The sequence below is a fragment of the Myxosarcina sp. GI1(2024) genome (assembly GCF_053543375.1).
Window position 1 is genome coordinate 1,767,882 of the sequence record NZ_JBKGTY010000001.1, and the last position, 57,671, is coordinate 1,825,552.

48 protein-coding genes and 3 pseudogenes (2 of these 51 cut by a window edge) are annotated in these 57,671 nt (G+C 42.2%); 25 read left to right on the forward strand and 26 right to left on the reverse strand.

What is annotated here, in order from left to right:
- The 8 genes from ACLFKQ_RS08450 to ACLFKQ_RS08485 all read right to left on the reverse strand — a co-directional run.
- A protein-coding gene (locus ACLFKQ_RS08450) for a hypothetical protein (RefSeq protein WP_448999340.1) crosses the window boundary here: on the reverse strand, nucleotides 1-3 show its 5' portion. The gene continues 363 nt to the left of window position 1, outside the view; the window shows 3 of its 366 coding nt (coding positions 1-3); its start codon is at nucleotides 1-3; its stop codon lies off the left edge, out of view.
- A gap of 362 nt (nucleotides 4-365) precedes the next feature.
- Nucleotides 366-2,021, reverse strand: coding sequence for an NAD(P)/FAD-dependent oxidoreductase (locus tag ACLFKQ_RS08455; protein ID WP_448999341.1), 1,656 nt, complete (start codon nucleotides 2,019-2,021; stop codon nucleotides 366-368).
- Between the two features lie 302 nt (nucleotides 2,022-2,323).
- Entirely contained in the window at nucleotides 2,324-4,513 is a 2,190-nt protein-coding gene (locus tag ACLFKQ_RS08460; RefSeq protein ID WP_448999342.1) for a putative bifunctional diguanylate cyclase/phosphodiesterase, read from the reverse strand.
- 234 nt (nucleotides 4,514-4,747) lie between these two features.
- A complete protein-coding gene (locus ACLFKQ_RS08465; protein WP_448999343.1) occupies nucleotides 4,748-6,763 on the reverse strand; it encodes a ribonuclease catalytic domain-containing protein in 2,016 nt (671 codons plus the stop codon).
- Nucleotides 6,764-6,841: 78 nt separating this feature from the next.
- A complete protein-coding gene (rpsR, locus tag ACLFKQ_RS08470; RefSeq protein WP_448999344.1) occupies nucleotides 6,842-7,057 on the reverse strand; it encodes a 30S ribosomal protein S18 in 216 nt (71 codons plus the stop codon).
- A 21-nt stretch (nucleotides 7,058-7,078) separates the two neighbouring features.
- Nucleotides 7,079-7,273 (reverse strand): 50S ribosomal protein L33, encoded by a 195-nt coding sequence (rpmG, locus tag ACLFKQ_RS08475; protein WP_448999345.1) that lies wholly within the window; start codon nucleotides 7,271-7,273, stop codon nucleotides 7,079-7,081.
- A 51-nt stretch (nucleotides 7,274-7,324) separates the two neighbouring features.
- Nucleotides 7,325-7,861: an RDD family protein gene (locus ACLFKQ_RS08480; RefSeq protein ID WP_448999346.1), complete on the reverse strand. Its 537-nt coding sequence runs from the start codon at nucleotides 7,859-7,861 to the stop codon at nucleotides 7,325-7,327.
- 39 nt (nucleotides 7,862-7,900) lie between these two features.
- A complete protein-coding gene (locus ACLFKQ_RS08485) occupies nucleotides 7,901-9,139 on the reverse strand; it encodes a bifunctional sterol desaturase/short chain dehydrogenase (protein ID WP_448999347.1) in 1,239 nt (412 codons plus the stop codon).
- Nucleotides 9,140-9,367: 228 nt separating this feature from the next.
- Between ACLFKQ_RS08485 and ACLFKQ_RS08490 the strand changes: the two genes are divergently transcribed.
- The gene (locus ACLFKQ_RS08490) at nucleotides 9,368-10,843 is read left to right on the forward strand and encodes a glycosyltransferase (protein ID WP_448999348.1); all 1,476 of its coding nucleotides are present in this window, start codon (nucleotides 9,368-9,370) and stop codon (nucleotides 10,841-10,843) included.
- A 30-nt stretch (nucleotides 10,844-10,873) separates the two neighbouring features.
- Here ACLFKQ_RS08490 and ACLFKQ_RS08495 read toward each other — a convergent pair whose 3' ends face one another.
- Together ACLFKQ_RS08495 and ACLFKQ_RS08500 are read right to left on the reverse strand one after the other, a co-directional pair.
- Entirely contained in the window at nucleotides 10,874-11,203 is a 330-nt protein-coding gene (locus ACLFKQ_RS08495) for a WD40 repeat domain-containing protein (RefSeq protein ID WP_448999486.1), read from the reverse strand.
- A 155-nt stretch (nucleotides 11,204-11,358) separates the two neighbouring features.
- Nucleotides 11,359-12,321 (reverse strand): ribonuclease Z, encoded by a 963-nt coding sequence (locus tag ACLFKQ_RS08500; protein WP_448999349.1) that lies wholly within the window; start codon nucleotides 12,319-12,321, stop codon nucleotides 11,359-11,361.
- 247 nt (nucleotides 12,322-12,568) lie between these two features.
- Between ACLFKQ_RS08500 and ACLFKQ_RS08505 the strand changes: the two genes are divergently transcribed.
- The 6 genes from ACLFKQ_RS08505 (at nucleotide 12,569) to ACLFKQ_RS08530 (ending at nucleotide 19,428) form a co-directional block, all read left to right on the forward strand.
- Nucleotides 12,569-13,714, forward strand: coding sequence for a SpoIID/LytB domain-containing protein (locus ACLFKQ_RS08505; RefSeq protein ID WP_448999350.1), 1,146 nt, complete (start codon nucleotides 12,569-12,571; stop codon nucleotides 13,712-13,714).
- Between the two features lie 72 nt (nucleotides 13,715-13,786).
- Complete coding sequence (locus tag ACLFKQ_RS08510) at nucleotides 13,787-14,932, forward strand: glycosyltransferase family protein (RefSeq protein WP_448999351.1); 1,146 nt, start codon at nucleotides 13,787-13,789, stop codon at nucleotides 14,930-14,932.
- A gap of 279 nt (nucleotides 14,933-15,211) precedes the next feature.
- The gene (thrC, locus tag ACLFKQ_RS08515) at nucleotides 15,212-16,513 is read left to right on the forward strand and encodes a threonine synthase (protein WP_448999352.1); all 1,302 of its coding nucleotides are present in this window, start codon (nucleotides 15,212-15,214) and stop codon (nucleotides 16,511-16,513) included.
- A 38-nt stretch (nucleotides 16,514-16,551) separates the two neighbouring features.
- The gene (locus tag ACLFKQ_RS08520) at nucleotides 16,552-16,827 is read left to right on the forward strand and encodes a MoaD/ThiS family protein (RefSeq protein WP_448999353.1); all 276 of its coding nucleotides are present in this window, start codon (nucleotides 16,552-16,554) and stop codon (nucleotides 16,825-16,827) included.
- 139 nt (nucleotides 16,828-16,966) lie between these two features.
- Nucleotides 16,967-17,899 carry an energy-coupling factor transporter transmembrane component T family protein gene (locus tag ACLFKQ_RS08525; RefSeq protein ID WP_448999354.1) on the forward strand — a complete coding sequence of 311 codons (933 nt, stop codon included), beginning with the start codon at nucleotides 16,967-16,969 and terminating at the stop codon, nucleotides 17,897-17,899.
- Between the two features lie 116 nt (nucleotides 17,900-18,015).
- Entirely contained in the window at nucleotides 18,016-19,428 is a 1,413-nt protein-coding gene (locus ACLFKQ_RS08530) for an anthranilate synthase component I (RefSeq protein ID WP_448999355.1), read from the forward strand.
- A 408-nt stretch (nucleotides 19,429-19,836) separates the two neighbouring features.
- Here ACLFKQ_RS08530 and ACLFKQ_RS08535 read toward each other — a convergent pair whose 3' ends face one another.
- Both ACLFKQ_RS08535 and ACLFKQ_RS08540 read right to left on the reverse strand, forming a co-directional pair.
- The gene (locus ACLFKQ_RS08535) at nucleotides 19,837-21,288 is read right to left on the reverse strand and encodes a RecQ family ATP-dependent DNA helicase (RefSeq protein ID WP_448999356.1); all 1,452 of its coding nucleotides are present in this window, start codon (nucleotides 21,286-21,288) and stop codon (nucleotides 19,837-19,839) included.
- A gap of 193 nt (nucleotides 21,289-21,481) precedes the next feature.
- On the reverse strand, nucleotides 21,482-22,693 hold the full coding sequence (locus ACLFKQ_RS08540; RefSeq protein ID WP_448999357.1) for an extracellular solute-binding protein: 1,212 nt from the start codon (nucleotides 22,691-22,693) through the stop codon (nucleotides 21,482-21,484).
- A 326-nt stretch (nucleotides 22,694-23,019) separates the two neighbouring features.
- On the opposite strand from ACLFKQ_RS08540, the gene ACLFKQ_RS08545 reads away from it, so the two are divergent.
- Nucleotides 23,020-23,400, forward strand: coding sequence for a hypothetical protein (locus ACLFKQ_RS08545; RefSeq protein WP_448999358.1), 381 nt, complete (start codon nucleotides 23,020-23,022; stop codon nucleotides 23,398-23,400).
- Here the strand turns inward: ACLFKQ_RS08545 and cobT are convergent.
- The 3 genes from cobT to ACLFKQ_RS08560 all read right to left on the reverse strand — a co-directional run bounded on the left by cobT (nucleotide 23,377) and on the right by ACLFKQ_RS08560 (nucleotide 26,055).
- Nucleotides 23,377-24,492: a nicotinate mononucleotide-dependent phosphoribosyltransferase CobT gene (cobT, locus tag ACLFKQ_RS08550; RefSeq protein ID WP_448999359.1), complete on the reverse strand. Its 1,116-nt coding sequence runs from the start codon at nucleotides 24,490-24,492 to the stop codon at nucleotides 23,377-23,379. The genes ACLFKQ_RS08545 and cobT overlap by 24 nt on opposite strands.
- A gap of 33 nt (nucleotides 24,493-24,525) precedes the next feature.
- Entirely contained in the window at nucleotides 24,526-25,248 is a 723-nt protein-coding gene (locus ACLFKQ_RS08555; RefSeq protein ID WP_448999360.1) for a DUF2232 domain-containing protein, read from the reverse strand.
- A 99-nt stretch (nucleotides 25,249-25,347) separates the two neighbouring features.
- Complete coding sequence (locus tag ACLFKQ_RS08560) at nucleotides 25,348-26,055, reverse strand: Crp/Fnr family transcriptional regulator (protein WP_448999361.1); 708 nt, start codon at nucleotides 26,053-26,055, stop codon at nucleotides 25,348-25,350.
- A 361-nt stretch (nucleotides 26,056-26,416) separates the two neighbouring features.
- On the opposite strand from ACLFKQ_RS08560, the gene ACLFKQ_RS08565 reads away from it, so the two are divergent.
- Entirely contained in the window at nucleotides 26,417-27,091 is a 675-nt protein-coding gene (locus ACLFKQ_RS08565; RefSeq protein WP_448999362.1) for a sugar transferase, read from the forward strand.
- Between the two features lie 102 nt (nucleotides 27,092-27,193).
- Nucleotides 27,194-27,730, forward strand: a complete 537-nt coding sequence (pgsA, locus tag ACLFKQ_RS08570; RefSeq protein WP_448999363.1) for a CDP-diacylglycerol--glycerol-3-phosphate 3-phosphatidyltransferase — start codon at nucleotides 27,194-27,196, stop codon at nucleotides 27,728-27,730.
- 78 nt (nucleotides 27,731-27,808) lie between these two features.
- Here the strand turns inward: pgsA and ACLFKQ_RS08575 are convergent, their stop codons facing one another.
- From ACLFKQ_RS08575 to ACLFKQ_RS08585, 3 genes are all read right to left on the reverse strand, one after another.
- Nucleotides 27,809-28,438 (reverse strand): hypothetical protein, encoded by a 630-nt coding sequence (locus ACLFKQ_RS08575; protein WP_448999364.1) that lies wholly within the window; start codon nucleotides 28,436-28,438, stop codon nucleotides 27,809-27,811.
- Between the two features lie 610 nt (nucleotides 28,439-29,048).
- Nucleotides 29,049-29,984 carry an NAD-dependent epimerase/dehydratase family protein gene (locus ACLFKQ_RS08580; RefSeq protein WP_448999365.1) on the reverse strand — a complete coding sequence of 312 codons (936 nt, stop codon included), beginning with the start codon at nucleotides 29,982-29,984 and terminating at the stop codon, nucleotides 29,049-29,051.
- Between the two features lie 141 nt (nucleotides 29,985-30,125).
- On the reverse strand, nucleotides 30,126-31,607 hold the full coding sequence (locus ACLFKQ_RS08585) for a site-2 protease family protein (protein ID WP_448999366.1): 1,482 nt from the start codon (nucleotides 31,605-31,607) through the stop codon (nucleotides 30,126-30,128).
- A 117-nt stretch (nucleotides 31,608-31,724) separates the two neighbouring features.
- On the opposite strand from ACLFKQ_RS08585, the gene ACLFKQ_RS08590 reads away from it, so the two are divergent.
- Complete coding sequence (locus ACLFKQ_RS08590; protein WP_448999367.1) at nucleotides 31,725-32,411, forward strand: MBL fold metallo-hydrolase; 687 nt, start codon at nucleotides 31,725-31,727, stop codon at nucleotides 32,409-32,411.
- Between the two features lie 19 nt (nucleotides 32,412-32,430).
- On the opposite strand, the gene ACLFKQ_RS08595 is transcribed toward ACLFKQ_RS08590, so the two are convergent.
- Both ACLFKQ_RS08595 and ACLFKQ_RS08600 read right to left on the reverse strand, forming a co-directional pair.
- Nucleotides 32,431-33,753: a TRAP transporter large permease gene (locus ACLFKQ_RS08595; RefSeq protein WP_448999368.1), complete on the reverse strand. Its 1,323-nt coding sequence runs from the start codon at nucleotides 33,751-33,753 to the stop codon at nucleotides 32,431-32,433.
- Nucleotides 33,753-34,289 carry a TRAP transporter small permease subunit gene (locus ACLFKQ_RS08600; RefSeq protein WP_448999369.1) on the reverse strand — a complete coding sequence of 179 codons (537 nt, stop codon included), beginning with the start codon at nucleotides 34,287-34,289 and terminating at the stop codon, nucleotides 33,753-33,755. The genes ACLFKQ_RS08595 and ACLFKQ_RS08600 overlap by 1 nt, the downstream gene beginning before the upstream one ends.
- Before the next feature lie 197 nt (nucleotides 34,290-34,486).
- Here ACLFKQ_RS08600 and tnpC point away from each other — a divergent pair.
- Together tnpC and ACLFKQ_RS08610 are read left to right on the forward strand one after the other, a co-directional pair.
- Nucleotides 34,487-35,945, forward strand: a pseudogene (tnpC, locus tag ACLFKQ_RS08605) (IS66 family transposase).
- Nucleotides 35,946-36,097: 152 nt separating this feature from the next.
- Complete coding sequence (locus ACLFKQ_RS08610) at nucleotides 36,098-36,733, forward strand: hypothetical protein (protein WP_448999487.1); 636 nt, start codon at nucleotides 36,098-36,100, stop codon at nucleotides 36,731-36,733.
- A 46-nt stretch (nucleotides 36,734-36,779) separates the two neighbouring features.
- Here the strand turns inward: ACLFKQ_RS08610 and ACLFKQ_RS08615 are convergent, their stop codons facing one another.
- Complete coding sequence (locus tag ACLFKQ_RS08615) at nucleotides 36,780-37,979, reverse strand: FAD-dependent monooxygenase (protein ID WP_448999370.1); 1,200 nt, start codon at nucleotides 37,977-37,979, stop codon at nucleotides 36,780-36,782.
- A gap of 91 nt (nucleotides 37,980-38,070) precedes the next feature.
- Between ACLFKQ_RS08615 and ACLFKQ_RS08620 the strand changes: the two genes are divergently transcribed.
- Both ACLFKQ_RS08620 and proB read left to right on the forward strand, forming a co-directional pair.
- Nucleotides 38,071-38,364, forward strand: coding sequence for a hypothetical protein (locus ACLFKQ_RS08620; RefSeq protein ID WP_448999371.1), 294 nt, complete (start codon nucleotides 38,071-38,073; stop codon nucleotides 38,362-38,364).
- A gap of 18 nt (nucleotides 38,365-38,382) precedes the next feature.
- Nucleotides 38,383-39,492 (forward strand): glutamate 5-kinase, encoded by a 1,110-nt coding sequence (gene proB, locus ACLFKQ_RS08625; RefSeq protein WP_448999372.1) that lies wholly within the window; start codon nucleotides 38,383-38,385, stop codon nucleotides 39,490-39,492.
- 75 nt (nucleotides 39,493-39,567) lie between these two features.
- Here the strand turns inward: proB and ACLFKQ_RS08630 are convergent, their stop codons facing one another.
- Complete coding sequence (locus tag ACLFKQ_RS08630) at nucleotides 39,568-40,083, reverse strand: helix-hairpin-helix domain-containing protein (RefSeq protein WP_448999373.1); 516 nt, start codon at nucleotides 40,081-40,083, stop codon at nucleotides 39,568-39,570.
- Between the two features lie 25 nt (nucleotides 40,084-40,108).
- Nucleotides 40,109-40,507, reverse strand: coding sequence for an NINE protein (locus ACLFKQ_RS08635; RefSeq protein ID WP_448999374.1), 399 nt, complete (start codon nucleotides 40,505-40,507; stop codon nucleotides 40,109-40,111).
- Nucleotides 40,508-40,778: 271 nt separating this feature from the next.
- Here ACLFKQ_RS08635 and ACLFKQ_RS08640 point away from each other — a divergent pair, with 271 nt between their 5' ends.
- From ACLFKQ_RS08640 to ACLFKQ_RS08655, 4 genes and pseudogenes are all read left to right on the forward strand, one after another.
- Entirely contained in the window at nucleotides 40,779-41,714 is a 936-nt protein-coding gene (locus ACLFKQ_RS08640; RefSeq protein ID WP_448999375.1) for a LysR family transcriptional regulator, read from the forward strand.
- A 151-nt stretch (nucleotides 41,715-41,865) separates the two neighbouring features.
- Nucleotides 41,866-43,407: an FAD-dependent oxidoreductase gene (locus ACLFKQ_RS08645; protein ID WP_448999376.1), complete on the forward strand. Its 1,542-nt coding sequence runs from the start codon at nucleotides 41,866-41,868 to the stop codon at nucleotides 43,405-43,407.
- A gap of 126 nt (nucleotides 43,408-43,533) precedes the next feature.
- Nucleotides 43,534-43,659: a nitrate/nitrite transporter NrtS gene (gene nrtS, locus ACLFKQ_RS08650; RefSeq protein ID WP_448999377.1), complete on the forward strand. Its 126-nt coding sequence runs from the start codon at nucleotides 43,534-43,536 to the stop codon at nucleotides 43,657-43,659.
- A 183-nt stretch (nucleotides 43,660-43,842) separates the two neighbouring features.
- Nucleotides 43,843-44,576: pseudogene (locus ACLFKQ_RS08655) on the forward strand (IS1 family transposase).
- Nucleotides 44,577-44,653: 77 nt separating this feature from the next.
- On the opposite strand, the gene mutS reads toward ACLFKQ_RS08655, so the two are convergent.
- Both mutS and ACLFKQ_RS08665 read right to left on the reverse strand, forming a co-directional pair.
- Nucleotides 44,654-47,305 carry a DNA mismatch repair protein MutS gene (mutS, locus tag ACLFKQ_RS08660; protein ID WP_448999378.1) on the reverse strand — a complete coding sequence of 884 codons (2,652 nt, stop codon included), beginning with the start codon at nucleotides 47,303-47,305 and terminating at the stop codon, nucleotides 44,654-44,656.
- A gap of 222 nt (nucleotides 47,306-47,527) precedes the next feature.
- On the reverse strand, nucleotides 47,528-48,010 hold the full coding sequence (locus ACLFKQ_RS08665) for an orange carotenoid protein N-terminal domain-containing protein (RefSeq protein WP_448999379.1): 483 nt from the start codon (nucleotides 48,008-48,010) through the stop codon (nucleotides 47,528-47,530).
- Nucleotides 48,011-48,610: 600 nt separating this feature from the next.
- On the opposite strand from ACLFKQ_RS08665, the gene ACLFKQ_RS08670 reads away from it, so the two are divergent.
- Nucleotides 48,611-49,225, forward strand: coding sequence for a DUF5132 domain-containing protein (locus tag ACLFKQ_RS08670; RefSeq protein ID WP_448999380.1), 615 nt, complete (start codon nucleotides 48,611-48,613; stop codon nucleotides 49,223-49,225).
- A gap of 6 nt (nucleotides 49,226-49,231) precedes the next feature.
- Here the strand turns inward: ACLFKQ_RS08670 and ACLFKQ_RS08675 are convergent, their stop codons facing one another.
- Nucleotides 49,232-49,414 (reverse strand): hypothetical protein, encoded by a 183-nt coding sequence (locus tag ACLFKQ_RS08675; protein ID WP_448999381.1) that lies wholly within the window; start codon nucleotides 49,412-49,414, stop codon nucleotides 49,232-49,234.
- 14 nt (nucleotides 49,415-49,428) lie between these two features.
- Between ACLFKQ_RS08675 and ACLFKQ_RS08680 the strand changes: the two genes are divergently transcribed.
- The 5 genes and pseudogenes from ACLFKQ_RS08680 to ACLFKQ_RS08700 all read left to right on the forward strand — a co-directional run.
- Nucleotides 49,429-52,422 carry an HAD-IC family P-type ATPase gene (locus ACLFKQ_RS08680; RefSeq protein WP_448999382.1) on the forward strand — a complete coding sequence of 998 codons (2,994 nt, stop codon included), beginning with the start codon at nucleotides 49,429-49,431 and terminating at the stop codon, nucleotides 52,420-52,422.
- A gap of 21 nt (nucleotides 52,423-52,443) precedes the next feature.
- A complete protein-coding gene (gene metK / locus ACLFKQ_RS08685) occupies nucleotides 52,444-53,628 on the forward strand; it encodes a methionine adenosyltransferase (RefSeq protein WP_448999383.1) in 1,185 nt (394 codons plus the stop codon).
- Nucleotides 53,629-53,837: 209 nt separating this feature from the next.
- On the forward strand, nucleotides 53,838-55,040 hold the full coding sequence (cfa, locus tag ACLFKQ_RS08690; protein ID WP_448999384.1) for a cyclopropane fatty acyl phospholipid synthase: 1,203 nt from the start codon (nucleotides 53,838-53,840) through the stop codon (nucleotides 55,038-55,040).
- Between the two features lie 69 nt (nucleotides 55,041-55,109).
- Nucleotides 55,110-55,466: pseudogene (locus ACLFKQ_RS08695) on the forward strand (hypothetical protein); the annotation flags it as partial.
- Between the two features lie 107 nt (nucleotides 55,467-55,573).
- Nucleotides 55,574-57,671, forward strand: the 5' portion of a protein-coding gene (locus ACLFKQ_RS08700) for a PBP1A family penicillin-binding protein (RefSeq protein ID WP_448999385.1). Its footprint extends 161 nt past the window's final position; 2,098 of the gene's 2,259 nt are visible here — the first part of the coding sequence; its start codon is at nucleotides 55,574-55,576; its stop codon lies beyond the right edge, outside the window.

Sequence of the window (57,671 nt, forward strand, 5' to 3'; positions counted from 1 at the left end):
CATTGACTAAATATCTCCTCACAAAATGTTTATGTAGTTTTTTATTTACAGCAAGTAGTATTCAGACTGATTGAGTACTCTTGGCAACAAACGCTGGCATATCAAAACGCTAGAAGTATACTTGACCAACGGTCACCGGAGGCTTACTCCGAAAGCAGCCCGCGAAGTGGGCAAGTGTCGCTAGATTTGGATTGAGATATAAATACAGTCCTCGAAAAGGGCAACGCCTTTGAAAAAGCCGTGGGAGCGAAGCTCCCGTACTTCGAGCTTTGCTGGTGCAGCCGTCCGTCAGGCTCCGTCGTCGAAGGCGCGGAGTAATCTCTGACTAGTTGGTATAGTGCTGTAAACTAGACTACTCAATTTACTCAAACAAAAAGTTGGACGCGACAACCTAATTCCTTTGTCGATTCTTCATTAGCTTGATTTTGGACGATGTAGGGATTTAATTCTAAGTGATTGTTCAGGTAATTAGATAAATAAACTTCAATTTGGGTAACCATTAGTTCGTAGTCTTGCGAAGATTGTTCTTCGATCGCTTTATTATTACCTACCGTAATTTCTGCTTGTCGCATAATCTGCCAGAGCTGTTGTTGAAATGACTGATAGACTGGATTGAGAATTCCCCAAACGTTAGTATCGGCTAATGTGTAATCAGAATTGATATGTTGATTGAAGTGGCGACGAGCATCGATTTCTTGAAAACGCTGAATAATTTCGATCGCCCTGGGATGATTGAACGACATATAAACTAGCTGATTGTCCCGTTCGTGAGCTTCATAAAGCTTGAAGGCAAAGTGTTCGTAATCGGCAAAAGATTGACGAGAAAAGTTCTGACTGTCAATTGCTCTTAGAGTGGTTTGAGCGGCAAAATAAGCCGTAGCAGCACCGCTAGTCAACCCGGGCGAGATTAGAGGATCGACAAAGAAAGCAGCCTCTCCAATACTCAACCAACCATCCCCGACAATTTCTTTGGCGCAGCCGCGAATGTTAGCTCGCGCTCTCAAAGGTTGATGAGTTTCATAAAGATCGCTAACTAGTTCTGCACCCTCCAGCATTTCTCCAATGGTAGGATATTTGGCAGCATAGTGCTCGAAAGCCGCCTGACGACCTCGACCAAACATATTATCGCGATCGTCTCGTAAAACTAAGCCCACACTCACTAAATCTTCCTCGGGACAGCCATGAAAGGCAGCAAGTTCTTCTTTGCTGGGTAAGGGAGTATCCGAGTCGAGCAGGCGAGCAAACATGCGTTCGGGATTGAGATTTGGTGCCTGTTCCCAAGAAGTTAGAGGAATGTACCACATCCAGCCTTCTTTAAAGCAGAAATGCTGAGTATATTCATCTCGGTTAAACTGAGCTACTTGAGACCACTCTTGACGGTTTCCGAGTCGATTGAGATTTTTGAAGTAGCCCCAAACAGCGTGGTTTTGAAAGAGAACGTTTTCTTTAGTGTAAAGACCGAAATGTTTGGCAATAACACTTGCGGGACCGCTAGCATCGACTAATAATTGGCATTTGAGTTCGTGTCTTTGGTTCTGGTAGCGATAAGCAACAGTATTGCCGCGATCGCTGAGCTCGGAGGCGGCTAATTCTACTCGTGCTCCTTGAATTACTTCTACTCCCAAACGACGAGCATTAGCAATTAACAAACCATCGAGTAAACGACGTTCTACCTGAAAAGTTTCATCGAAAGTTTCTAAAATATATTCCGACGCTTTACTTACTTCTGGTGTCGATTCATCGATGTGGAAAAAACCTAAACCGTTTTTTGGATAGAATAATAATTCTAAAGCTTCCTGAGATATACCTACAGAGCGGAGTGCTTTACAAAATCCCGATAGGGTACTCTCTCCGATTTTATATTTAGGTGTTTCTTCTCTCTCTAAAATAACAACACTTAAATTGGGACGAGCTTGTTTGAGCCAAGATGCATACAGTAATCCTTGAGGTCCGGCACCAATAACTGCAACCTGGTATTTTAGTTTAGAATTATCAATAGTAGATTTGGGGTTTGTAGTCATCACTAGTTAGATTTAATTACTTTTAATTACTTAAACAACTAGAAGATAACTTCGTTATTTTCAATTGATAATGTGGATCATACGTATGTTTTTATTCTGATTGCCAAAATAGACTAAGTAAAATTATTTATTCGATTCTAGATTTTTAAAAGCAAAATTCTTTTATTTTGATAGATAGAGCCAATTTCCAGCTGTCGCTTGCCCAAATCTACAACTTCTCGTCAGCGCCACCTCTAACTTTTGTGTATGTATCGTCTCTATGGATTGACTTCGAACGATAGAATTGAAAGTTAATTGGGTTGCTATTTAAGCCACTGTTCCAACCAGGATTTAAGAGATTGATGGTGCAGAGGACGAGAAAACAAGTATCCTTGACCGTAAATACATTGAAGTCCTCGTAATTTAACTAGTTGTTTTTGGGTTTCTATTCCTTCGGCAATTACTTTCAAACCCAAACTTTTAGCCATCATTACAATTGCTTCGACAATTTTATTATTTTTATCCTTGCTATCGAGATTTTGCACGAAAGAGCGATCGATTTTGAGAGCATCTATAGGCAGGGTGCGGAGATAACTTAGAGAAGAATAGCCAGTACCAAAATCATCTAAATCTAGCTGTACTCCCAACCCTCTTAATTGCTCTAAAGTTTTCATCGTTGCTTCAGTATTATCCATAAGCATACTCTCAGTAATCTCTAATCGCAGGCTTTCTGCTGCCAAACCCGTAGTTTCCAGTACTTGAACCAAAGACTCACTCATAAAGGGCTGTGACAATTGTTTTTGAGAAAAATTAACCCCCATAGTTAACGAAGGGTTGTTGAAACTAATTTGCCACTCTCGCAGTTGATAGCAAGCCTCTTGCAAAACCCACCAGCCCAAAGTGACAATTGCCCCTGTTTCCTCTGCTAGGGGAATAAAATCGCTAGGACAAACTAAACCCTTTTGAGGATGTTGCCACCTGGCTAGAGCCTCAAAACCTTTGACTTTATTATCGACTAGGGAAATAATAGGCTGATAGTGTAGTTTGATTTCTCCTCGATCTAAAGCTCGTCGAAAATCGGTTTCTAGCTCTAAACGGTTGACAACTTGTATGTGTAGCGTATCATTAAATAATTCATATCGGGTTTTTCCTAAAGCTTTAGCCTTGTACATGGCAATGTCGGCATTACGTAAGAGTTTTTCCGCAGAATCAGAACTGCGATCGCTCATAGCGATGCCGATACTAACGCTGGTAAAAACTTCATGAGTACCCAAACAAAATGGCAGTCTCAAACTAGCTTGAATTCGTTCTGCTAATCTCGTAGCATCACTGATGCAGGTAATGTCGTCGATTAAAATTGCAAATTCATCTCCGCTCAATCTCGCCAAGATATCACTGTCCCGTAAATAAGCTTGAATTCTTTGAGAAATTGCCACTAGGAGCAAATCGCCAAATGTATGTCCTAGGCTATCGTTAATTACTTTGAAGCGATCTAGATCTAAAAACAAAACAGCAAATTTATTATCGGGATTGCGCCGATACTTTTTCAAGGCATGAGTAAGATGATCGCTAAATAGAGTGCGATTGGGCAAACCAGTCAGAGAATCGTGCAGGGCATCATAAATTAGCTGTTCTTCGACCCTTTTGCGTTCTAATTCTGCAGCAGCTCGAGAGGCAAAAATTTTTAAAATGGCAAGTTCGAGAGAACCATCTTCTATTGGAAACTCACTGACTATGGCTAAATGTCCCAGTACTCGATCGGAAGAGTTTAAGAGGGGAACTCCTACATAGCTTTCAGCATTAAATTTGACGAAATCTAAATCTTGAGGAAAAATCTTCTGGAGGTTGCGAGGATAGTGACAGGGCATTCCACCGATAACTTTTTGGCAAGGGGTATGAGCTAGAGCATATTCATAGTTTTCACCGAAATTATCTTTGCACCAAAATGCTAGAGTACGAACCATCGGTATATCTTCTTGCAAACATTCTGTCACTAAAGCATAGTTAACCGACAGAGCACGAGTTAAATGATAGACTAAAGAGTAAAAGAAGTCTTGTCCCGTTGAAGCAGCGGTTCCTTCGGCAATGGCACGTAAAGATGATTCCATTTGCTTGTACTGGGTAATTTTAGCTTGAGCCACGATTACTTTCAACGAATCGGCATCTTGAAATTTCTCTAAATGAATTGAAAACCAATTTTTATTGTTGCCACTGCCATAGAAGTATTCCAGTTTAAAATCATTTTTTTGGGAGTTGAGAATCGCTGTTATGGCTCTGTCGAGCGAATCGACCAAAAAGCGATCGCTTTCCTCAGTTACTTTCCACAAACTTAAGTAATTATCGCCTACAGTCGCGTTTTTATTTAATAAACTAATTTCTCGATTGGTTTTCCAAGGTTGATTGATGGCAATAATTTGTCCCCTTTGGTCTACTATAGCGATTTGAGTAGAAAAAGTATTGAGAACAGCCTGAGATAATTTAACATCAACCTGAAACTGATTTGGCGATCGCATATAAATTATTTTTGGTGGTAAACCACAATGAGTAGCTCGAGATTAGTATACAAGCATATACATTAAAAATTTTTACGAGCCATTCAATAAAATTGTGAAAATTATGAATGGCAGTGCCGAGTAAACAACTAATACTGCTTAAAATAAGCGTTAGTATTTTAGCTTAAAACCAGATGAGATGACGCAATCTCGATTTTTTCCTGTTAAGAAATATTAATAATTTAACCGGTCTATTTAGCTAATGCTGGCTTGAGCTTCTGCAGGGGATATTTCTCGAAAGTGAATTTCATCCCGATGGGGATCGGAGCGAATTACCCGCATTTCTAAGCGGTCTCCCAGAGCTACTGGACGGTCGAAACGATGTGGCAGTTCCAAACCCAAGTCCTCAATTAAAATTAAGCCCAAATTGTCATCTTCTCGCAGCCAGCGCAAAACTAACACCTGCCAAATACATTCTGCATTGCGTCGCAAATATTCCAAACTCCAATAGCGATTGGTTTGGCGTTCTACCAGGCTAGCTTCATAAACCGAACTAGTAACGCTGTAAACAATCTCCTGAAGGTGTTCGCGAGTAAAGGGAAGTGATTTTCCCTTCAGATGCGCCTTAATTTGAAAATGGGCCAATAAATCGGTGTAGCGACGGATAGGAGAAGTTACCTGAACGTAACTATCCAAACCCAAACTGGCATGTCGCGTTGGGGTCATATTAATTTCGCTGCGAGGCATACAGCGGCGCATAGCACAAAAGCGTACGGGACCTGCGGGCAATAGAAGTAATTCTTCATCGGATGGTAATTCTGGCTGTTGCTGCCCTCGATATGGTAAGGGTAAACTGTTTTCCGAACCATACCTACCACCAATTTCTCCTGCTAAAATCATCATCTCTGCAACGAGCTGCCGCGCTCTAGAACTATCTAATAGTTCGATAATAATTTCTTCGTCATCTTTAACTTTGATAACTGATTCTGGCATTCTAATTTGAATCGAGCCTTGAGCCTTGCGTCGTTCTCTTCTCAGTCTCGCCCACTCTGCTAGTTCGGCAATTTCCCTTTCGTTTTTCAGCCCAAAATCTAACATCTCATCGACATCATCGTAAGTCAAACGATAGGTTGGTTTGATTAGAGTCGGTCGAATTTGATATTCTTTAATAGCACCAGTATCGTTGAGAATCACTCCAAAACTGAGAGCCGCACAGACTTTTCCCTGTACCAAGCTCATCGGTCCGGTGGCTAGCTCGTTAGGGAACATCGAAATCATTCCTGTAGGTAAATAGAGGCTAGTACTACGCCGACGTGCTTCTAAATCTAGTTCGTCTTCTGGAAAGACTAAGCGAGTAGGATCGGCAATATGAATCCACAATCTAGATGTTTTGCCATCTAGGTATTCAATGCTCAAACCATCATCAATTTCTGTCGTACTTTCGTCGTCGATTGTATAAACCTTCAGAGCAGTTAAATCCAAACGCTCTCCATTGGGTTCGGTTAAAGTCGACTGAAGACGAGTTTGCGCCACATCAAGTACCCTTTTTGAAAAGTTGATCGGAAAAGAACTACGACGTAAAAATAAATTTTCGTGTTCTTTCCACCATCCTATCTCTACCAACAGTCGAAAAGCAGCTTGAGAATCATTAGTTTTGTTAGCAGAAGCTAAGATTTCTCGAGCAATACGAGAATCATTATCGGGATCGAGTGCTAGCTTTTCTAATGCTTCTAGGCGAAGGCGGTCTGCTTCAGTCCACTGGATATTTTCCCCTGCTAAAGCCTGTTGGAGATGGTCGATAAACTCAGCCTGTTCTCGCTTTTTCTGCGCCTGTACTTCTTGCTGATGTTTGATTTCTTCTACTTGCGCTGCTGGGCGAGGTTCGTAACAGTCGCCTTTGTTTTTGAAATAAACTCTATCCTGACTTAAAAGTACGTGAGCGGCATAACAGGGAACGGAATTGCGCTCGGAAAACAAAAGCTCTGCCATCTGCTCGGGAGTAACCGCTTTTTCTTCTTCGCTTAAAATCTCCCACACTATTTCCAAACTGCTAGGATCGATATATTTTCGTACTTCAGCGACAAAGCTGGGGATATCTGAAACTTTATAGGGACCCCCACTAACTGTATAATCGACTCTTTGAGGACGTATTTTGTGAGATTGCCCTGCTTCATCGATAACTATCCAGTCTTTTTTTCCTTCTGGTCTGTCGGCAACTGCAAGGCGAGACTCGCCCTGCACTCTGAATTCAATCAGTTTTCCTTTTTCCACCAGCTTTGTACTTCAATCTAACAACTTTGCTCTTTCAGTCTACCTTTTTCTTTGGCAGATATCTGCCGCACGGAATTTTTATCCTTCTTTATTGACAAAGGGCAAAAGAGCGATCGCTCTGGCTCGTTTTACGGCTTCTGTTAAGTGCCTTTGTTGTTGAGCGGTTAAGCCCGTGATCCGCCGTGGTAGAATTTTACCTCTTTCGGTAATAAATTTGCGTAGCAATTCTACATCTTTGTAGTCGATAGGATCGCTCGGTTTGATAGGAGAAAGACGTTTGCGATAATATGCCATAGTTTTCGATCTTGATTCAATTTATTTAATTTCTTTATGAATTGTATGTCGATTACAATGAGTGCAGAATTTTTTTAGTTCCATTCTGCCCGTCGTATTGCGACGATTTTTGCTAGTGGTGTAACGCGATACGCCAGCCGAGCGCTTATCGGTGTTGGTGCGGCACTCTGTACACTCTAAGGTAATAATAATTCGTACTCCTTTTTTGGTTGCCATAGTGTTTAAATAAAGATTATTTTTAGGCTATTCTCATTCGCACGCAAATTACTATTTTTGCATATTACGCCGTAGTTGAGCAACTATTTTTTTGAGTCGCAGATCGAGGGAAAAACCTCTTTTAGTTTGAACGATAGTAGTTTGAGCGAGACGGTCGTGAAGCGCCTGATTATAGTTTTCATCGACAAATGCTAAAGCGCAATCGACTAATAGGGGTGCAAGTAGCAACAACATCGACAAGCCATTCCTAAAATTAATTTGTAATCCGAGCATAGCTAGCACTGCAACGATACTTATAATCCCCTCTCTTTTAAACAAGCTAACTAGATCGGGAACGCGGTTAAAACGAGGATCGATCACTTTAACATCTAAAGCCCATCTTCCTAAGCTTTGACCCTGATTTTTATCCACGAGTAAGACTCGCATTACCAACCAAGCCAAAATAAATACTAGCCACTGTAAAGCCGCCCCAAAAAAAGAACTGATAAACCAAACAGTCAGAAAATCAATCCCAAAAGCTCCAATTCTTCTGTCAACTGGTACTTTAGGAAAACGCCCGTAGCTAGAGCTAGTTTCTAAATCGTACATTATTGTCGTTCAAACCATCCTACATAGTTTTAATTGTATCTAGAGTCGCTCGCGATTAAGGCACTCGGATTTACTAAAACATTTAAAGTAGAGTGAATTACAAAACTCTTTAACTGGAAAAAAAATCAGAGTCAGGGGATTAATAGTAACGATGATATTGCGAAAATCTCTTGTTGCTTGAGCGATAATTTGTTTGGCTACCCAATCAGCAGACATTACACCGATGGGGTTGAGATTACTTTTAAACGGTCCTAAGACTAATTTGCGAATTACACAAGGGGCATCTAAGCGGCGCATCGTTACCAAACTGCCCATCGCTCTTTTACTCAGTTCGTATAAGGGACTAAAAGCAGGGTTGACTTCGGCTTCAGAGGTATTAACCCAGACCTCTTTGTTAACCAAATCGCGATCGCTCTTTACAGTCTCAAAAAATAATTCTATCAGCCGTAAACCAGAGAAAGTATTGACCTGATAGGATTTGGTGATCGCCTCTGGGGTTCTAGCTCCGTGGACATTGATGCCGTGATTGACAATTAAAATATCGACTCGTTCCAATTTAGCGGCAATTTCGACTTCGCGATCGGCCTGCCAGACTATAGTTTCAACTGGGATTTCTCTTCCTGCCACATTTATGGTAACCCCGTTATTGGAAGTTGTTAAAGCCATAACCTTGGCTTGTTGAAGGTGCAGTTGAGTCAGTAAAGCTCTGCCCAAAGTTCCAGAAGCACCAGTAACCGCAACTCGTTTATTTTTTAACGATAGAGCCGTACCCAGTAATTTATCTACGATAGTCAAAGTGCCACTAAAATAGGCATTTTGGTTGTCAAAATGATGCCGCCAGTGATAGGAACGATTGACAAACCAACGAGATGGTAAGCTAGTTAACTCACCTGGACGATGAGTGAGATCGGTAAATTCATCTGCATGGGGAATGCCCAAACCACGAGCGATCGCGCCAATTAAAAAGGTGAAACTGTATAAACAACCAGCCCAGACCGCCCACTCTGGAGTTACATGATAATTGCGAGCGATCCCCCAGGGCAACAAACTAAAAACCAACATTACCAAAGATTCAGGAACGTCATTATACCAGTGAGCTTGGCGATAAATGACATTGCTGACGGGAGATAAATCTCGGCGAAAAACACGATGATGCCAAACGTGAAGGCGATATAGTGGTTGCCAAAGGTGGGAACAAGTATGATAGATATCTCGTACTATTTCTACCCAGAGAACGGAACTTAGGGCTGCCGCCAACCCTGTCACGAAGTTAACCATAAAGCAAGTTTTTTTATTATTACTTTAATTTAAGTTAAAGTTATTAAAATACTGGTATTACTGCTTAAATTTAGCTTAAAAACCCCTGCTAAACCAAATCAAAGTCAGACTGAATTTCGATTATTTTTGATAAATATTAAATTTTAGTCAAGAAAATTTACATTTTTAGATACAATTAGAGCAAAGATTGCCCTACATGTATTAAAGAAATCGAGCGCGATAAAAATTATGGCAGAGAATTACTGGCGAAACCAAGAATCAGACTCAACGGGTCGCGGCAAGATGGCTTGCCGCGCTGCCGCTGAGCGTTGCTCAAATTTCGACCAAATTAACTCTCTACTTTCCGAATGGTCAGACTTAGAAGGGGAAGCCGAAGCATTCAGAAGTGTTTTTTTTGAGGGATTATCGGGGCGCAGACGCAAGGCAGCTTTTTTACTGATGAGTGTCTGGACGGTTACGATTTTCATTCATTTAGTTACTTGGGGATATTGGTTAGCGGTAGGTATCACCGGCATAGTTGGCATTCAGATTCTCAGGTATTTATTTGCCAAACCACAAGCAATGCCGCAATTACTATCCGATGGAAAAATGGGTACCGCTCCAATGGTATCGCTGATAGTAGCTGCCAAAAATGAGGAAGCCGTAATTGGCAAACTGATTGAGATGCTATGTAGTATGGACTATCCTCCTGAAAAATACGAAGTTTGGGCAATCGACGACCGCAGCACCGACAATACTCCAGCTATTTTAGATAAACTAGCTGAGAGATATCCTCAGTTAAAGGTTGTGCATCGTGTTGCTAATGCTGGGGGTGGTAAATCGGGAGCATTAAATCAAGTCTTACCCCAGATGCAGGGAGAAGTTATTGGTGTCTTCGATGCCGATGCTAAAGTTACCAAAGATTTGCTGCGTTGGGTCGTACCAATGTTCGACGATGAAACTACAGGGGCGTTACAGGTAAGAAAAGAAATCGCCAATGCTGTAGACAACTTCTGGACCAAAGGTCAAGCGGCAGAAATGGCAGTAGATAGCTTTATGCAGCAGCAGCGTATTGCAGTAGGGGGAATTGGAGAATTGCGCGGCAACGGTCAGTTTGTCAGGCGAACTGCTCTTATAGGCTGTGGTGGTTGGAACGAAGAAACCATTACCGATGACCTCGATCTGACCATTCGTTTGCATTTAGACAAATGGAAGATTGATTTTTTGTTAATTCCTGCTGTAGAAGAAGAAGGAGTTACCAAGGCCAGATCCCTCTGGCATCAGCGCAACCGTTGGGCAGAAGGAGGTTACCAGCGATATCTCGATTACTGGCGTTATATTTTCAGCCAGCCAATGGGATTTGGCAAGAGATTCGATCTGCTGTGCTGGATGCTACTGCAATATATTTTACCTGCAGCTAACATACCCGATCTGATTATGGCGACCGCACGACATCGCTTACCTCTATTCGGTGCTTTAACTAGTTTGCTATTTTCTTTGGGCTTTATCGGTATGTTTCAGGGGATAGTTCGCATTCGTGGCGATCGCCACAACCTCGGTTTTCTGGAGATGCTCGATGTTACTTGGCAGGCATTAAGAGGTATAGTTTATATGGCTCACTGGCAAATAGTCATGCTTAGTATTACTGCCAGGATGTCAGTCCGCCCTAAAAAGCTCAAGTGGGTTAAAACGATTCACGAAGGTGGTGAAAGACAAAACTTTTAGCTGTAGAGAAAATAGAGATGTTTGTTATTTTTAGGTCGCTTTTAAATTCAACCAGCTTATTAAGTTATTTCCCTGCCAATAAATTAGAGTAGCTATGCTAAATACACCTAAGAACCACAACCAAAAATAGTTGCGTGGTGGCATTCGCCAAAAGCGAATTTTTCCATCGCCACCAATAGAGACTAAAAACTTACTGTCTGGACTGAACGTCATGCTATGTATGCTAGATTTATGTCCCCGAAGTGTCTGTAGCTGTTTTCCATCTTCTATCCGCCAAATCCTAATGCGATCGTAGCTTTTAGGTTTAAACGAAAAGCGCGGCGCACCAACAAAGAAGCTACTATTTGAGAGACTGTTTATTAAACAAAAATTAAATGCTTGTGTAGGTTGGGTTAGGCGAGTATTTTTCTAGAATTACTCTTATGATTTGCTATTCGCCGTAACCCAACAAAATTAAACGTTATACTCGTCTTAAGATTTACTTTATAAACAATCTCTTAGTTGAGATAAAGTTTTTAACTCGCAACTTTTATTTTTTTCTTCGCTTCTCTACGTCGGGGAACTTCGTAGGTATAAAAATCGTAAGCCAGTTTGGTGTTGGGAAAAATTGCCCTTGCTTCTTGTTTGAGATCCTCTAATTGTATGGAATTGCCAGGAGCGTAACGAGGACTAAAATGAGTTAGAATCAATTTTTTTACCTCTGCAAGTAATGCCACCTGCGCCGCCATAGTTGAAGTAGAGTGCATCCTCTCAAAAGCCATGTCTGCATCCTGGTGGGCAAAAGTTGCTTCGTGAATCAAAACATCGGCATCTCGCGCTAACTCTACTGCTGCCTCACAGAATACCGTATCGGTGCAGTAAACTACTTTTCTTCCTATTTCTGGTTCGCCGCAGAGCTCATTACCGTTAATAATGCGACCATCTTCTAAAGTTACTACTTGACCCTGCTTTAATTTGCCATAAATCGGACCTGGAGGAATTCCCAGAGCTTTAGCTCGCTCGACATCAAATCTTCCCGAACGGTCTTTTTCGACTATACGGTAGCCATGAGCGGGAATACGATGTTTTAATAACCGACAGCCAACGCTAAATTCGTCGTCTTCATACAGTAAGCCAGTTTTAACGGTGTGTACTCGCAGACGCGAACCCAAGTTCAAGCAGGAGTATTTAGCACCTGTTTCGAGATATTCTTTCAAGCCTTCAGGTCCATAAATATCGATCGCTTGAGCGTTGCCAGCCAAACCACCAGAAGCAATTAAGCCCAGCAAACCATAAATGTGATCGCCATGCATATGAGTAATGAAGATGCGTCGAATTTGGGAAGTCTTAATTTCGCTACGTAATAATTGATGCTGGGTTCCCTCTCCGCAGTCGAACAGCCACACCTCAGCGCGTTGAGGCAGACGAAGGGCGATACTAGATACGTTGCGCGATCGCGTCGGTACTCCAGAACTGGTTCCTAAAAAGGTAATTTCCACTATTAACTATTAATTTAATTTCCGGTCTCGAGAACTATCTTTCTAATTCATGATAACAATTAGTCTGGTTCTGCTCCGAGGGATTGCTTTACAGACATTTCATATTCTCGATTTTTACTTGACGGATCGCTAAAAAATAGGAAACACTATTAACTTGATATGCATCTATCTTTATAATTATTTATCTAGATCGATTGATTTTTATTCAGTCCAGCTTTAGTTTTTTTTGAGGAGATTTAAGCTACTAATGAGACCCCAAAACTTGAATTTAATTGCTGCTATATCGAATCGGTTATCCCTCGCTCGCGGCTCTTCTTGGATACTATCTTTACTACACTGGTTGGTTTTAATCTTACCTGCCCAAGCAGTGGAACTAAGAGTAGCTATTGAAAAAAATGCCAATCGCATTAAAGTAGGAAGTTCGACTACAGCAGTAGTTAGGGATGGCGCAGGAAATTCCCTTGGCGAACTGACTTCCATGGCTGCTTTGGCAGCAAAAACCAACGGTAGTGGAATCGCTCTCAATCGCCTCGAGGCAGGAGAATTAGTTATCGAACCTACCGATCGTGGTTATGTCTGGATTGGCGATCGCTGGTATCGAGGACGAACTCGTTTGATTCGTCAGGGCAATAGCTTGACGGCGATCAATCACGTGGATTTGGAACATTATCTGTATAGCGTTGTCGGTGCCGAGGCGATTTCTACTTGGCCGATTGAAGCTTTAAAAGCTCAGGCAGTGGCAGCTCGTTCTTATGCTTTGTACAAGCAAAAAACTGGTAGTAATGGTATTTACGATCTCGATACGACCATTAGCACTCAAGTTTATAAGGGACTCAATAGCGAATATACTACCACTCACGAAGCAGTGAACGAAACGTTGGGGCAAATTATGACTTACAACAATCAGGTTATCTTAGCTGCTTTTCATTCCTCTTCGGGTGGTCATACGGAAAATGTAGAAGATATTTGGACTTCTCCTCTACCCTACTTGAGAGCGGTAGTAGATTACGACCAACAATCTCCGGTATTTGAATGGAATCGAGTCGTTCCAGTCAGCAGTATTATGAGTCTGGTTGGGGGAGTCGGTCGTATTACTAATTTGGTACCAGAAACCATGACTCCCCATGGTCGGGTTGTCACGATGAAAGTCATTGGCGATCGCGGTACGACTGTGGTTGAAGGAGCAGATTTACGTAAAACCCTCGGTTTACGCAGCACTTTATTTCGAGTAGCTACTGATGGCAATAAGTTGCGAATTCGCGGTCGCGGTTTCGGTCACGGTTTGGGTTTGAGTCAGTGGGGTGCATATTATTTGGCAAAACAGGGAGTTAGCTATCATCAGATTTTGAGTCATTACTATCAAAATGCCAATTTAGCCCGACTCGACCGATAATCATCAGTCTGACATTTTAGAAAAAAGCGGACTAAAATAACTTTGATTACTACAAACTCAGTTTGCCTAGCTATGTCAACTCAATCTTCTCCCAATGGCGATCGTCCATCTCGTATTTTGGTAGTGTCAGTTCGTGGGTTTCGCTTTCAAGCAGCCAATTGCTGTATCTACGAATTTGAAGATTTGCTGGGCGAACTCGAAGGGGCAGATTTATATCTTCCCGTCCAGGAATTCGACCTGCCGCGAAAAATTTATCGCACTATTAAGTATCTCGGCGGTTCGGATTACTGGGCTGATGCGATTGCCCCTTTCCCCAAAGAGTTAACTTTAGACCGAGAATACGATTTGTTGTTTGCCGTTCTGGATAATCCCTGGCAAATGCACTTAATTAATGCGATCGCAGGTTGGCGCGATAAGTGCCGTTATTCTGCTTGCTACATCGCCGAGATGTGGCAACCAGATCTTAGCAACTGGCGGTTGCTTGAAGAGCCTTGGCAAAATTTTGACCGCGTCTTTTTGGGAGTAACTCACTGCAGCGCAGAACTGAGCAAATTAATAAATCGCCCCGTAACTTACATTCCCCCTGCGGTAGATACCCTCGCTTTTTCCCCCTATCCCGATCCGCTTCAAAGATCGATCGATGTCTGTTATGTCGGTCGGCGATCTCCACAAATTCACGATAGTTTATACCGACACTCCCAAAAAACTAACTTTTTTTACTATTACGATACAGTAAAAAAACAACAGCTATTTATTGACAATTCTCAAGAACACCGCACCAAGCTAATTAATCTCTTTAAGAGAAGCCGTTACAACATTACTTACTACGCTAAATTTAATTCGACTCAAGAAACTGGGGGCACTCAGGAAATCGGCTATCGCTTTTTTGAGGGTGCCGCAGCAGGAACGGTTATGGTAGGAATGCCTCCTGCAGGAGAGGCTTTTCCTCGCTACTTTGATTGGGAAGATGCCATAGTTAAAGTCGACTTAGCCCATCAAGATATTCTCGAGGTACTCGCCGAACTCGATAAGCAGCCCGAGCGATTAGATCGGATTCGTCGTCAAAATGTCGCTAATTCTCTGCTCAAACACGACTGGATGTATCGCTGGCGGGATATAATTGCCACGTTCGATCTTCAACCAACACCAGCAATGCAGGCAAGAGAAAAACAGTTGCGGCAGTTGGCGACAAAAATTTTAGAATCAGTAAAAAATTAACAGGTAATAGGCAATCCTAGAGCAGGTAAAAGGTATATTAAGTTCGACGGATATGACCTATAGTCGCAAAGCTAACCCCATTTGTAGAGCAATACCTCTTGCTGTTCTCAATAGTTGCTATTTGAAAGTTCTTGCTTGACTCAATAGAAAAACTATTGGGTCATTTTTACTGAAAAATTTAAACCCGACAAAAATTGTCGGGTATGTTTGACTCGTTTTTTTGCCTGTGCTACTATCAAAACCACTGTGACGGAATCAGTAGAATTAAGGAATAGCTCGATGACCCAGGCAACCATAACTAAGACAGCAAAACCCCGTACTTTCACCAATTTGGTATCGAAAGAAAAAGGTGTTAAATATCCCTTAAAAGCACTTCACGTTTGCGAGGAAACCTTTTCTCCTCTAGAAGTAGCTTATGACTACGAAGTAATTCGCAGTTTAGTCAGTAGAGAAACCATCGCCGCAGGTCCTAATTCGATCTGGCGATATAAAGCCTTTCTTCCCGTCGAGACTGACAACCCCATCGATGTGGGTACGGGAATGACACCTCTAGTAAGATCGACTCGTCTCGCTCGTCGCTTGGGTCTAAAAAATCTCTATATTAAAAATGATGCCGTCAATATGCCTACCCTGAGCTTCAAAGACCGAGTAGTGTCTGTCGCCTTAACTCGCGCTAGAGAACTTGGTTTTTCGACCGTATCTTGTGCTAGTACGGGTAACCTAGCCAATTCGACCGCCGCGATCGCCGCTCATGCAGGATTAGACTGCTGTGTGTTTATTCCTGCCGACTTAGAAGCGGGAAAAGTCCTGGGTACGCTAATCTACAATCCTACGGTCATGGCGGTTAAAGGCAATTACGACCAGGTCAATCGTCTGTGTTCGGAAGTCGGCAATACTTACGGTTGGGGTTTTGTCAATATCAATCTACGTCCTTACTATTCTGAAGGTTCGAAGACTCTCGGTTTTGAAGTTGCCGAACAGTTAGGCTGGCAACTACCAGACCACGTAGTAGCACCTCTAGCTTCTGGTTCGCTGTACACCAAAATATATAAAGGTTTCCAAGAATTTATTAAAACCGGGTTGGTAGATAGCAAAGAAGTCCGTTTTAGCGGCGCACAAGCAGAAGGGTGTTCCCCAATCGCCGCAGCATTTAGAGAAGGCAGAGATTTCATCAAGCCAGTCAAACCAAATACAATTGCCAAATCGATTGCGATCGGCAATCCCGCTGATGGAATGTACGCTCTAGAGTTAGCTCGTAAAACTGGTGGTAATATTGAATCTGTTAGCGATCGCGAAATCGTTGAAGGCATGAAGCTACTAGCCGAAACCGAAGGTATCTTTACCGAGACTGCTGGCGGTACGACTATAGCAGTGCTGAAAAAGCTAGTAGAAGCAGGTAAAATCGATCCCGATGAAACTACTGTTGCCTACATCACCGGTAACGGCTTGAAAACTCAAGAAGCAGTACAGGGTTATATCGGCGAACCTTTTACCATCGAACCCAAACTCGATAGTTTCGAGCGAGCTTTAGAGCGTTCTCACACCTTAGAACGCCTTGAATGGCAGCAAATTACCGTTTAAGTTTATTCATTATTTAGTTTATTTACTAGTAACTGACTATGAGTGTTAAAGTACTAATTCCCACCCCCCTGCAAAAATTCACCAACAATCAAGCTGCTATCCAATGCAGCGGTAACAACGTCGATGAATTGATCGATTCCTTGGAGACTAATTGTCCTGGGATCAAAGCCCGAATTTGTGATGAAACGGGTAAACCCCGTCGCTTTCTCAATCTTTATGTCAACAGTGAAGATATTCGTTTTTTAGAGGGAACCGATACTAATCTTCAAGATGGAGATGAGGTAAGTATCGTTCCTGCCGTAGCAGGAGGATAAATTTTTTAACTTGTCCCTACTGGTAATTTCGTAACATTAAGGTGGGCTACATTGCCTACCTTTTTTGATTTTAGGTGTCGGCTGAATTGGCTTTGAGATTACTATACTGGTTAGAAGCCATCAATAACCGACAAAAATTATGGACTTAATGCGATCGCTTCCTATCGGACTCTATCTCGAACAGCCAGAAACTTGGTTGCATAGAATAGATCCGCGAGTTAAGCTGGCTTGGCTGATGACATTTTTGATTGCGCCGTTACTTGCCAATCCCTTTTGGCGTTTGGCATTAGTGGGATTGTTGATCTTACTAACCTTGTCGGCAGCTATTCCCCTCAGAGTTTGGCGCAAGCAAATGGGTTGGCTAATCGTGCTGTGTACGATAGTTTTTGCGATCGCCTCTATTGCACCCGATGGTCTAGCCGTCGAATCACAGCCGCGAGTGCCTCAATTCTGCTCTGATGTTACGGTAGAAAATCCTGCAGAATGCCCTACCGAGTTACCACAGCCTACTTCTTATCGATATATCTACGTCGATCGCCCTGGATTTGCCATTATTCCCCAAATTACCATTACCCGTCGTTCTTTAGATATTGCAGTGCGGGTTTCGACATTATTTTTTACCTTAATTTACAGCACCAATTTGTATTTGCTGACTACTGCTCCCGAAGAAATTACCGCAGGCTTAGAAGATTTGATGAAACCTTTGCGTTGGTTTAAACTTCCCGTATCAGAAATAGCTTTGACTTTGACGCTTTCTTTGCGGTTTATTCCTCTAGTCTTAGAAGAAATCCAAAACCTAGTCAGATCGATCCGTACTCGAGCAATTGACTGGAAAAAACTCGGAATTCGCCGCAGTTTAAAATTATGGTTGATCGTTGCTGAAAAATTACTAGAAAATTTATTATTGCGCTCGGAACAAATTGCTACAGCTATGGATGTACGAGGCTTTACCAGTCCTAACGAACACCGAGTGCAATGGCATTATTTGAGATTGCGCTGGCGAGATTGGCTGGCTCTAGCAGTTTTAATTCCTTTTTGGTTGGCACGTTTTTCCCTGGGAGGCATGGCTTAGAAAGTTAATAGTACCAGTTGCTAACCACGTGAGAGCATAGAATCAGCCAACAGCCAGAAACTATGAGTTAGTGGTTAAATAACTATCGATCGCCGAACTCAGCCTCTAGTTCTTCAATGAAACAACTATTACCTTGGTACTGGCGATCGCAAGATCTCCAAAATCGTACTGCCACCGAAATTTTCGAGAGACTATTTTCTAAAAGCGATCGCCTGGCTACACTTTTAGAAAGCCCTATCGAAAATACCAGTAAGCTGTCTCGTTATTCAATTTGTGCGGGCAAACCGCGCTCAATCGATGGCAAACTTCAGTTGTGGACTTTTCCGCTGGGAAATATTCTCTCTAGTTTAAATTTACTCAGCGATCGCCAAGTAGATAACGATTCGGCAATTGCTCATTTACCATTTACTGGAGGTTGGTTGGGTTGGTTGGGTTACGATCTGGCTTGGGAAATCGAAGATTTACCCCGCAAAAATCGCGATCTCCTTCCTTTTCCCGTCGCTTATTGGTACGAACCAGATTGTTTTGCAGTTTTGGACCATCACCAGCAAACACTTTGGCTAGCAGCAACCGAGCGACACCAGCTAGACGAATTAGAAGCCAAGTTGGACTCTGCTCGCGATTTACTATACAGCAGTAACTTCCAGTCATCAGCACCAAATCTATCATTCCAAACCTCGCAGCCAGAATACGAATGCGCCGTTAGACAAGCTAAAAAATACATTCAAGCAGGAGATATTTTTCAAACTAATTTATCCCTGCGCTTTCAAACTACGACTGATGTCGATAGCTGGACGATTTATCAAAACCTCAAAAAAATCAATCCTTCTCCTTTTGCCAGTTACTGGCGATCGCCGTGGGGAGATATCATTAGTTGTTCGCCAGAGCGATTGATTAAATTACAGAGTAATCTAGCAGAAACTAGACCAATTGCGGGAACTCGACCCAGAGGCAAAACAATTAAGAGCGATCGCACTCTAGCGGCTGAATTACTAGCCAATACCAAAGAAAGAGCCGAACACATCATGTTGGTAGACCTCGAGCGTAACGATTTGGGTAGAGTGTGTCAGTGGGGTTCGGTAGAGGTTAACGAATTACTGACCATCGAACGTTACAGTCATGTAATGCACTTAGTTAGTAACGTCAGAGGTATTTTGCCAAGCGATCGCAACGTTAGCGATTTAATTGGCGCGATGTTTCCTGGAGGAACGATTACGGGTTGTCCGAAAGTGCGCTGTATGGAAATTATTGAAGAATTGGAACCAGTGCGGCGCAGCTTATTCTATGGTTCTTGTGGCTATCTAGATCGTCGAGGTAATTTAGATTTAAATATTTTAATTCGCACTCTGCTCTATACCCAACAACTTCCCGCGTCCGATTCTACAGCAATGGTTTACGGACAAGTCGGGGCGGGTATTGTCGCTGACAGCGATCCCGAACGAGAGTGGTATGAATCTTTGAACAAAGCTGAAGCACAGATCGCGGCTTTAAATTGGCGATCGCCGTTGGTTAATTTCTGTGATACCTAGCGCTCTGCTTATTCAAATTTACTTCGAGCTATCGCCCGCTCTTGGTAGCTTAAGTGAAACTTATATTAGTGAGAAGAAATTTCAACAATTAAAGTAGTTTCATTTGACGATTTTCTTTCATAATTAAATATATAGAAAAAAACAAACCAACTTAGGTAAATCAGAGGTAAAAAACTATGGAAATCAATGATTTTACTGTATGGTCGATGATTTTAATCAACACGGCAGTTTGTATTGTTTTACCAAGAATTATAACTTTTAAATGGTCTAAGCTCTTGGCAAGATGACTGCCAGTAAAGAAAAAAAATTAACAAGATCGAGTTGGCTCTTGTTGTTTTTATAATTCAAGCAAGCTAATAAAAATGGTAGTGCATATTGGTATTTGAGAGGTTTGAAATTGTCAAACCTCTACTTATATTTAAGGCAATTATCGCAATAACCGCAGCTCAAACTCGTCCCTTTTCTAGTAAAACCGAAAGCTAACAGTAAAAATTGCCAGCGACATCGTTTAGTTTTCAAATATTGCTGTAGCTGTTGTTGTGAATGTTGGCGATCTTTAGACAAGTGATTGAAACAAGTATTAGTAGCTTTTTTTTGGTAATAAAAAGGGTTTTTCCAATAAACTATACCCAAACTATGGAGGATAGCTAAAGCAATTTCAGCATGAGGAAATTCTTCAACAACTTTGTCGATCTCTCCCTGGGAAGGAATTTGTTCTACTAGTTGTCGTGCTTGTCGGTATTGTTTTTGTAGATTTTGGGTAAAAAATTGACTGCGTTGCTTGTCTTCGGGATTTAGCCAACCAGTTGGTTCGCTGACTAAAGTAAGAGCTTCTGCAACCTTACCATTTCTGCATCCTCTTCCTACTTCCTGAATGTACTCATCCAATAATTCTGGGGCGTGAAAGTGAACTACCCAGGCGCAATCGGGTTTATCGATTCCCATTCCGAAAGCCGAAGTGCAAACGACAAATTGAGTTGCTCCATCTAGCCAGCTACTTTCAATGTTTCTACGCTCTAGAGAACTCAGTCCTGCATGATAAGATTTAGCAGCATAGTTTAGGGTTTGAAACCATCGGGCTAGAGTTTCGCTATCTCGGCGCGATCGCACGTAAACCAAACCCGACTGTTTGTTTCTAGCTCGAATAAAGTTTAAAGCCTGTTGTTTTCTTCCTTTAGATGTCCAAACAGTTTGAACCTTGAGGTTGAGATTGGCGCGATAAGGACTGATAAGAAAAGTTTCAGGTTGCTTGAGTTCTAAGGCTTGGGCGATCGCTTTTTGAGTTGGAGGATCGGCAGTAGCAGTAAAGGCGGCAACGGCGATTTTGGTACCTGCGGGTTTGTGCTGTAATAGGCTGCGGCGAACCGCACCCAAACGGCGATAGGTAGGGCGAAAACTGCTTCCCCACTGGATTAGGCAATGAACTTCATCTAAAATCAGTCCCGTAATCTTAATTTCTGGTTGAGATATTTTTTCCCAAACCGGCAAGCTGAGTAAAGTTTCTGGAGATAAATATAATAATCGTAGTTCTTGTCTGGCGATCGCTGCTAGAGTTTGTTTTCGCTGGTGTCTGCTAAGTTCGCTGTGTAATAATCCTCCAGATAAACCAAGTCGTCGTAGCTGGTTGACTTGGTTTTCCATCAACGCCACTAGTGGAGATACAACTATGGTCAATCCAGTTTGCAAAATGGCTGGTAGCTGAAAACAGAGCGATTTGCCTCCCCCAGTAGGCAAAATTACCAAAGCGTCTTTTCCTGCCAACAAAGTACGGATTATTTCACCCTGTGGAGGACGAAAATTTTCATAACCCCAAATTTTTTGAAACGTAGCTTTTACTCGCTGCCAGTCATGGACATTCATGGTTTTTTAGCGACGTTATGCCGTATTTACTCGCCCATGTTAAGGCGATCGAGCCATAAATGTCATTTATACCTCTGTCTTTTAAGCTGGAAATGCCGCTCGTTGATGGTCAGCCACGACTAACCGATTAAGTCAAAGGCTAACTGCTTTATATTAAGCGAAGGCTATGAACCATTAATAATTCTCAATTTACCTACATAGAAGCAGCAGCAGAGCGTCTCATTTTCAACCACAAGTCGCGATATTGTTGTTGGGTTTGGGCTGAAAGAGGCAACAAAAATTCACTATCCTCCAAGTTTACTGCTTCTGGATTTAAAAACAGATTATCTCGCAGGCTTTGAGATAATTCTCCTGGTTCGGTTCCGACTAAAATTGGGGACGTACCGTTAGTAAATAGAGATATTTGTCTGGCGGTTTTGGGCTGCCAGCAAAAACTAATCCACTGGGCGATCGCCGAATTAAGTCGCTCGTTATCTTTATCCAGGCTATCTGTTAATTGAGGTTTGACCCACAAATCCGTCCACAGAGAAGTACCAGACTGGGGAATGACGAACTCGATATTAGAATAGCGTTTGCTAATAGGTAAAACATCTGCCGACCAACCGACAGCTAACCAGGTATCCCCCAGAATTAACGGCTGCAAGTATGTATCGGAACTGTATAGTTTGACCTGTCGATGTAAAGCCAATAATTCTGATTCTAAATTGGGTACTTGCTGTAAATCCTCGGTGTTGTAAGAGTAGCCTAATTTTTTTAGGGTCAAGCCGATAGTTTCTCGAGGAGAATCTAATAAAGAAAGGCGATCGCTTATTTCCTTTCGCCAGAGATCGCTCCAGTCTGTAGGAGTCCAGCCCAGTTTTTGCAACTTGTCCTTACGGTAGGCAATAACTACGCTTCCCCAACGATATGGTGCTCCCCAAATCTGACCGTCGAGAGCTAATTTTCCTGTCATATTGCGCTTGACTAATTTTTGCCAAGGCTGAGGTAATTTCGACCAACCATCTAATCGATCGGCGTTTAAAGGTTGGAGCGAATTTTGTTTAATTGCTGTTTCTAACCAAAAGTCTCCTAGTGTAGTCAAGTTGACAACTTTTGTGTTGTTTTCGGTTACCGGTAATTCGCGATTTTTACTTAGATTATTTGTCAATTGCCACTGTTGTAAGGTATCGTATATTTCGCTTAATTGAGAGCTAGGCTGAAAATTTATCTGGAATTTTCTATTGAAATTTTTGCGAAAATCATTAATAGATTGTAACGGAATAGAATTTTCTAAAAACAATATCTTTAAACTTTGTCGATTATTGCTACAGCTAGAGGTTGCAAAAGCAGTAATTATGCTTAGCAAAGCAATGGAAAAATAGCGACGACTGTAGGTAACTCGATGATAATCTGAACTTAGAATCATTATTAAATAAGTAGCTGGGTGAAATTAAATCGAAGAATTGTAAAGTGAAAAAAATCAATAGCTAAAAAAAATATAATAGTTTTTTATGCATACCTACTCAACGTCAAACTACCAATTTTGTAGTTCGACCGTTAGCTATAAATTATAATTAATTTAATTTTTATTTAATCTATGGTAACCCTTTGCTTTGGATGGATATATTTTATAGATAAATATAGAGTGCGAATTATCGGCAATTATTAAATGAATAAGTAATAGTTGCCCATTTAGACGCTAGTACTTTTAGTATATATAAGTATAAAGGATAATATAATCGAAAAGTTTTTATGGATTCATTGCAAGTACAAATCAGAGAGTTGAGAGACAAAATAGATCGACTATACGAAATTATTCAATGTCTAGACGATCGAGTTCGTCAGTTGAGCGAGGGGAAACGATCGACTTTTGAAAAAAGCTCCTACTCTTCGGGAAGCTCGACTAAAGCTACTAAAAATTCTACCTTGCTGCCTGATGACTCTAACTACCAGATAACTCACAAAGATATTTTGGTAGATGATAACACCAGCACTAGTAATCTCAACTCCGATAGCGAACGGGATTTATCAGCAGATATTCAAATTCGCCGTCTAACAGCACAGCTCACTGCCGCCTATAATCGCATCGCGGCTCTAGAAGAACAAATACTAACTTATCGAATTCCTTCCTAAGTTTTGATAGCGAGCCAATAAAGTTTCGACGATCGTCAACAGTTGAATAGGAGTCCAACTTTGTTTGAGGTGAGCGGCGATCGCGCAGCCTCCAGCACCAACACCCTCTTTCACGTATCCCAGTTCGTAAGCGCGAAAACCAGGATACTTGGAGGTAGCAAAATTAAGTCCAGTTGCTAAAAGTGGGACTCCATTAATAATTTTTGCCAAGGAAATTGCATTGCCTCTAAGATCTTCAACTACCCAGCGAGTAGTACCGACCACGATATTATTAGTTTTCATAGATAGCTCGTAGTATCTGACAATTGCTCTACTGAGTGCGTATACTGCTAGCATTTGAGTCCCCCCTGCCAGCATTACGCCTTTTTTTCGACTAGCAGTAATTGCCATTCCTGCCGCCACCGCCTGCATCGGATCCCCTACAGCTGCGACTAGTGCTAGGGGATCGAGATCGGAAGAAACAGCTAACATACCGGCGGCAGTCAATCCGGTTTTCACAATCGACCATTTAAGTTGGCGATCGCAGCTTAGTTGACTGCTACTAACTAAGTCTCGCGCCTCGATTCCCAAGCCAGTCAGTACTGCCATAGCCGTAGTAGTTCCGCCGACAACGCACTCAGAAATAATTAGATAATCACCAGTATCAGCTAATTTTTCGCCCCATTGCCGACCCCGCTCGAACAAATGCCTGACCGTCGCTAAAGACATTGCTCGACCAGTACTAAGGCAATTGGCCGGCATCCCTCCTAAATCGACCGCCGCTACTGTAGGTCGATGTAGTAAACCAGCATTAAAGATCTGCACGGGAAGATCTAAAGCTTCCACCATAGCCCGAGTAATAAAAGTGGGGGAAAGACCTTGGGTCAAAATTGGTAAACGATGGTGATAGTGAGCCTGTATGCCAAGAGCCAAAAATTCCGCATCGGCGATCGCCGTATATTCTCGAGCTTGAGGAGTCGCACCAGCAGCAGAAATATCGGGAATTAGAGCTGTAGCAGTAAAACCCAGGATGCAGGCTAGTACGGGAGAACGCTGACGATATTGCCTCAACCAATTAGTTCCCTGTTGTAATTGGCTGTAAAGATAAATCACTATGCAGTTTATTCGCTTCGCCCAAATAGGACTTTAATCATTTAAAAGCACTCTGACCCATTCAGGTGGAGGAGAAATTGGATTTTTCAAGCGATCGAAGAGCATTAAAGCTACCAAATGAACTGCAAATAGATATACCAAACTATTTAGTAAGATTAGACCCAAAGCTAGAGTTTGGATCAACACAAAGCCTGGTTGAGCGAGAATACCTAACTTGAGAAAAGCCCAATCGACTAGTTCGGTAACTTGAGTAATTACGTAAACCCAAAGGTCTTCTCCTAGCAGTAGGGAAAATAACCAGAAACGAAAAAAAATGCCTAATGAGCCAATTAAGGCTCCTAAAATTATCGACAACTGCCAGCTTACCCTACGCCGCCAACAAGCTCCTAACTGTATTCCCATTAAACCATAAGGCATGACAAAGACGATACTTCTAGTCGGTCCCATTAGTACTGATAAAAGTAACCCAGAAGTTAAAGCCGCCATCCAGGAAGCACGAATACCCCTACGTAGGTAGATTAAAGCGATAGGTATGGGAAAAAAAATTTTTAGTAGCGGTCCTAGAGGAAAATAATAGTTAATCAGCCAAATTAAACTCGCCGCACTAGCTAAAAAAGCGGTTTCTACCATGACTACCGTATTAGTCGTATTGGATTGTTGGTGGCGAGGTTCGCTAAAAATTGACGTTGAAGGTGAGACTACTGATGGCTCCTCTTCATCGACCCAATTATCATCAACCCAATTGTCAGCATTCATCGTAAATTTAGCAACCGGTCGCGAACAGCGGCTTTGGGGATTTCTGGGAAACATAAAGCAATAATTCAACCAAAATGTAGTATTCAGCTAGGTTGGATGCTAGCAGATAGTATCTTCTAAAGCAGGTAGATTGGGAATTCGCATTAGATCGGAGTCTCGCTGAATCAATCCTTTCTTTTCTAGTTTAGTTAATACTCTAGTCACCGTTTCCCGAGCCAGTCCACTCAAGCTACTGATTTCTCGATGAGGTAAATTGGGAATCACAGTTCCCGTCTCTCCTTCTTTTCCTTGACCCTCAACTAAAAACAAAATGGCATCTGCTACACGAGAGATACTATTGGATTCTCTCAATTGCAGTCGCCGATTAACTTGGCGTAGGCGTTTTGCCATCACCTGTGCTAGCCGTACTCCTGCTAGAGGTTCAGAATAGATTAGCTCGAGAAAGTTTTGTGCTGGTATTCTACCAATTCGAGTATCGGTTAAAGTAATGGCATCCGTAGAACGGGGTTTTTTATCGATCGCCGCCATCTCACCAAAAAGCTCGCCGTTACCGATAATGTTAAGGGTAACCTCTTTACCATCCAAATTATAAGTACGGATTTTGACCCAACCTTCTAAGATGAAGTATACAGAGCTACCCCAGTCATTTTCAAGCAAAATTACTTGATTGGCTGGATGTGATATGACTACAAAATGAAGCAAGGTTTTTTGCAGGCTTTCTTCTGGTAAACCAGCCATAAAAGGAACTAATTTAACTAAATTCTGAATATTTACACTTGATTCTAGATAGCTAGAGCGATCTTCCATAAAAAAAAATTTTTAACTTAGTGTTTGAGATATCTCCTTTGTATCATCAAAAACAGTTAAATACTCTAACTTCGCAGATGCGCTCGATTTATTCTGGGAAATCGAGCGGCTTAAATGAAAATTCTAGCTCGAGTGGCAAACCATACTTGTACCTTAATTTATTCGAGAGCGCCACGATAATTAGCCAAGCAGAGTTTGGTTAAGGGAATAAATCGAAATTTCATCAAACTATTGGTTAATCTTAAAGATTCAGTAAAGTAATTGGGACTACCTAGCTTAGCTTTACCAGATTTGCCTAATATTACTTGTAGATATTTACTCTACACTAATAATTCTAATATCTTAATAAAATTATAACTTTATGAATTTCTCCTTTAACTTTCAATTAGCGAGCCCACAAGTCTTGCCACAAGATTCGGCAGCAACATTTCATCCTTCTGTTATCAGTAAAACCAAACGTATCCTCGATATTTTGGGAGCTTTAGTAGGACTGTTAATAGTTGCAATTATGATTATTCCTATTGCCCTCGTTATGCAAATAGATAATCCAGGACCGATTTTTTATAGTCAAATACGCTGTGGAGTTAATGGCAAACAGTTTCGGATCTGGAAATTTCGCTCGATGATTGTGGGAGCAGACCGACAAAAACATCTAGTAGTCAATCAGGCAAAGGGTCATATTTTTAAAAATGATAACGATCCTCGCATTACTCGTGTCGGTCGTTTTCTCCGTAAAACTAGTTTGGACGAATTTCCTCAGTTTTGGAATGTTCTCAAAGGAGAAATGAGCTTGGTAGGTACTCGTCCCCCCACTCCCGATGAGGTAGCTCTGTACGAAGAACATCATTTTAAGCGTCTGTTGGTAAAACCTGGAATTACTGGAGAATGGCAGGTAAAAGGTCGTTCTACCGTACTTGATTTTGAAGAAATAGTTCGTATGGACTTAGATTATCAGCAAAAATGGTCTAGTTTATACGATATTTATTTAATATTACGCACGATTCAAGTGGTGTCGGTCGGTAAGGGAGCTTGCTAAAGAATTAAATTAGGAGCAAAATTTGCTACGTGGATTTTTGTTAATGGTTAATCATCGTTTTCTAATTGGTATCATATAACCAATCTAACAACCACTAACCGCATGAATCTTCCGACCTGGATTACCGTATCGCGTCTTTTGGGGTTACCTTTTATTCTTTACTTACTCAATCATCCTAGTACCAGCGAGCGCTGGTTGTGTGTGGGAATTTTTTTGTTAGCCGCAGGTACTGACTGGGTAGATGGATATATTGCTCGTAGATTTGATTTGGTAACTGAGTTGGGTAAGTTTCTCGACCCCTTAGTAGATAAGCTATTAGTTTTAGGTTCGATGCTGGCTTTAATCGAGCTTCAGCAAATACCAGCTTGGGGAGTATTTTTAGTTTTAAGTAGAGAATTGGCGATCGCTGGATGGCGAGTTAATCCCAATTTAACTGGTAGTAGCACCATTTCAGGAGCCAATATTTGGGGGAAGCTCAAAACAGTCAGTCAGATCGTTGCAACTGCTTTATTAATCGCACCTCTGTCTGATACTTGGCGAGTGCCCTCACTAGTAGCTTTTTGGCTTTGTGTATCGTTTACCTTAATTTCAGGTGCGATCTATGTTTTGCCACAAAAAAGCGATGCAGTGCGCTCTTAGGTTCTAAGCTCTCGACAACTGCATCAATAAACAATTTTTCTAGATTTATTTGCTTTTTAGTTGAGCCAAGGACAACAATTAGTTTCTAATTTCTCCCGTCCTAGTTACTCTTTTGGGTTTTTTCGCACCAACAGAAGCTCCAATGAGAGCAGCAGCTAGACCGAGTAAAGAACCAATAATAAACGACCAAGCTGCTTTAGCTGAGTACTGTGCTAGGTTGCGTGCCTCAGCCGCAGATATATCGGGAGGGCGATTGGGAACTTCTAATCCTCCTGGCTGCTGAGCTTGGTTCAATACTTCTCCTGCATTGGCAGCAATTATACCAAAAGCACCAGATACTCCACTGGCAAGTAGCCAAGCACTAATTGCCAGAGTGGTTGCCCAAAAAATTAATCCGTGTAAAAGAGCGGTTTTTTTGTTCATTGGACCGCAAGTACTAGCTGTAACCCAACTGCCTATAAACAATGCAATTAACAAACTAATAGTCGACCAAATTCCTACCCCAACTCCAATACCATTACCGTTATCATCAATCCCAATAGTTAAACCTATAGCAGCTCCTAAAGCACTTAAAATTAACTGGGTAGCGATCGCAACTACGATTCCAGCAAAAATCGGTCCCCACCTCACGCGATCGCGGTAGTCGGTTACTTTCTCGGTTACAACGGGTTCGACAACTCGATCCCCTAACGGTTCTGCATAAGACATAACTCTTCCTCCTTGCTTTCAAACTCGAACTGAAAGTATAAATTATTAAGAATTTTATAGTTAGTTTTTTAGTTTCTTTTCTATCTTTTGATAGAAAACAGTTTCTTTCACTTTACTATTTTAAATTATCTTAAAAATCACCGATTTTATTGTTTATAAAAGTTTGCTAAGTCTCACGAAAATTTTTTATCTAATCTATTTCTCAATCTTTTAAACAACTATGACTGTTAATTCAAAAGTTTCTCTAGCAATATTTAGTAGATTTTTAAAATAATCATCTATCTTGAGGAATAAATTTAAAAATTCAGCAGACGAAGCAAAAAGGTTATTAGCCGTGTTTTATTCAACTGAAAATCGCTGTTAAAGAATTATCTTTAATAAAAGATGATTGAGAAGAGGTAGTTTTTAAAGCTGCGAACATTAGCCAGAAGGATTTTTAACTTGCCGCCAGCTTTTAATTAGATCTTAACTTGAAGGAAAACAGCAAATTAGAGATAGTACCCGAGCAAGCGAAGTTTGATGATTTTTAAAATAAAAACCTGCTCGTTGCTGTTTTCCCATAATTTTCTCTTCTAGAATTTAGCGCAAAAAAATTGAGGTATTCGGTCAATTAAACTGTTGTCAAAATTTCTTCGTCCAGTGAAAAATCTATATCTGCAGTTTCTCGTTTCGCTGCTAAATAATCATTTTGAAAAGAATCTCGTAAACCAGAGACTAGATCGTATTTTGGGTACCAGTTGAGATCGCGCCTTGCCCGTTCTATATCGGCAAAAAAGTGCTGTTGGCGAATGGGAAAGGCTTTACGTTTGCCAAACTTAAAGCGACTCGAATCGTAGTGAACCAGCTTTACTGCTTCTGGAGATTTGCCCATAGCTTCGGCACAAGCATAAGCCAAACCGTCAAAAGTAACGTAGCGATCGCCACTAACATTGTAAATTTTACCCACTGCTTGGCGATTATCTAAAACTGCTGCCATCGCTTCAACTAAATCTTTGACATGACCAAATTGAGTAGTGTACAAGCCGCCATCGGGAATGGGAAGAGGGCGATCTCGAACCAAGCGATCGAAAAACCATGCTTCTAAGTCATTATAATTTTGTGGACCGTAAATATAAGTAGGGCGGATTGACGTCCAAGGAATCCCAGATTCGGCTAGATAAGCTTCAGTATGATGTTTTCCCTTATGACGGCTATTGGGATCGATCGCATCACCTTCACGGTGAGGTAGTTGCGTTGATGGTAGATAAACTCCAGCAGAACTTATATAAACAAAGTGACGTACGGTATCTTTAAAAATTTCCACCAACGGTTGAGTATGTTCTAATTCGCGACCATTGTTGTCAAAGATCGCGTCAAAACTCTCTTCTGCTAACTTTTCTTTCAGTTGTGTCGGCTCTTGGCGATCGCCTCGAATCTGTTTTACTCCTGGAACTGGTACGGGATTATTGCCCCGATTGAATAGTACAACTTCATGACCGCGAGCGACTAATAATTTAGTTAGGTAAACTCCGATAAAACGAGTTCCACCCATAATTAAAATGCGCATTTTTTTTCCGTGAATTTTTTGGCTTGTTAATATCCTAAAGCCAAGAGGTATCTGGGAAAAGTAAGTATAGCTTGCAGCAATTTTTAGTTGAGTAGAGAGTAAAATTAGATAATCTAGATGTCAGTGTTGTTATCATCTTATCTACATACCGAGCCAGCCAGCGACAGTAGCCGGTAGAGGTAAAATCGCCACGATAAATAAAGCCAGAGCTAATAAACCCAAAAAATCGCGCCAATTATTGAGCTGAGTCACATCATTGAGTGCTGGCTGATCTATCAAAGGAATAAACCATAAAACGATCGCCCAAATCCAAAAATAAGGATGAACTAAAGCAAATAAAATCGCTAAAATCCGAGTAATTTGTCCGATGGCGAGCGCCATTCTTTGCCCGAATACTGCATGGACTATATGTCCTCCATCTAACTGACCGATAGGCATTAAATTAATCGTGGTAAATAGCAAGCCAATACAACCAGCAACGGCTAGAGGATGGAGATCGATTCCCATTCCTGCTTCTAGACTATTGCCCAAGGTGAATTTAGACAGCAAACTCAGTAATAGAGATAGACGGGGATCGAAGGCTTGAAAACTGAAATCAGTTGAGTCTTCTAGTGAGGCTACTGTAGACAGAGACAGTCCCCCAATTAAAACTAATATAGTTAGAATGAAACTAGAGATCGAGCCGACAATGGCAACATCAAACAATGCTTGACGATGAGGTAGAGGCGATTTTTTTTGAGTAAAAGCACCTAAAGTACCGAGACTAAAGCTATCGAAAAAGAAAGAAGGAAAAGGAATAAAATAGGGAAGGGTAGTGCGAATTTGATAGTGATGAGCCGTAAAATAATTACACAGTTCTCGGACTCCCAAAATTAACATCAGTGGTAAACTATAGACCAATCCCGATAGTAGCAAATTAAAATTATCAAAAACTGCCTCTGGAGACGCTGCTCCAATACTGGCTCCTGCTAAGGTGGTAGTGGTTAAAGTAATCGCGAACATGGCTAAAGCAATAGCAAAACGGTTGTCTCGACTCGGCGTTTCCTGTTTTGCCTGGGGATTGGGTACTAGAGCAAAAAATGGTTTACCGCGAAAACTCTCTTGAAAGATTAAAAAAAAGCGATCGCCAAAAGCCTCTTCTACATTACGCTTAATTTCTGTATAGGCTTTTTCTGGTATAGTCTTGAGTTTCCCCCGACAAAATATCGCTTGAGGACGATTATCGATATTTTGAAGATAATAAATATTCCAAGGGAAACAATTGCGTAAGGTTGTTTCTTCCTGTCGATCGATCAAACGTGGCGGAGAAGGTTTTTGAACTGGTTTAGCCATTGTAATCTTGTTTAATTCTGGAGATTTTGTGGTTTTTTCTCGTTTTGGTTTTCCTCTCTGTACCAGCCATCCATATAAAATAGGACAAATAATCAAGGGGAATATAAATATCGCCAAAGGCAATGGTTGTTCTGTGCCAAAAGCATAAGTCCAAGCAGTCCAAATAAAAGCAGGAAGCATTAAAACCAACCAACATAGCCAAACCGGTGTATTGGTTACATCCTTTAGGCTACGTCGAACCATAAAGTAAGCTAGCAGACTAAGTAAAATTAAAATTAACCAAAGTTTCATATCATAAAAAGCGATCGGAAATTTAAAGCAAAATTTTTGAGCTAAGTTCGATTTTGTAATTAAAAACTAAATATATTAGGACGTAGTTAGACAATTTAGAATACCTTAATTTTTAGAATGCCCCAAATTAATCCCGGTATCAGGAACACTAAACCTCCCCGTCTGGTTTTACCGCAAATATTTGCTTTTGCTCCCAATCGAGATACATTGGGAGGGACTGCTTATTTTATTGTAAATAAAAGCGGTAATATTCTTCTCGACTCTCCTGCTTGGAATCAGAGCGATCGACAATTTCTCGAGCAACATGGTGGAGTGCGTTGGTGGATTTTTAGCCATCGTGGAGGAATTGGCAAACAAGTCAAGCAAATTCAAGCTGTACTACATTGTGAAGTTATTTTACAGGAACAAGAAGCTTATTTATTACCTGAAGTGGAAGTCAGTTCATTTCAGGAAGAATTAAGTTTGGATTCAAACTTGCATTTAATTTGGACTCCAGGGCATTCTCCTGGTACCAGCTGTTTGTATCTAGCCGAACGGGATGGTATTTTGTTTTCTAGCAGACACCTATTGCCCAAGTCACCAGAGATAGTAGAACCCTTACGAACAGCTAAAACATTTCATTGGTGGCGACAATTAAACAGCGTTGCCAAGTTACGCGATCGCTTTTCTGCTGATACTCTGCAATATATTCTTCCTGGAGCAAATACGGGTTATTTACGGGGTAAAGGGTACATCGATAACGCCTATCAATGTCTGGCTGCTTTAGATTTAAAGGCTTTGAAAACTAGTGAACCAATGTTTTGATCGATTAGTTATCGAGTATTCAAAGTCGGTACAAATTAACCAGTTGCGGAAAAGCAACAATTGATACCAATACCAATAGCTGTAGGATAATAAAAGGAATTGCGCCGCGATAAATATCTTGGGTTGAAACTTCTGGTGGTGCTACACCCCGTAGATAAAACAAAGCAAAACCAAATGGCGGCGTTAAAAAAGAGGTTTGCAAATTAGCTCCAATAATCACCCCATACCAGACTAGATCGATTCCTAGCTGTTGAGCTACGGGAGCAAAAATAGGAATTACAATAAAAGCAATTTCAAAAAAATCAATAAAGAAACCCAGGAAAAAAATCACCACCATATTGACCAATAAAAAGCCAATCGTTCCCCCTGGTAAATTAATTAACAGGTTTTCCATAAACCGATCGCCGCCCAAACCTCGAAACACCAAACTAAAAGCCGTCGAACCAAGCAAGATAAATATTACCATCGTGGTAATTCTCATCGTGGCATCGCACACATCTTTTAAAGCCGCCCAGTTCAATCTGCCATTCAATACTGCTAAAAGTATTGCACCTATAGAACCAACCGCACCCGCTTCGGTAGGAGTAGCAATTCCCCAAAAGATACTGCCTAGCACCAAGAAGATTAATAGCAACGGTGGCAGCATCACTTTTAATACTCTTAAGCTTAGTTCTTTGCCGCCAACTTCTCTGACCGATTTGGGTAAAGCAGGTGCGGCGTTAGGTTTTAGCCAGGCCACGATCGTAACGTGAAGGGCAAACACTCCTGCCATCAATAACCCAGGGATTAGCGAACCGATAAATAAGTCCCCTACGGAAATTCCTAGCTGGTCTCCTAACACTACGAGTACTACACTCGGAGGAATAATTTGGCCCAGAGTTCCAGAGGCGATAATTACACCCGTAGCTAATTCTTTGTTGTAACCATAGCGCAACATAATTGGTAGGGAAATTAAACCCATCGCTACTACGGTAGCCGCTACTACGCCAGTAGAGGCAGCCAGTAACGCTCCTACCAGGACTACAGCCAAAGCCAAACCACCGCGTATCCTACCAAACAGAATTCCGATGGTTTCGAGTAATTTTTCGGCAATGCCGGTTTTTTCGAGCATCGACCCTAGAAAAATAAAGTAGGGAATTGCTAGCAGGGTATAATTGGACATAATGCCAAAAATGCGACTGGGCATGGCATTAAAAAAGCTGAAGCTAAATACTTCCAAAGCCGAGCCAATTAAAGCAAATAAAATCGACACTCCCCCTAAAGAAAAAGCGACGGGATAGCCACCAGATAACAAAATTAATGCCCCGATAAACATAGCTATTCCCAGCCAATCATAAGCCATTAGCTTTCCTCCTCACTGGAACTTCGTCGCCAAACTGACCAATTTTTAATCGCTTCGGAAATTCCCTGCAAAAATAGTAAAATAAAGCCGACTATAATTACTGATTTAATCGGATAGCGGGCTAAGCCGCCAGGATCGGGAGATATTTCTCGTATGTTCCAAGAATTGATCACTGTTGCCCAAGAATAGTAAATTATCAACCAGCAAAACGGAATCAGCAACAAAATACTGCCTAAAAAATTGGCTAGGGCTTGACGGCGACGACTCCAACCTTTAAAAAATACATCTACCCTAACGTGTTCGTTATATTTGAGAGCGTAAGCCGCACCTAACAAAAAGATTAAGTCAAATAAATACCACTGAATTTCAATTAGAGCATTGGAAGTTAGGTCGATACCGAAAAAACGTTCTAGGTAGCGTCCAATGACATTCCAAACACCAACCAAGACCATCAAAAATACCAGCCAATAAGCCAGACGACCAATCCACTCATTGACTGCATCGATGATTCTAGATATTTGCAATAACTTCCCCAAACTAGCTCCTTAGTTTTTCCAATTATCTCGTAGCTAATGCTATCGGTTTTGGCGATCGAAGTCTAGCAGTAAGACATATATATAAATACTTCCCGTTGCCCTTGGTCTCGCCCAATCGGAGTAGATTTCGCTCTATTTGCGTAAGGATTCAGGTATCAGGGTTGACAAAAAGGAAAAAGAGATTAAAGTAGCCAATAATGAGCGAAGCTAATCACCCCTTCAAAGCCGAAGAACTGCGCCAGTTGTCCAATGAGAAACTGGCAGAAATCGTGACTACCCAACAAAAGCTGATTGAGAAGCTAGAAAAAAGAATAGAACAACTGGAACAGAGCCTCAACCTCGACAGCCAAACCTCATCGAAACCCCCTTCAACTGACTTGCTGAAAAAAAGCGAGAGAAAACCAGAAGTAGGGTTGGAAGAAGCCAAAAAAGAGACAAAAAGAAAACCAGGAGGACAACCAGGACATCAAGGGAAGACGAGAAAAGGATTTGGGCGTGTAGACCGCTACGAAGTATTGAAACCGACCATCTGCTCCAACTGTGGAAATCAACAATGGAAGACTAAGGGGGTACGAGTAGATACTCAACAGGTAGCCCAGTTGGTGGCAAAACCGATACAAGTCGTAGAGTACCAACGTCATCACTGTCAATGCGGCAAGTGTGGAGCAATAGAGGCAGCTCGACGGTCTCCCACAATGATTCCAGGTCAAGACTTGGGAGTCAGACTACAGGGGTTACTTTCCTGGCTGGGAAACTATGCTCATATGTCCTATGCTAAACAGCAAGAACTGTTGTGGGAACTGGGAGCAATAGAAATTAGTAGGGGAACTTTAGTTGCCACCAATGAACGAACGAGTACAACAAGCGAGTATCAACAGTGTTGAAGGGTTGAAAAAGTCGATTAATTCAGAGCATCCTCCTCTACATTGTGACGAAACCCCCTGCTCAGTTAAAGGAGTCAAAGAATGGCTCTGGGTTTTAGCTGGGTCAGAGTTCTGCCTGTTTCATGCCGGCGATACTAGAAAACGCAGAGAATTGGAAGCTGTATTAGGAGTATTCTATGATGGAGTTTTGATTAGCGACGATTTTAGTGTCTACAACGGCTATTCAGTAGCAGGACAACAAAAGTGTTTGGCTCATCTACGTCGTCATTTTCAAAAACTGTTAAAGACTAAAGGGGTAGATAACCAAGAAATTGCTACCACCTTTCTGTCTCTAATTGATGAGGCATTTAAGCAACATCGGGTTTGGCGACAGACCCATCAGGAAAGCCACTATCGAGATTGGGCAGAGGATTTCCGAAGGCGAGTGACTAGCGCAATTAAGACTTGGCTCAAGAATGCTGGTCATGAAGCTGGAAAACTGCTACGTTCGCTGCGTGATAAGGCGGAGCAATGGTGGTATTTTCTGACACATCCTCAGATACCCCCCGACAATAATCTAGCTGAACGATGTTTGAGAACTGCTGTAACCAAGCGGAAAGTTTGTGGTGGCTCTCGTTCCATCGAACGGTTTCAACATACAGCCAACCTGCTGAGTGCAATTCAATCTTGTCGTTTGCAAGGACGTTCGGTGATTACTTTTTTTCAACAGACTTTACAAGCTACAGTTGGACATTGTTCTTATCCTTCTCTTATTCCTCATGCTTGCACCTGAATCCTTACCTATTTGCTATAAGATAGATTACGGCAAGAAACATAAGGTAGATTTTGAATTTGAAAAAGTGGCTAAAGCTATTGTTGTCTAATTGCGGTTGGCAAATTGGGTTAATTAGTATTTGCAATATTTTTGTATTAACTAGCGAGACGATCGCCGCACCACAAATATGTAGGACGACGGTTTCACCAGAAGAGATCGATCTTCCGCCAAAGGTGATTGAAGAAAGCCCCGTGTTACAGGAATGGCTCGAAGAAGTCCCCGATGTTTTAGAGGATATTCGCCACGATCCTAGTTTCCGTACGCGGCTACGCTTTGGTTTGGTTACTTTTCCTTCTACTGAAGATGCGATCGGGATCGATCTCGCTATAGAAGACATATTTATCGCTCGCACTGGTTTGACTGTGAGTGCAGATTATCAAACGGCTTTTAATGGTGATCGCACTGCATTAGGTGCGGATTTACACTATTTTTTGTTTCCCCTCGGTGGTTATGTTAATTTTGCGCCCTTAGTTGGTTATCGCTACGTGCAGAGTCATGACTTTAATTCTGATGGGGTTCATTTGGGAATTAGGTTAATGTTGGCACTATCCCGTACTGGCGCGGGAGATATTTCCATCTCCCAAAGCTTTATTTCTCCTGGTGGTAATCAAGAGGTGGGCATAACTTCTTTCTACGTCGGCTATGGCGTGACTTCTCAATTACGCATCGCTAGCGAACTAGAGTTACAGAACTCTCCAGAAGATAAAGATACTCGTGTTGGTATTAGTTTAGAGTGGCTTTTATAATTCGCTTGGGCTCGAAGGAAGAAGTAGGAAATATGTTTATCTTGGGTTAAACAGTCAAACTAACCGTAGTTACCCCGTGACGTAATTGTTTTTGTCTTCTCAACCAAGAATAGCAAATGGGAAAGCGCAGCAGGGGGATAAATTGTTTTACTCCCCATCTGATTAAACCGCTGTAACGCAGTATTTTAGCTTGTAGCAGTTCTATGTTTTGTAACTGCTGAATTCTAATAATCTCGGGCTGGCGATCACTCTGAATGCAGGGCAGTAAGGCATCTATTTGCCTCAAGTCTGTTGGTTGGCGTAGTAAAGGGATTAAATAGTTAGCGGCAACAATTACATCTCGTAACGCCATATTGATTCCCTGGGCGCGAATGGGTGACATGGGATGAACCGCATCGCCTAATAGTAATAAACCAGGTACGTACCATTGAGGACAGCGACCGACGACGACAGATAGTAAAATTGGTTTGCTTAAGGTGTCGCCATAGGTTTGCAAATGTTCTGCTAACCAGGTTGGCGAGTTTTCAGCTATTACTTGCTGCCAATTAACTAGTTTCCAATCTAAACTATCTTCAGGATGTAAACCCCAGCCAATTTGCAGTTTGCCCTGAGAACTGCGAAAGCAACCAAACCCGTTACGCCCTTGTAGAATCGAACAAAAGATATTTTCTGCTTTAAACACCGTACCAGCTTCTAACTCAAACCAGAGTAAATCGATACTATGAGCCTGTGTCTCTAAGCTCAAACCAACCCGTTGCCTGATTAGCGAATTGCGTCCATCGGCAGCAATAACTAAATCTGCTCCAATTTCTCTACGGTCTGCCAGTCGTACTCCCGAAATGCGACCGTCATTTTTTAAAATATCTCGCACTGCCGTACCTAAAATTAATTCAAATTGGTCATGAGTTTGAGCTCGTTCGACCACTGCCTCTAGTAGATGTGGTTGAGAAACCAGAGTACAGGATTTATTCCCAAACGGCATCGGTTCGGCAACGCGAAAAAGCGATCGCCCGTCGAGGAAAAACTCCCAAGCATCGAGGGCAGTGTGGGGAATATCGGCTAATATTTCAGTTAAACCCATTTGTTCTAGAGCATCCAAGCCGCTGGGCATCAGTGCCTCGCCGCGAAACACTCGCCGAAAATCACGGGCAGCTTCGATTAACTTAACCTCAATACCTTTGCTGGCTAAGAGTAAAGCAAGTGTAGCACCGGTCGGTCCTGCCCCAATAATTACTACTCGAGCCATAAGCGATCGCCTGGTGGTTTACAACCTATAGCTTTGAAATTACGATCTGACATCGTTTCTATTTATTCCTCTGGTTATTAGAATAACAACTATGAAAGTTAAACTCGAAGACGATATTTTGTTTATTGACTCTGAAGATGTACCGTCATTTAAAAAAGGTGGTTCGGTAGTTCGCAATAACTATTTTTGGGCATTAAAATCCATCGCCTGCTACACTTCCAGAGGAGGAGACTGGGAATTTGACAGGACAGTCTGGGTAGCACTATCGCGAATGCTGCTGGCTTTTACCGAGTCAGGATATTTGGGAGACAGCGAAACTAAACTAGAATTTAGCGAAGATACTCCAATTCCTCCTGAATTGCGCTCCGTTTCTACCTGGCTGTAATTCTCCTGAAATATATTTATGTCTGCACGAACTATCGTCGTTAAAATAGGTACATCTAGCTTGACCCAAACTAACGGGCAAATCGCGATCGCCACAATTGCTTCTTTGGTAGAAACTCTCACCGAATTGCGAGCGCAGGGTCATCGGGTAGTTTTAGTTTCTTCAGGTGCGGTAGGTGTGGGTTGCGCCCGACTCAATTTAACCGAACGACCCCGTAAAATGGCTCTCAAACAGGCTGTGGCAGCCGTAGGGCAAGGTAGACTGATGCGGATTTACGATGATTTGTTTAGTAGTTTACAACAGGCGATCGCCCAAGTTTTATTGACCCGCCGCGAACTGATGGAACGCACTAGCTATGTCAATGCTTCCAATACTTTTAAAGAATTGCTAAATTTAGGCGTAATTCCCATAGTTAACGAAAACGATACCGTGGCAGTAGAAGAGCTAAAATTTGGTGATAATGACACTCTTTCGGCTTTGGTTGCTAGTTTAGTCGAAGCTGACTGGCTGTTTCTCCTTACCGATGTAGATCGCCTGTATTCTGCCGATCCCCGAACCGTATCGACTGCCCGCCCGATCGATTTAGTCAGTCAAGCTGAATTCGAACAGTTACAGGTAGAAGCGGGTGCGAGTGGTTCTCAATGGGGTACTGGGGGGATGGCAACTAAATTAGCAGCAGCGAGAATTGCTACCAGTACGGGAGTCAGAACCGCGATTACCCAAGGAAAACAACCCCAAAATTTGCTTAAAATACTTCGCGGAGAATCGTTAGGAACTCAGTTCGAACCTCAACCTAGAACCGATAATGCTCGCAAACGTTGGATTGCCTATGGTTTGATCCCGATGGGTAAACTGTATCTCGATGCCGGTGCGGTTAGGGCGATAAGCGATCGCGGCAAGTCTTTATTAGCTGCGGGTATTCTCAAAGTAGAAGGAGACTTTTCTGCTGCCGATGCTGTGCAACTATGCGATGCCAACGGTAGAGAAGTTGCTAGAGGCTTAGTCAATTACAGTCGCGCCGAAATAGATTTAATTAAAGGACATCATTCGGCAAAAATCAGCTCTATCTTGGGTTATGAAGGTGCAGATACTGTGGTGCATCGGAACAATCTGACGATCGAAGAGTAGAAATAAGTAGTGCCAGCCGATTCTACTTCTACTTTAACCTAAATTCCGAGCCGTCGAGCAAATTAGGAGTCTAATTTAAAACTGTAAATAATACATTAACTGGGCGATCGCCTGACTGTCTAAACCCAGACGACGTTGTAGATCGGCTAAATTGTGATAATTTCCCTGTTGTTGTCGCTCGGTAATAATTTTTGCCGCTAAATTTTTATTTAATATGGGTATGCTTTCGATTTCTGCTAACGAAGCCGTATTGGGATTGATTTTTTGAGGACTTAAAGGACTGAGGCGATCGTAATATTCAAAGTGTAAAATCGGTTCTAAAGGCTGCAAACGCCAAACGGGGAGACTAATGGCGGCAGCAACATCTTCAATACATAATAGCTGTACTCCCATTCCTACTAAATCTACTAGCGATCGCGCTTGATGAATGGAAAAACCAGGAAGTCTCAGCCAGTCATCAATACTAGCCTGATTGACATCAATTTTAACACCCAATTCTGCAGCGATCGCTACTTCTTTTAATGACCGAAAGCGATAGTAGGGATCGTTTAAGATGCGGTTTTTAATTCCTATCTGCGACCAATTAAACATTTAAAATATTTATTTGTTTATTAGCTTAGGCGACACGATCTAACAACTGGCGACGTTTTTGCTCGAATTCATATTCGCTGACTAAACCATCTTGGCGCAAACGTTCTAGTTCTCTAATTCCATCGGCGATCGCACTCATTTGTTGAGTGTTAGTATTGTTGAAGTATGACTGACGATTGCTACTTCCGTTAAACTGAAGTTGAAACTGCTCCCAATCTTGCATTAAATACCAGACAGCATCGATCGCCGAAGCAATTTGGGGAATCGGAGTAGACCATAATAAAAGATATATCGCGCCCCATAATGGCTGTCCTAAATATAGTTTATGTAGTCCTGCGATCGGCAAGATTGTGCCGCTTAAAGCTAAAATTACCGCCACTCGCCGCTCTTTGGGATGCTGGAACAATGTATCTAACAACGACATAGATTTAGCTCTGCAGTTTTTTTGTTTACTTTAGCTTAAATATTTTAGCCTCTTAGACTATTTTCTCCACTGAAGTGCGAAAAGTTTCATGTTTGTCACGAGCGATACTAATGACCGATGTACCCAGTCGTATACTTTAATGCTACTCTCTCGGCTGTCTCGCTCGACCAGCATACTCTGATGAGCCAATCAAATATCTACAATATACTATATTAACTGCAAATTGCATTGATTTTAGTATATGATAAAGTCGTAATCAAACGAATATGCCATGCTCCATGCAACTTTACACCAACTAAAAGTATTTGAAACGGTAGCACGTCATGGTAGTTTTACCCGTGCGGCAGAAGAATTATTTATCACTCAGCCAACTGTTTCGAGTCAGGTCAAACAGCTAACCAAAGCAGTAGGATTGCCTTTATTCGAACAAATTGGCAAAAGCCTCTATCTTACCGATGCAGGGAGAGAACTACTAACTACCTGTCAGGATATCTTTGAGAGACTAAACAATTTGGAAATGAAGATTGCCGATCTTAAAGGCACTAAGCAGGGAAAATTACATTTGGGTGTAATTACTACTGCTAAATATTTCATACCGCGATTGTTAGGGTCTTTTTGCAAACAATATCCAGGAATAGACATCGCTTTGAAAGTTACCAATCATCAAGAAATTCAACGACGAATGTTGGAAAATCAAGATGATTTATATATAGTTAGCAATCCTCCTCTAGATATCGATCTACATAGTCAGGCTTTTTTAGATAATCCTTTAGTTGTAGTTGCTTCGAAAACACATCATTTAGCTGGCAAGAAAAATATTCCTATAGATAGTTTAAATGGCGAACCGTTTATCATGCGAGAAAAGGGTTCTGGTACTAGAAAAGCAATTCACCAGCTTTTCGAACATCATAAAATATCGGTTAAAGTGAGATTAGAATTGGGTAGTAATGAAGCGATCAAACAAGCGATCGCTGGCGATCTAGGCATTTCAGTTTTGTCAGAACACTGCTTGATTTCAGAAGATGGTTCTGGAGAATTGACGGTTCTCGATGTCGAGCATTTTCCCATCGAACGCCGTTGGTATGTATCTTGTCTGGCAGGCAAAAAACTATCAGTTATCGCTCAAACTTTTTTGGAATATCTCGTAACCGAAAGTCCTAAGATGCCTTTCCCTCCTTCTAGTTTGTTAGCTCAAGTTAGTAGATAACTCTAGACAAATTTGAATTGTAAAGTGTTTGGCATTGGGTTTGAGGTTCAAAAGCGACAGCCAAGAGTAAATCGTTGGAGAGTTAATAATTTACCGCTCGATTTCCTTAGAATATAAGTAGATCGAATAAAGTTATTAAAACCCCCAATAAATGAGCTTAACCGAACAAATTTTATCCCCGCGCTCGGACAATACTCTAGTAGGTTTGCGTCAGGCAGACAAATTCTGGTCGGCTATCAAAGAAAATAAAATCGAGCCTTCTCAAGTAGTTTTTGCCAGTGGGGAAAAACTCTTAGAATCTGACAGCGATATTGTTATTTGTGGCGGTACTTTGGGGATACTTCTCGGTGCAGCACTACAAAGATTGGGGTGGCAAGTAACTTTAATTGAAAAAGGTATTTTAAAAGGCAGAGAACAAGAATGGAATATTTCTCGTCAAGAACTAGAAGTATTTATTGACTTAGAACTGCTAACCAAATCTGAATTAGAACGAGCGATCACCACAGAATACAATCCTGCGAGAGTGAGCTTTCTAGGTGGCAAAGAAGTTTGGGTTAAAGACGTTTTAAATATTGGTGTCGATCCAGTTTATTTACTCGCCACTCTCAAACAAAAGTTCCTCCAAGCGGGAGGAAATTTATTAGAAAAGACCGCTTTTGAAACTGCTACCGTTCATCCTGATGGGGTTGAAATTGGCGCAGGAGAGCAAAAAATTAGAACCCGTTTGTTAATCGATGCAATGGGGCATTTTTCACCGATAGTCAAACAGTTTAGAAATGGTATTAAACCCGATGCAGTATGTATCGTCGTAGGTAGCTGTGCTCGAGGTTATCCCGAAAATAGTACGGGAGATTTAATTCATACTTTTACCCCAATTGTTAATAACTGCCAGTATTTTTGGGAAGCTTTTCCTGCCAGAGATGGTAGAACTACCTATATGTTTAGTTACCTAGATGCTCATCCTCAACGCCCTAGTTTAGAGCACTTCATGGAAGAGTATTTAAGACTATTACCGGAGTATCAAAATATTGAGTTAGAATGGCTACAGTTCGAGCGGTTTTTATTTGGTTTTTTTCCTGCCTATCATCACAGTCCTTTAAATCTACCGTGCGATCGCCTGCTAGCCATTGGCGACAGTGCGGGAGGACAATCTCCCATTAGCTTTGGGGGTTTTGGTTCGACGATTCGTCACTTGAAACGACTTACCAATGGTGTCAATGAAGCTTTAAGTACCGACAGCTTATCCAGTAGAGATTTGGCTTTGCTGCAACCATATCAACCTAATATTTCTGTTACCTGGCTATTTCAGCAAACTATGAGTGTAGGAGTAGATAAAAATGTAGCTCCCAACCAAATTAATAATTTAATGAGTGGGGTTTTTGCCGTAATGGACGAACAGGGAGATGAAGTAATTGAGCCTTTCTTACAAGATGTAATTCAATTTGCTCCCCTAGCAAAAACACTTCCTTTAGTAAATCCCAAGTTAGTTTTGCCTATAATACCCCAAGTTGGTATCAATCCCTTAGTTAACTGGCTGTTTCACTATTTTAATCTCGGATTGTATAGCGGTTTATATCCTTTAGGAAAATTACTCAAGCCAATATTTAACAATTTATCTACAAAACAACAGTATCTTTATCATCGCTGGCTGGATGCGTGGCAGTATGGTTCTGGCGCAGATTATCATCAATAATATTTTTGCTTTAAATGAAAGAGTTTGTCAAAGCTTTAGTCAATCCCAAGTTAGCACCAACAGCTATTAAAGTAGCTTTAGTAATTGGTTAGGCTTTATTTATTATTATCTAATCACGGAACGGCATTGTTTCAGAATAAAATGACCCGTCAACGGTGGCTATCGGGATTTATTACTTATTTAGTTCCTTATGGTGTTAATATTCACGGTCAATATATCAATAGATCGCGCTGCATGAGTAGTAATCTCTGAAGAGTTTCATCTTTACATCATCAGTCAGAAGATAGATACACTAAAAAAATTAGAGCATAGCTGGCTACGCCCTAAATTAATATCAAAATTGGGTAGTCCTGTAGAAGTAACGATCTAAAATAAACGTCGAGCTTAAATAACTCGAGAGCAAAGCCTACTTGTCCAAGCTGCCATTCTGAGAAAATTGTCAAAAATGGTCGGATTCACAACGGAAAACAAAGGTTTAGATGTAATCAATGTCATCGTCAATTTGTAGAGAAACCGCAAAAAATCGTCGTTAATCAAGAGAAACGGGAGTTGATTGACAGGCTCTGATTAGAAAGAATTTCTTTGGCAGGTATTGCACGAGCAGTTGAAGTGTCAGAAAAGTGGCTTCAAACCTATGTTAACCATAAATAAATATGCTCTAGTTCCCAGAGAAATAAAAGTCACACCCAAAAAAAGGGGAAATTGACGAAGCAGTGTGATGCAATGTGGAGGGGCTGTGTGCGGACACAGGTTCCGCACCTTGAAAGCCCCGTGTCATTTGTAGACCATCAAGGAAATAAACAATGGGTCTGGTTAGCTTTGGATTCCAAAACTCGTGAAATCGTTGGGGTAACAATTGGCGATTGGCTTTGCCACTGCGCGGAGCGCAATCGCAGCGAACAAGCAGCGCCAGAACTGTGGAATTCGCTACCTCCTGTCTATCGTCTGATTTTTGGGCAGCTTATGAGACGGTATTTCCTCAACAACCCCATCAAGCAGTGGGAAAAGAAACAGGAAGAACAAGTTATATTGAACGGTTTAACAATACTCTTAGACAAAGAGTATCTCGATTAGTGGGAAAAACCCTATCATTTTCCAAATCATTAGAGAATCATCTAGGTGCTATCTGGCACTTCGTATATTACTATAATGCTTCATTACATCTTTAGCACTACCCATATTTTTTTGGCGTAATAGACCGATTGACTTTTAGCGATCGACTATCAACCATCAAAGAGAGACAGTTTCAATCTTCAAATATATCCAGTTGCTCGATCGCTTCTCGATTTTGATATCGATCGGGCTGTACCTGCTCGATCCCCTGACGCAAACCTAAAGCAATCTTGCTGTGTTTTTCAATTTGTCCCATTACTAGTCTGGCTCTAGAAATCACTGTAGGAGGTAAACCTGCTAGTCTTCCTGCTTCGATCCCATAGGATTTATCTGCCCCACCCGGACTGACTTGATGCAGGAAAATAATTTTATCGGGCATTTCTTTAACCTTCACCTGGTAGTTAGCTACATTGGTCAAAATAGATGCCAGTTCGTTTAATTCGTGATAGTGGGTAGCAAAAATCGTTCGTGCCTGGATTTCTGCTGCTAAATACTCCGCCACTGCCCAGGCAATGGAAAGTCCGTCGAAAGTAGCCGTACCCCTGCCAATTTCATCTAACAAAACTAACGATTTGGGAGTGGCGTGGTTGAGAATATTGGCGGTTTCATTCATCTCGACCATAAAAGTAGACTGTCCCGTTGCCAAATCGTCTACTGCACCGACACGAGTAAAAATGCGATCGCAAATCGCCAGTCTGGCTTCTGTGGCTGGTACGAAACTGCCAATTTGCGCGATTAACTGAATCAGTCCCACCTGACGTAGATAGCAGCTTTTACCACTGGCATTTGGTCCCGTGAGAATAATTAAATCGGGATTTGCTTCGCTTTTTGTAGAGCCGTTGGCAGCAATATTTTCTGCTCCTCCCAGATTAGTAGAGTTGGGCACGAAAAAGCCAATGCCCAAAGACTGTTCTACCACTGGATGTCTGCCATCGACGATTTCTATTTCTCGTCCTTCTACTATTTCGGGACGGCAGTAGTTTTGATAGACGGCTATTTCTGCCAATCCCGATAAGACATCAACTGCCGCTACAGCTTTAGCAATGCTGCGAATTTCTCCAGCTTTTTCGGCTACTGTCGCCCTTAACTGAGTAAAAATTTCGTATTCTAGATTATTTAAATCGTCTTTTGCCGTGAGTATTCTAGTTTCTCTTTCTTTAAGTTCCGAGGTGATATATCTTTCTTCATTAGTCAGAGTTTGTTTGCGCTGATAGTTGTCGGGAGCTTGACTGGCTTTAGAACGAGGCATACTAATGTAATAGCCAAAAGTTTTGTTATAGCCCACTTTGAGATTGGCAACTCCCACTCTTTCTCGTTCCGTCACCTCTAAGGTAGTCAGCCACTGCTTGTCATCTTCCAGTCTTTGGCGGATCTCATCTAACTGGGCATTGACACCGTCTCGAATCAATCCTCCCTCTTTGACTTGCTGTGGGGGGGTTTCCACTAAATGCTCGATGACGTAGGTTCCCAATTTTTCTAGTTCGGATGGTACTTTTTGAATGGCTTTGAGGTAGGGAGAAGAGCCAAAAGAAGCGATCGCCGCTAGATCGGTTAGTTTTACTAAAGATTCTGCCAAAGCGAGTAGATCGCGGGCATTGGCGGTACCAGAACCCACTCTTCCCGCCAATCTTTCTAAATCGTAAATTTTGCGCAGCATCGCTCGCAAATCCTGCCTTACAGAAGTGTTAGCGATCAATTCGCCAATGGTTTCCTGACGGGCAGCAATACCTTTAAGATCGATTAAAGGCTGCAATAACCAGCGGCGTAACGCCCTGCCTCCCATTGCCGTATTAGTGCGATCTAACGCCCACAGCAGCGAACCGTGAAAAGTACCATCCCTGACGGTCTGAGTAATTTCTAGATTGCGGCGCGTTTGATGGTCTAATATCAGGTAATCTGCCAAACTATAGGAACGTAAAAGCTGTAGGGGTACGCGATAAGCTTTTTGAGTCTCTTCTACGTATTCGAGCAAACCCCCCGCCGCTCTGACTCCCAAGGGTAAATTCGCACAGCCCATGCCTTCTAGAGATTTAACTCCAAAGATATCTTTCAATCTCTGACTGGCTTCTACTAGAGTAAAAGGTTTTTGCGATCGCAACGAATAACAAAAATCTTCGGGCAAGCAAACATCTAAGTGTTCCGATTTCTCTCCTGGGCGCAACAAGCTATTTACGTCTGGTGCATTGCTGGGAACTAAAACTTCCGATGGTTGTAACCTTAGCAACTCCAAACTTAAGTTGGCCAAATCCCTCCCTTGAGTGGTTAAAAACTCTCCCGTAGAAATATCTGCATGAGCCAAACCCCAGTGTTCTCCAGCAATAACCACTGCCGCTAAAAAATTATTGCGACGAGCGGATAACATTCCATCGTCGGTTAGAGTGCCAGGAGTAAGTAATTTTTGGATTTCCCTACGCACCATCCGTTTTTCAGCGAGAGCTTCTTTAGCATCTTCTACCTGATCGCAAATAGCCACTGCAAAGCCTTTTTCAACTAACATCGTGCTGTAGCGTTCTAGGGCATGATGGGGTACGCCCGTCATCGCCACTCGCCCGATTTCTTTCCCCGCTTCCTTGCTGGTTTGGAGTAATTCCAATTCTCTAGCAATAGTCACCGCATCCTGAAAAAAGCACTCAAAAAAATCACCCACCCGATATAGCAACAACGCATTGGGATATTGTTCTTTGACTTCCACGTAGTGATGATACATTGGTGAAAGTTTTTCGCGATCTATATCGCGGTAATCGGTAATAATAGCTTTTTCTGTTGCTTGCTTCTCGGATGCCATATAAATCAACAATTGCTTTTAGTATTTCCTCAATTATGACTTTATCGCAACTGTCTACTCTCTTTAAGAGGAATTTGCAGCAAAAGTAGATTTTTAAGATCGATTAACCCGAGAAAACTTATCCCAGAAATCCATAAAAAAAACTGCTTGTCTAGGCTAGATCGACAAGCAGCAGCAAAATTTGTTGGTATTACCAAAACTATAAGAAGTACTGGCACAAAGTTAGACTGCGCTACCGGATTTGGGTTCTGCTCCTGCGTCAACTACGGCGTTTCTGAGCAGAGTGATTTGCTGCTCGAAATCCATCGCTTCTACCTGGGGTAATAATTGTTCGATACTACTACTAGGCTGATAGTCTTCTGGCATGGGAACTATCGTACCGGCATCCATTCCCTGGGCGAGTTGATACCAAAACAGCAACTTAGTATCTTCGCTTAAAGAGCCATACTCGCGGGAAATTACAGTATCCTCTCCAGAAATAATCTTACGTTGAATATCTAATTGTTCTTCAAAAGATTTTTCTTTTACCTGATTGAAAAGTCCTGTAGAAATATCAAATCCCGCCGAACCTGGAGCAGCCGGAGTAACCGAGTCTCCCATTTTGGTATATACATACCATAAAAATGCCAACTTTTCATCGACACTCAAATTTTGATAGGCGCGTAAAGCGCGATCGACGTTCTGTTCTAGATCGACAGATGCCATAAAACTACACCTCTTGTAATTTAATTTTTAATTAAAATTGCCAATTAACTGCGATCGCAATTCCATACTTAAATTCTCATTTCGCAGCCAGTTGGCGATTAACACTATGAGTAGCTTAGAAAACTTCCAACTTTGATAGAACTAGCAAAAGATATAAAGTATAAAAAACAATGTTCTCAAAAGGTCTACTTAAGATAGATGCTGTAACAGATTGAGTTTGAAAATATTAAACGAACCTAACTGAAGTTAGCCAACTGTCTAATCTCAAAGCGCTCCTTAGCTCGCTCTTTTTTACTGGTATCTGTCTTAAGAAAGAAGAATACCGTATAGACTAAGGACTAATTTGTAAGATAGTCTCGCTCGCTCGTCTACCTCCTTCTTAAATTTATTCATTAGTTCGAACGGAGGACACTTACCTAGCGATCGCGGTAACTAACTAGAGAAATTGAGGGATATATCAAGTGAAACAGACCAAAAAATACGCAATCTAAAATTTACCATCTAAAATCGCAAGTTCGAAAAAATCTATCTGTAACAATAAGACTCTAGTATTCTGTTTTTTAGATTTCAAAACAAAAATAATTATTTGGTAGTGGAAAAATGACAGCAGAATTTGATTGGGATGAGATTGAAGTATCAGAAATTATTGAAGGAGTAACGGCAGTAATGCTCGCACCAATAGTTCTGCCACTCGCCGCAGGAATCAATCAGCCCACGGCTAAAAAAACGATTAAAGATGCGATTGCTTTTTCTCAAAGATGCAAAGAAGCAGTAGCTGAAGCCAGAGAGCGATTTGAAGATGTTTTGGCAGAAGCCCAAGCAGAAGTAGACGAAGAACAGCAGTTAGCAACGGATTCTCAACCCCTTCGTCCCCGCCAACGCTCTCGTGTTTCTCAAAGAACTTCTGTAGCAGCAGCAGAAACTATGGATGCAGTGTCGGAGTTAAACGAAAAAGTCGATTGGCTGACTAATGGTTATGTCGATCTACGGTTTTTGTTGCCTTTGGGATTGGGAACTCTAGCTTTGGGACAGTTGCTAATTCAGGGACCACAACTAGATAAAATTCGCTGGTATAACTTAGCTTGGTATGCCTTCGATAGTTTTAATAAGCTCAATCAACCAAAACCAGAGACGAGAAGGCTAGACGATGACGGAGCGAACCCAACACCCGCTCAGTTGTCCAGAGAAAATGAGATTGCTAACGGCAACGATTAGAAGTTTTTACCCTGTCGGGAATAAGCGATCGCCAATAAATTCCCTCAAGCAAAAGCGAAAAGTACTATCTAGTCTTGCTGCTGCGGCTTGAAAAGGGAATAAAGACGGATATGTTACTGGGTCGAGTGCCAAGTAGGCTTTACCACTGGAGAACAGAAGGAGATGACCCAGAGTTTCTCCCCGAGACAAATAGTTAGAGATTTATGATTCAGGCAATACATACCACGATTAAAGGAAGGGCGAGATATCACGTCAACGAACTCTATCGTTCGGCAGCGCTGCAACAATATTTAGAGCGATCGCTTGCCAAACGCTCGGAAATAATTAAAGTAACAGTTAGCTCGGTGACGGGCAACCTGTTGGTGAAATTTAAACCCGATAAAACTCATCAGGACATTGCGACTGCGATCGAGCAAAGCATTGCCACCTACCGACAAAATCGCGATCGCCATCAACCGCAATCTGAGTCGGAAACTAAAGTAGAAACTAGAGAAATAGCCCACGAGGAAGAACAACCAAGCGAAAATTGGCATTTACTCGAGCTAGATTCAATTTTGTCTAAATTATCTAGTTCAAAAACTTCGGGTTTAACTGCGGAAACTGCCGACGAAAATCTCGATCGCTATGGTAAAAATGCACTTACCGAGTCAAAATCGCGCTCGGACTGGAGTATTTTTGCCGACCAGTTTGAATCTTTACCCGTAGCTTTATTGGGGGTAGCGGCAGTAGTTTCGGTGGTAACGGGAGGATTTGTCGATGCCGTGGCGATCGCGGGAGTGGTCTTAACTAACTCCGTCATCGGTTATGTTACCGAAAGTCAGTCGGAAAAAATCATTAATTCCCTGCAAAGCGATGAAAACCCCCTAGCCTTAGTTATTAGAGATGGGGAGAAACAGGAAATAGAAAGTGAGGAAATCGTTCCTGGAGATCTGTTAGTGCTGCAAACTAATAACTATGTCGCCGCCGATGCCCGCCTAATCGAAACCGACAATCTGAGCGTAGATGAATCTGCTCTGACTGGAGAAAGTATTGCCGTCAACAAACGGGTAGCGACTCTCCAAGGTGAAGAAATTCCTTTGGGAGAACGCACTAATATGGTTTACAAGGGCACCTTCATTACTGGCGGCTCGGGCAAGGCTGTAGTAGTAGCAACGGGCAAATTTACCGAAATGGGTAAGATTCAAGGGATAGTTAGTGAAGCCGAAGCCAGCCAAACTCCCTTGCAAAAACAGCTAGATGAGGTCGGATCCCAACTCGTTTTGCTCTGTAGCGGGGTCTGCGGACTGACTTTCGGACTGGGTTTGTTGCGGGGTTATGGGTTTGTACCGATGCTCAAGACTGCGATTTCTCTCGCCGTAGCTTCCGTACCAGAAGGCTTACCAACCATCGCCACTACTACCTTGGCTTTGGGAATGGGCGATATGAGGAAGCGGCATATCCTAATTCGCGGTCTCAATGCGGTAGAAGCTCTAGGCTCGGTACAGACTATTTGTCTGGATAAAACGGGAACGATTACCCGAAATCAAATGGTAGTTGCCGAAGTGCATATCGGCATTGGGATTGTCAAACTGCAAGAAGATCGCTTTATTCGAGAGGAAACCGAAATTAATCCCGATGAATCTAAAGCACTATCAATGCTACTGCAAGTAGTAGCTCTCTGTAGCGAATCAGAAATAATCCCCGGTGAAGATGGAGAAGATGAGGTTAAAGGTTCTGCAACTGAAAATGCTCTGGTTTATATGACAATGGCTTCGGGAATGAGTATCCGCGATCTTAGAGCCAAGCATCCTCTAATTAAAACTTATCCCCGTGGCGAAGACCGCAACATTATGACTACGGTTCACCAAACTGAAGGCGAGCGAATGTTAGTGGCGGTTAAAGGTAGTCCCGAAGAAGTATTGGCAATCTGCACCTCGCAAATTAAAGACGGCGAGATCGTGGCGCTCTCGGACGAAGATAAACAAGCTTTAGAACGAGAAAACGAAAAGATGGCAGGTAAGGCACTGCGAGTTTTGGGAGTCGCTTATGCTTACGTCGATAATCTTGACGAACATCCCGAACGGGACTTAATTTGGCTCGGTCTGACGGGTATGGCAGATCCGATCCGCCAGGGTGTAGCGGATTTAATGGAAGCTTTCCATCGGGCGGGTATCGATACGGTAATGATTACCGGGGATCAGAGTCCTACTGCTTATGCGATCGCCAAAGAGTTAAATTTAAGTCGCCAAAGCCAGTTAGAAATTCTCGATGCTGCCGACCTCGCTCAAGTAGGGTCGGATAAATTACAGGCTCTTTGCGAACGAGTAGATGTGTTTGCCCGCATCAGTCCTGCGGATAAATTACAAATCGTCCGGGCATTACAGGAAAAAGGCAAGATTGTTGCCATGACTGGAGATGGCATTAACGATACTCCCGCTTTAAAAGCCGCTAACGTCGGGGTGGCGATGGGTTCGGGTAAAGCCGACGTGGTTAGGGAAGTTGCCGATGTCGTCATTGAAGACGACCGACTAGAAACGATGATTAATGCTGTCAGTCGAGGACGCACTATTTATAACAATATCCGCAAATCGGTTCACTTTTTGCTCTCTACCAATCTCAGCGAGATTATAGTCACTACCGTAGCCACTGCCATTGGTTTAGGAGAACCCCTCAATACCATTCAGTTGCTGTGGCTAAACTTAGTCACGGATATTTTTCCCGGACTGGCATTAGCAATGGAACCACCAGAACCAGAAGTGCTCAACCGCCCCCCACGCGATCCCGAGCAACCAATTATCAAGCGGTCGGATTTCGAACGTATTGCCCTAGAATCTGGCGTAATTTCTGCTAGTGCCCTGAGTGCCTATGGTTATGGTTTGGTCAAATACGGACAAAAACCCCAGGCAAGCACGATTTTGTTTATGAGTCTGACCTTGGGACAAATCTTACATACCATTAGCTGTCGTTCGGAAACTCATAGCATCTTCGATCGCGATCGACTCCCCGATAATCACTATGTCGATGGTGCAGTAATCGGTTCGGCAGCCTTACAGCTTTTACCGATTTTTATTCCAGGGTTGGGTAATATCATGCAACTCGCCCCTCTCGATCCCCTTGATTGGTTAGTAATTGCCAGCACTGCCGGACTGCCTTTGATGGTTAATGAAACTACAAAAAATAGTAGGGGAAAACGGCGGTTATCTCCTACAGATAAATAACGACGAACAACACGAACAACCATGAAAAAAGATTTCATGTTCACCTCCGAATCCGTCACTCAGGGACATCCAGACAAGTTGTGCGATCGCATTAGTGACGCTATTGTCGATCGCCTGTTGCAACAAGATCCCTTTTCGCGGATCATTACCGAATGCGCGGTTTCCACGGGGATTGTCTTTCTTTCTGCCCGTTTCGAACCGAATGCCAATGTCGATTTTACCAATGTGGCTCGACGAGTGATCGAAGAGGTGGGCTACGACCAACCTTCGTTCAATAGTAAAACCTGTAGCATTTTGACTAGCTTAGAGGAATTACCAGTCAACAAGCAAAGTAATTTTGACGAAAAACAGCTATCAGATGCAGAAATAGAAGCAATCACCGTTAAAAACCAGGTCAGCGTCTTTGGCTTTGCCTGCAATCAAACTGAGACTTTAATGCCCTTACCGATTTGGCTGGCACATAAATTAGCCCGACAACTAGATCGAGTGAGACAGGAAAAAATTCTGCCCTATCTCGCTCCTGATGGTAAAACTCAGGTAGGTGTGGAATATCGCGATCTCCAACCTTACCGCATTCACAGTCTGACGGTAGTTGCCAGCCAGAATCAGCCATTGACCCCCAATCTCCAACAGCTTGAAAAAGATATTTATGAAACGGTCATCGAGCCAGCTTTTGCCGACGAAGGGATTCAACCCGATGAAAATACCCGGATCTTTGTCAATCCAGATGGGATCGACTCTCCGGGGGGTCCTGCCAGCCATTCTGGTCTGACCGGTAGAAAAAATGCGATCGATACCTATGGCGAATATGCCAAGCACAGTGGTGCGGCACTCAGCGGCAAAGATCCCATTCGCATCGACAGAATAGGAGCATATGCTGCTCGTTATGCCGCCAAAAATGTCGTAGCTGCCAATCTAGCCGATGAATGTGAAGTACAGCTTAGTTATACTATCGGTCAAGCTCGTCCCGTAAGTATTGAAGTTGAAACTTTTGGTACGGGTAAGATTGCTGAAGAGAAAATGATCGAACAACTGCACCAACATTTTGATTTTCGTCTGGCAGCAATAATTCGCCAGTTCGATCTTCGATTTTTACCTTCTCTCAATCGAGGTAAATTTTATCAACACCTATCTGCCTACGGACACATGGGTAGAAAGGAATTAGAACTACCCTGGGAAAAAACCGATAAGGTAGTTGTATTTTAAATTAGATTTGTTGCACGAATCATCGTTAACTATCTAAGCTAAAGATAAAAGGTTAAAGTCAAAGGAAAAAGAGTTCGGTCGTTTATCCATACAAGAGGTTTATTGATGCTTTGCTATTAATTAAAGCTATTTCTTTTCTAAATTTTCGATAGTAAGGTGTCAATTTTAAAAAGCCAAACCGTTACAAATATTGTTAAGGTATTAGGCTCATGTCATCTTCTATTAATCGTAAAAAATCCAAATTTTTTGTTCGAGGTGACTCAGATCTAAGTAAGTTTCTGTTTCGTTATTCCAATCGCCGACTTCAAGATTTTATCGAGTCTGTCCTAGCCGAAGTAGATATTGAAATTAACGGCAATCGACCTTGGGATCTGCAAGTTCATAATGAAAAACTCTATCGAAGAGTCATGGCTCAAGGGTCTTTGGGTTTGGGTGAAGCTTATGTTGAAGGTTGGTGGGATTGTGCCCAATTAGATGAACTGTTTGCCAAAATTTTGCGATCGCGGCTTCAAGACCGCGTTGGGAATAATAATTTGACATCCTGGTTGGTAGTTCTAACAACCAAGCTACAGAATTTGCAAAGTTTCTCCAGAAGCTTTCAGGTCGGCAAACAGCACTATGACTTAGGTGACGATCTCTTTCAAGCCATGTTAGATTCTCGCCTGACCTATAGTTGTGGCTATTGGCGAGATGCAGATAATTTAGAAGCAGCCCAAGCAGCTAAATTAGATTTAATTTGTCGGAAGTTAGAATTGCGATCGGGCATGACAGTATTAGATATTGGTTGTGGGTGGGGCAGCCTGATGAAATATGCTGCCGAAAACTATGGAGTATCCTGTGTGGGCGTTACCATTTCTCAGAAACAGTTCGAACTCGGACGAGAGCTTTGTGCCGGTCTACCAATCGAATTTCTCTGCCAAGATTACCGCCAATTACAGGGTAAATACGATTGCGTAGTCTCCGTAGGGATGTTCGAACACGTCGGCTATAAAAACTATCGGCGGTTTATGGAAGTAGTCGATCGCTGCCTCAAAGAAGACGGCTTATTTTTATTACATACCATCGGCAACCGTTATAGCGTTACCTACGGAGAACAATGGAGTAGTAAATATATTTTCCCCAATGGCATGTTGCCGTCGTTAGCACAAATATTTCAAGCCACTGAAAATCGATTCGTCACTGAAGATTTACATAATTTTGGCTCCGATTATGACTTGACTCTGATGGCTTGGCTAGAAAACTTCGAGAGTCATTGGCAACAGCTCAAGTCTAAATATGGAGAGCGATTTTATCGCTATTGGAAATATTACCTGTGTATGATGGCGGGTTCGTTTCGGGCGAGAAATATTCAGCTTTGGCAAATAGTTTTTTCCAAAAAAGGTATTTTAGGAGGTTATCGATCTATTAGGTAAGACTGAGATCTTGCATCTAATCCGTAACTGACTTGTGGTATTAGGGAAAGGGTAAAGGTTAAGGGAGAAAATCGAGCAGCTAATGCTTTCGGCATGGCGGCTCAAACCCTTTCTCGCAGTCATTCTGCTTTAGGTGCTTATTATCGGCGAATGCGAAGTCGCTTAGGTGGACCTCAAGCTATCACTGCTACCGCACATAAAGCGGTGCGACCCCGCTGGGGTTTCCCCAGCATGGGAACGCGCACCAAGACAATAGCTCGTATTTTTTATCATCTTTGGAAGACTGGTGATGCTTACATCGAGCCTGGTGTCGATGCTTATGAACAAAAGTATCGCCAACGCACCCTTTCATATCTTGAGCAAAAGGCTCAGGCTCTTGGTTTTGACCTTGTTCCCCATTCCTCCAAGAGCGAATGTGTTTCTTAAGAGTCAGATGAAGTTAAACCTCTAGATCTAGATCGTCAGTAGCATTGCTTAAAATGGGAATAATCTCAATCCAAATTCTTTATGCTTTTCGCCCACGATAAAAACCAATGACTAGTAAACCGCCCTCTGGCAAATCGCGATCGCCAATTAGTAAAGCCATTACTAAAGCGGTACAAAACGTTCGTGCTAAAGTAAACTTTGAGGAGATCGATCTTCAGCCAGGAAAACGAGTAGCAGAATTAAGAGTTAAAAATGCCAATAATAGCGAAGCAAAGAGCTATCCTTTAACGGGCGATCGCTATACGATCGGACGTAGTTCGCGCTGCGATATCAGTATTCGCAATGCTGTAGTCAGTCAAACCCATTTATCGCTCAAACGAGATCGTCAACATCCCCGCTCTTTTATTGTCAAAGACGAAGACTCAACCAACGGAATCTATCGAGGCAAACGCCGCTTTAAATCTTTTTCTCTCTATCATGGCGAAAGCTTTACCTTAGGACCTCCAGAACTTGCTGCCGCCGTAAAAGTAGAATATTACAATCCGCCACCATTGTGGCTGTATTCAATTCGCTATTTACTATACGGTACGAGTGGATTACTGGGATTGTTACTAATTACCTTAGCGATCGAATGGATTAAAGTTCCCGTATATCCCTTACCTCAAGAATCATCTCGCCCGATTGTAGTTTATGCTCGTGATGGCGAAACCCCCATCAATCCCGTAGCTCAAAACACCCATCGCGAACTCAAAAACCTTTCTGACTTTTCTTCATATCTTCCTCAAGCTGTAATTGCTTCTGAAGATAGCCGTTATTACTGGCATTTTGGAGTCGATCCCATCGGCATCGTTAGGGCAGTTTTTATCAATCTCCAATCTTCCGAATTGCGCCAGGGGGCGAGTACAATTACCCAGCAACTCGCTCGGAGTTTATTTCCCGAGGTGGGCAGACAAAATACCGCCGCGCGTAAACTAAGAGAAATCTGGGTAGCTCTAAAACTAGAAACCTTCTTCAGCAAAGATCGCATTCTCAAAACCTATCTCAACCGCGTTTATTTGGGAGTAGGTAACTATGGCTTTGAAGATGCGGCACAGTTCTACTTTGACAAGTCTGCTGCCGATTTAAATCTTTCTGAAGCTGCCACTTTAGTAGCAGTGCTTCCCGCACCCAATCTTTACAACCCGATTAAAGATTATGAAACTGCGGTGGGTTTACGCAATCGGATTATCGATCGCATGGAGGCAATGGGTATGGTTGAAGAGGCAGAGGCAGCACGAGCGAGGCGCTCGCGCATCGAAGTTAGCCCCAAAGCTAGAGAAACTCTGTCTAATACTATCGCGCCTTATTTTTACAGCTACGTTTTTGACGAACTACAAACTCTATTGGGTTCCGACGTGGCGCAAGAAGGAAATTTTATCGTCGAAACGGGTTTGGATCCCGAAATACAGCGAGAAGCCGAAGCCGCACTCCGCTATTCCGTCAATGAAGACGGTTCCCGTTTGGGCTACTCTCAAGGAGCAGTGGTGACTCTCGATAGTGAAACGGGAGAAATCGTGGCTCTAGTAGGTGGAGTTGACTACAGCCAAAGTCAATTTAACCGAGTCGTGCAGGCACAAAGACAACCAGGTTCGACATTTAAAGTCTTTGCCTATGCTGCGGCACTGGAAAGGGGTATCGATCCCGACAGAGAGTATTCTTGTGCCCCTGTATTTTGGAAAGGGCAGCGTTATCAAGGCTGCGAACGTAGTAAGGGCGACATCGATCTCTATCGGGGTATGGCACAATCGGAAAATGCGGTGGCGATCCGAGTAGCCCAGGATGTGGGGCTAGAGCGAATTATCGATTTAGCAAAGCAGATGGGAATTGAATCTTCTCTAACTGCCTCTCCAGGTTTAGTTTTGGGAGAAAGCGAGGTTAATGTTTTAGAACTGACGGGAGCATATGCGGCTTTAGCTAACGACGGTGTTTGGCATCGTCCCCACGCGATCAAACGCATTTTAGATGGTAGTGACTGTGAAGATCCCAGCGATCGCGATACCTGTCGCGAAATTTATGCTGTAGAAGATGATGTTCGAATTTCTCGTGAGGCGATCGAAGAACGCACCGCCGAGAGAATTACTAGAATGCTACGTCGTGCTGTAGAAGACGGTACGGGTAAAGCCGCACATATCGACAAGGGAGAGGCGGGCAAAACAGGAACCACAG

Excerpts from the sequence above, each read along its gene's own strand:
- ACLFKQ_RS08635 (WP_448999374.1), bottom strand. The coding sequence starts at position 40,507 with ATGTCGTTGTTAGATACATTGTTCCAGCATCCCAAAGAGCGGCGAGTG.
- ACLFKQ_RS08575 (WP_448999364.1), bottom strand. The coding sequence starts at position 28,438 with ATGTCTTATGCAGAACCGTTAGGGGATCGAGTTGTCGAACCCGTTGTA.
- ACLFKQ_RS08560 (WP_448999361.1), bottom strand. The coding sequence starts at position 26,055 with ATGGAAGATCGCTCTAGCTATCTAGAATCAAGTGTAAATATTCAGAAT.
- ACLFKQ_RS08525 (WP_448999354.1), top strand. The coding sequence starts at position 16,967 with ATGGACTTAATGCGATCGCTTCCTATCGGACTCTATCTCGAACAGCCA.
- ACLFKQ_RS08645 (WP_448999376.1), top strand. The coding sequence starts at position 41,866 with ATGAGCTTAACCGAACAAATTTTATCCCCGCGCTCGGACAATACTCTA.
- ACLFKQ_RS08595 (WP_448999368.1), bottom strand. The coding sequence starts at position 33,753 with ATGGCTTATGATTGGCTGGGAATAGCTATGTTTATCGGGGCATTAATT.
- ACLFKQ_RS08540 (WP_448999357.1), bottom strand. The coding sequence starts at position 22,693 with ATGATTCTAAGTTCAGATTATCATCGAGTTACCTACAGTCGTCGCTAT.
- cfa (WP_448999384.1), top strand. The coding sequence starts at position 53,838 with ATGTCATCTTCTATTAATCGTAAAAAATCCAAATTTTTTGTTCGAGGT.
- ACLFKQ_RS08565 (WP_448999362.1), top strand. The coding sequence starts at position 26,417 with ATGAATTTCTCCTTTAACTTTCAATTAGCGAGCCCACAAGTCTTGCCA.
- ACLFKQ_RS08630 (WP_448999373.1), bottom strand. The coding sequence starts at position 40,083 with ATGTTTAATTGGTCGCAGATAGGAATTAAAAACCGCATCTTAAACGAT.
- ACLFKQ_RS08555 (WP_448999360.1), bottom strand. The coding sequence starts at position 25,248 with ATGAATGCTGACAATTGGGTTGATGATAATTGGGTCGATGAAGAGGAG.
- ACLFKQ_RS08615 (WP_448999370.1), bottom strand. The coding sequence starts at position 37,979 with ATGGCTCGAGTAGTAATTATTGGGGCAGGACCGACCGGTGCTACACTT.
- ACLFKQ_RS08480 (WP_448999346.1), bottom strand. The coding sequence starts at position 7,861 with ATGTACGATTTAGAAACTAGCTCTAGCTACGGGCGTTTTCCTAAAGTA.
- proB (WP_448999372.1), top strand. The coding sequence starts at position 38,383 with ATGTCTGCACGAACTATCGTCGTTAAAATAGGTACATCTAGCTTGACC.
- ACLFKQ_RS08505 (WP_448999350.1), top strand. The coding sequence starts at position 12,569 with ATGAGACCCCAAAACTTGAATTTAATTGCTGCTATATCGAATCGGTTA.
- pgsA (WP_448999363.1), top strand. The coding sequence starts at position 27,194 with ATGAATCTTCCGACCTGGATTACCGTATCGCGTCTTTTGGGGTTACCT.
- ACLFKQ_RS08670 (WP_448999380.1), top strand. The coding sequence starts at position 48,611 with ATGACAGCAGAATTTGATTGGGATGAGATTGAAGTATCAGAAATTATT.
- ACLFKQ_RS08530 (WP_448999355.1), top strand. The coding sequence starts at position 18,016 with ATGAAACAACTATTACCTTGGTACTGGCGATCGCAAGATCTCCAAAAT.
- mutS (WP_448999378.1), bottom strand. The coding sequence starts at position 47,305 with ATGGCATCCGAGAAGCAAGCAACAGAAAAAGCTATTATTACCGATTAC.
- ACLFKQ_RS08490 (WP_448999348.1), top strand. The coding sequence starts at position 9,368 with ATGGCAGAGAATTACTGGCGAAACCAAGAATCAGACTCAACGGGTCGC.
- ACLFKQ_RS08535 (WP_448999356.1), bottom strand. The coding sequence starts at position 21,288 with ATGAATGTCCATGACTGGCAGCGAGTAAAAGCTACGTTTCAAAAAATT.
- metK (WP_448999383.1), top strand. The coding sequence starts at position 52,444 with ATGAAAAAAGATTTCATGTTCACCTCCGAATCCGTCACTCAGGGACAT.
- ACLFKQ_RS08665 (WP_448999379.1), bottom strand. The coding sequence starts at position 48,010 with ATGGCATCTGTCGATCTAGAACAGAACGTCGATCGCGCTTTACGCGCC.
- ACLFKQ_RS08590 (WP_448999367.1), top strand. The coding sequence starts at position 31,725 with ATGCCCCAAATTAATCCCGGTATCAGGAACACTAAACCTCCCCGTCTG.
- ACLFKQ_RS08580 (WP_448999365.1), bottom strand. The coding sequence starts at position 29,984 with ATGCGCATTTTAATTATGGGTGGAACTCGTTTTATCGGAGTTTACCTA.
- ACLFKQ_RS08620 (WP_448999371.1), top strand. The coding sequence starts at position 38,071 with ATGAAAGTTAAACTCGAAGACGATATTTTGTTTATTGACTCTGAAGAT.
- ACLFKQ_RS08510 (WP_448999351.1), top strand. The coding sequence starts at position 13,787 with ATGTCAACTCAATCTTCTCCCAATGGCGATCGTCCATCTCGTATTTTG.
- ACLFKQ_RS08585 (WP_448999366.1), bottom strand. The coding sequence starts at position 31,607 with ATGAAACTTTGGTTAATTTTAATTTTACTTAGTCTGCTAGCTTACTTT.
- ACLFKQ_RS08640 (WP_448999375.1), top strand. The coding sequence starts at position 40,779 with ATGCTCCATGCAACTTTACACCAACTAAAAGTATTTGAAACGGTAGCA.
- ACLFKQ_RS08680 (WP_448999382.1), top strand. The coding sequence starts at position 49,429 with ATGATTCAGGCAATACATACCACGATTAAAGGAAGGGCGAGATATCAC.
- thrC (WP_448999352.1), top strand. The coding sequence starts at position 15,212 with ATGACCCAGGCAACCATAACTAAGACAGCAAAACCCCGTACTTTCACC.
- ACLFKQ_RS08455 (WP_448999341.1), bottom strand. The coding sequence starts at position 2,021 with ATGACTACAAACCCCAAATCTACTATTGATAATTCTAAACTAAAATAC.
- ACLFKQ_RS08545 (WP_448999358.1), top strand. The coding sequence starts at position 23,020 with ATGGATTCATTGCAAGTACAAATCAGAGAGTTGAGAGACAAAATAGAT.
- ACLFKQ_RS08460 (WP_448999342.1), bottom strand. The coding sequence starts at position 4,513 with ATGCGATCGCCAAATCAGTTTCAGGTTGATGTTAAATTATCTCAGGCT.
- ACLFKQ_RS08485 (WP_448999347.1), bottom strand. The coding sequence starts at position 9,139 with ATGGTTAACTTCGTGACAGGGTTGGCGGCAGCCCTAAGTTCCGTTCTC.
- ACLFKQ_RS08520 (WP_448999353.1), top strand. The coding sequence starts at position 16,552 with ATGAGTGTTAAAGTACTAATTCCCACCCCCCTGCAAAAATTCACCAAC.
- rpmG (WP_448999345.1), bottom strand. The coding sequence starts at position 7,273 with ATGGCAACCAAAAAAGGAGTACGAATTATTATTACCTTAGAGTGTACA.
- rpsR (WP_448999344.1), bottom strand. The coding sequence starts at position 7,057 with ATGGCATATTATCGCAAACGTCTTTCTCCTATCAAACCGAGCGATCCT.